A 57,166-nucleotide genomic window follows, 5' to 3' on the forward strand; every position below is an offset into this window, starting at 1 on the left:
ATGGCACCGCCGGCCATGATGAGACCGCCGCCAATGAGCGCGCCGGCAGCGATTGTGGGATCCATTCCTTGTCCTCCTTGATATCTGGCAGTGATGCCTACCAGGGTCTTGGTGCTTCTTTCAGATCAGTGTCGTCGTGCAGCGGTCCAGTCGAACCGCGGTCTCGCTAGTGATGCTCACCTTCGTGCTCGAGTTCCATGGACTGCCCGAAGTAGAGAATCGTCAGCAGCGAGAAGATGAAGGCCTGGATGAGTCCGATGAACACATCGAACGCCTTCCAGATCGCGTTGGGCGCCCAGAGGATCCAAGCGGGGAACATCGCGATCAGGCCGATCATGATGGTTCCGGCGAAGATGTTGCCGAAGAGACGCAGAGACAGCGAGATCGGCTTGGCGACCTCCTCGACGAGGTTGATCGGCGCCAGGAAGGCGACGTGACCCTTGAGCAGACGCTTGGGGTGGCCCAGCACGCCGCGCCGCCAGATCCCTGCGGCGTGGTAGGCGATGAAGACGAACGCTGCGAGAGCGAACACGAAATTCACATCCGCTGCGGGCGGCTTCAGCACTTCGTGTTCAAGTCCGTCGCTGCCGGTGTACTGCACCGGCAGCACCGCCATCCAGTTGGCGACCAGGATGAACGTGAAGAGAGTGACCGCCAACGGCAGGATGAACGGCGCGATCTTCATCCCGATCGCGCTCTCGACCTGATTGCGGAACTGGATGGTGACCGTCTCGAAGAACAACTGGACACCGCCGGGCACTCCGGTCGAGGTCACCTTCGCACGAAGGTAGAACGCCAAGGCCAGCACCACGGCAGCCGCGATCGCCGTCGACAGCACAGTGTCGACATTGACCGTCATGCCGAACCACTCTTGCTCGATGTGGTGGCCGACCTGGAGCGCCAGGATTTGTTCGCTCATCTGTGCATTGATCCTTTGGTGCTTATCCGTCGGTGGAAGTCGTTGCAGCGGAACTCGGAGATGCCTCGGCGCCGTCGTCGTCACCGGTCCGCAGCTTCTTGAGGACCGGCAGCGACGTGCTCAGCACCAGAATCACCTGAAATAGTGCCAAACCGAACAGCACGCCCAACCCCTGCGGTCGGAAGTAGAAGGCGATGCTGAGTCCGACCACGGTGATCACCACGAGGCGGGTGGCCGAATTGAGCGCCATTTTGCTCTTGAGTGGATGATCACTGGCCGTGATGGACTGAACGCTCCGCCTCACCAGCAGAGCGTTGGTCAAACCCAGAGCCAGGCCGATACCGAAGAACAGCCCGAACATCGGGTGTCCGAGCAGCGCTGCCGCGACAGACGCGACTCCGGCGACGGCGACACACACCCCGGACAGCATGGCGGGCCGGAAAGCAACGGACGGAAACACCAACGGCGCGTCGTGCGCTGGCGTCGTCACTGCTTCACCTCGATCTCGCGGTCGTCGTGTGATGTTGTCAGAGCCGTCCCGATGATCCGGTGCGTGGCGCCCGTAGCGTATCGGAGGGCGGCGAGCGCACTGGAATCACCCAAGGGGTAGCTCCCTGTGATCGGTCGAACAGTCGGTCAATGTCTGCGTCACGGTTCGGCGGAACCGATGGCCGGAGGCCGGCAACCCGCGCGGTTTCGGTCGGGTTCTCAGAGAACCCTAACACACCGCACGGGCCGGAAAAGAGGGCCTACTACTTCTCGTCGTATAGCCCCCGGCCTGCATCATCGCGTCGACCGAGCAACGGGATCAACGTCACCACCAGAGCGATGAGGATGGCCGCGACCATGGCCACCGCGGTGCGCCGCGGATCGAAGAAAATCGAGCTTGCCGCACCGAGGGCGACGATGCCGACCCAGAGGTAGACGAGCAGTACCACCCGCCGGTGCGAGTGCCCGATCTCGAGCAACCGGTGATGCAGATGCATCTTGTCCGGGCTGAAGGGGCTGCGGCCTGCCCGGGTGCGCCGGATGATCGCCAGCAGCATGTCCAAGGCCGGCACGAACATCACGGCGACCACCAGAAGGAATGGCGAGAGCAGGGCGAACACATCGCGCACCCCGTAGGCGGTCTGCGAGATCGGCCCAGCGGCCGTCGTCGAGGCCGCCGCGAGCATCAGACCGATCAGCATCGACCCCGAGTCACCCATGAAGATCTTGGCTTTGTGGAAGTTGTGCGGCAGAAACCCCAGGCAGGCACCTGCCAACACCACCGAGATCACTGCAGGCGGATAGAACAGCACGTCACCGCCGTGATCACGCAGCAGACCGACCGAGAAGATGCAGATTGCCGAGGCGGTGATCAGGCCCAGCCCGGCAGCCAATCCGTCGAGCCCGTCGACGAAATTCATCGCGTTGACCACGGCCACCGTCAGCGCCAGCGTCAGCAGGATCGACGCGACCTGGTCGAGCACAATCGTGCCGACCCCGCCGAACGGGATATAGAGCACGCTCCAGGCCACGCCCATTGTCACCAGCACGCTGGCCGCGGTGATCTGCCCGGCGAACTTGGTCAACGCGTCGAGCCCCCAGCGGTCGTCGATCAAACCGACGAGCATGATCAGGCCGCCGGCCACCACGACCGCAGGCAGGCCCGACGAGTACACGAAGCCTCGGGTCAGCGCCGGCAGCTGGGAGGCCAGCAGCACCGCCGCCACCACCCCGAGATACATCGCCAGCCCACCCATACGAGGCGTCGGCTGCAGATGGACGTCGCGCTCCCGCGGGTAGGCCACCGCGCCCCAGCGCATCGCCACCACGCGAACCAAGCCGGTGGCCAGGTAGGTGATGATGGCCGCGGTCAGCCCCACCAGGGCCAGCTCCCGCAGCGGGACACCGGCACCACGATCGGACAGCGCCAGCGCGCTCTCCGACAGGGAGCTGGAGAACATCACCGCGCCACCGTAATCCACCGCGTCGGGCGCTCAGTCGGGTTGCGGCAGCAGCGTGGCGGCCTCGACGCGCAACACGTCGGCGATCGCGTCAACGGTGACCGGCCCCTCCCGGAGGATGCGCGGGTGGGCTCCGGTCAGGTCGACGATCGTCGATGCCGCCTGCGCCTGCGCAGGTCCGCCGTCCAGATAGACCTCGACGAGGTCGCCGAGTTGCTCACGGGCCGCGGCGGCGGTGACAGCTGCCGGATGCCCGGACAGGTTGGCGCTGGAGACCGCCATCGGCCCGACCTCACGCAGCAACTCGATGGCCACCGGATGCAGCGGCATGCGCAGCATCACCGACCCGTGCGCGTCACCGAGGTCCCACTGCAGCGACGGGGCCTGGTGCACCACCAGGCTCAGCGCGCCGGGCCAGAACGCGCGGATCAGTTCTTTCGCCGTCGGCGGCACCGTGTACACCAGGCCCTGAATCGTGTGCCAGGAGCCGACCAGCACCGGCACCGGCATGTTGCGCCCGCGTCCCTTCGCCGCCAATAGAGCCGCGACGGCCTCACTGTCGAACGCATCGGCACCGATGCCGTAGACGGTGTCGGTCGGCATGACCACGAGCCGGCCGCCTTTGAGGGCACTGATCGCCGAGGCGATTCCCGTCGTGCGCTGCGCCGGATCCGAGCAGTCGAACATCTCAGCCATCGATCACCAATCTCTCACCCGCCCCGCCGAGCGGTCACGAATCGGGCGCGACCGGTCCAGTCGTGTCGCGCGGTGACGTTGTCGAAACACCGGGCGCGGTGGAACAGTTCGACGGTCTGACCGGAGGTGGTGTCGTCATGCTCGACCGCGCAATAGCCGCCGGGCCGCAGCAACCGCGTGGCGGCGTCCACGATCGGGCCGATCACCGCCATGCCGTCGACACCGCCGAACAAGGCGTGCTCGGGGTCGTGTTGGGCCACTTCGGGTTCCAGCTGGGCGCCGGCGGGAATGTAGGGCGGGTTGGCCACCAGCAGATCCACCGGCGCATCGAGGTCAGCGAGCAGGTCGGGCGCAGTGACGTCGGCGCGCACGAGTTCGATGCCGGTGTCCCCCACATTGCGGCGGGCGTAGTCCAACGCCTGCTCGGAGTCGTCGACGGCGATCACCCTGGCCCCGGGATGGCGTGCGGCCAACGCCAGTGCGAGAGCACCCGAACCGGTGCACAGGTCGACGATCACCGCTTGGGCCGGCAACGGCTGGATCGAAGCCCACTCCAGGAGCGCTTCGGTTTCCGGCCGCGGGATGAAGACCCCGGGGCCGACCTGCACGGTGACCGGACCGAAGCTCGCGGTGCCGGTGAGATGTTGCAGGGGCACGCGCTGGGCGCGCAAGGCAATCAACTGTCGGTAGCGATTCAGGAATGCGGCGCCGGGGGTGCTCAGCGCGAGCAATCCGCGCGGGACAGCGGCGATGTGTTCAGCCAACAGCTCGGCGTCGACGCGCGCCGACCCCACCCCGGCGGCCGTCAACTCGTCGGTCGCGGCCTTGATCGCCTGACGCATGGTCATCGGCCGCTGCGCCAGACTCACGTGCTCTGCAGCCGCGTCTGCCTGTCGGCCGCGGCCAGGGCGTCGAACAGGGCGTCGAGTTCGCCGTCGAGCACCTGGTCGAGATTGTGGGCCTTGAAGTTGATGCGGTGGTCGGCGATCCGATTCTCCGGGAAGTTGTAGGTCCGGATTCGTTCGCTACGGTCCACGGTGCGGATCTGGCTGGCGCGGTCGGCGGAGGCGTCGGCTTGCGCCTGTTCCTCGGCCAGCGCCTGCAGTCGGGCGGCCAAAACCTGCATGGCGCGCGCCTTGTTCTGCAGCTGGGAGCGCTCGTTCTGGCAGGTCACCACAATGCCGGTGGGCAGATGGGTGATGCGCACCGCAGAGTCGGTGGTGTTGACCCCCTGTCCCCCCTTGCCGGAGCTGCGGTAGACGTCGATGCGCAGATCGGATTCGTCGAGTTGCACCTGCTCGACTTCCTCTGGCTCGGGGTAGACGAGGACGCCTGCTGCCGAGGTGTGCACCCGACCTTGGGATTCGGTGACCGGCACCCGCTGGACGCGGTGCACCCCGCCTTCGAACTTCAGCCGAGACCACACCCCGTCAGCCGAATCCCCCTTGCTACGGATGGACAGCGTCGCGTCCTTGTAACCACCGAGATCGGAACTGGTCTCGTCGAGGATCGTGACGTTCCATCCGCGGCGCTCGGCATAGCGGATGTACATCCGGGCCAGGTCGGCGGCGAACAACGCCGACTCCTCACCACCTTCCCCGGACTTCACCTCGAGCACTATGTCGTCGGCGTCATGCGGGTCGCGCGGAGCCAGCAGATCGGCCAGTTGCGTCTCGAGTTCGGCGACGGTGGCGCTGAGTTCGTCGACCTCCGTGGCGAACGACGCGTCATCGGCGGCCAGTTCGCGGGCAGCCTCGAGGTCTCCGCGGGCGATCTCCAGTTTGCGGTGCGCCGCAACGATCGGGGAGATCTGAGCGAATCGGCGACCGACCTTGCGGGCAGCACCGGGGTCGGCATGCAGCTCCGGATCGGCCATCCGCTGTTCCAGGTCGGCATGCTCGGCGAGGACGGCATCGATCGCCGTTGTGGTGTCGGTCACCCCGCCTCCTTGTCGTACCGACGAAACGGCGCCCGCCCTGCGCAGAAAGCGACAGGTCGGGCGCCGATCGGATGTTTACTTGTCGGCTGCGGACGCGCTCTGGCCCGCCGAGCGCTTGCCGTAGCGCTTCTCGAATCGCGCGACGCGGCCGCCGCTGTCGAGGATCTTCTGCTTGCCGGTGTAGAACGGGTGGCACTGCGAGCAGACCTCGACAGTGATGTTGCCGCTCTTCTTCGTGCTGCGGGTGGTGAAGCTCGCCCCGCACCCACACAGCACGTTGGTCTCGACGTAGTCAGGATGAATCCCTGATTTCATTGGTTTCCCTCTTCGATCGTGGGCCCCGGGTCGCCTCTGGAGAGCTCGAGAGATTGCGGCGTGAACCGGAACCGAGGTGTCGGCGATCCATTATGCCAGGACGACCGCCAGCAGCCTAAACGCGCAGACGACCAGCGCTATTCCGGTGGGCCCCCTGGTCGTGCCGGTAGCACCTTCTTGTGAATTCCCTATGGGCACGTGTGCGGGCAATCGCCCCGGGTAGACCGAGCGGACGGCGACATGGTCGATCAAACACCGGCTCGTCGCCGTGTCGGACAGAAGCAACCAACAGTTTCGGAGAGCACCATGAATATGAAGAGCCTTGTCAAGGCGAGCGCCCTGTTAGCTGGAACCGGCATTACGGCAATCGGAGTGAGCGCAGGCATCTCCGGTGCGCAGGTTCCTCCACCGCCCCCACCGCCCAACATCGACGTGACCCTCGCGCCGCCACCTCCACCGCCCCCACCGCCACCGCCGCCGGGCGCACCACTGCCGCCTCCGCCGCCGCCTGGCGCACCACTGCCGCCCCCGCCGCCGCCGCCACCACCGCCGCCGCTGTTCCACACTGCGCCGCCGCCACCGCCGCCTCCGCCGCCGCCGGGCGCACCGCTACCCCCGCCGCCACCCCCGCCGCCTGGCGCGCCGATCTTCGTGGAGACGCCGAGGCCTGCCGAGGCCCCGACACTCGTCATCGATTAGGCACCGGCCCGGGGATTCCAGAGCGCCCCGTCGTTGGCATTGCGCCCGCGGCGGGGCGTTCGCCGTGGCTACCGAAGCTCAGCCGTGGGAGGGACTCGCCGGTTGCTCGCCGGCCCCCTGAAAGGAATGGCCCACCCGCCGCCACAGCACCCCGCCTGTCGGCGCGGACCCCATCTCGACCAGTGCCCGTTTGAGGATTTTGTTGGTGGCGGTGGCCGGCAGTCGGTCGGTCAGCCAGACGTGACGTGGCCACGCCTTGGGCGACAGGTCTGGCTGCGCAGCCAGGAAGTCTGCGAACTCATTCGGTGTCAGCGTTGCGCCGTCCTGCAGTACCAACGCGGCCATCACCTGGTCACCGACGTGTTCGTCGGGCACCGGGTAGACCGCGACGGTGCTCAGGACCGGCAACCTGATCAGGATGCGTTCGATGGGCGCGGCGGTCATGTTCTCGCCGTCCACGCGCATCCAGTCGGCGGTCCGGCCGGCGAGATAGATCCAGCCCTCGGCGTCGCGGTAGGCGAGGTCGCCGCTCCAGAACATTCCGTGGCGCATGCGCTCGTCGGTCGCGCCGGGGTCGTTGTAGTAGCCGGCGAACATGCCCGCCCCCTGCGTGTTGACCAGTTCGCCGATCGCTTCGTCGGGATTGCTCAGCGCGCCGTTTTCGTCGAACCGCGCGACGGCGCATTCGGTCAACGTCTCGCCGTCATAGATCGCCACACCCGGGAAGCCCTTGCCGATCGAGCCCGGCGGACAACCGTCGTCGCGGGTCACGGTGACAGCATTCTCGGTCGACCCGAAGCCGTCCCAGACCTGGCAATCGAAGCGGCGCGCGAACTCGGCGATGTCACGGTCGGTGGCCTCGTTGCCGAAAGCCACCCGCAGCGGGTTGACCGCATCGTCGGGGCGCTCGGGGGTGGCGAGGATGTAGGCCAGCGGCTTGCCGACGTAGTTCATGTACGTCACGCCGTGGCGGCGGATGTCGTCGAGGAAACCAGATGCCGAGAAACGCGCCGGCACCATGGCAGCGCCCGCGTTGAGCGCGACCGACCAACCGGCCAATACTGCGTTGCTGTGAAACAGCGGCATCGACAGATAGCAGACATCCTCAGCGGTCAGTCGGTAGCGATCGGCCAGCGCCGCCCCGGCCAGCAACACCATCGCGTGCATGACCTGCACGGCCTTGGGGTCACCGCTGGTACCCGAGGTGAAAATCAGCATGAACGTGTCGGTGGGGCTCGGCTCCCGATGCGACGTGAGCTCCCCAGCGCCGGCCAGCAGGTCCCGGTAGTCGGGGCTGCCGACATTGATGACGCGCACCCCGGGTAGGTCCACATCGTCGAGGAGCGGAGCGTGCTCGTCGTCGGTGAGTACGAGCTGGCAGTCGGCGCGCAGCATGTCACGCGTGAGCGCAGCTCCCCGCCGGGTGTTGTTGATCCCGCACAGCACGTAACCTCCGAGACCGGCGGCCGCCATCGCAGTCAGCATCTCCGGCGTATTGCCCAGCAGTGTGCCGACATGCAGGGGCCGGTCCGCATCGGCAATGCCGATCAGCGCCGCCGCTTGGGCATTCGCGGTGCGCAGATGTTCGCGCCACGTCCAAGTCTGTCCCTCGTAGGCGACGGCGATACCGTCGTCGCCGCTCAGTTGCCGCAGCAGCTGCTGGACTGTCTCGGCCACCCGCCCGCCTTTCGCATCCGTATACAAATCTCAATACTTGTCTACTCGACTGGTCACAGCTGGGCCACATCGCCCCACCCCGAACCGGCCATTTGCGAAGATAGGGCGATGAGCGTGGACACTGCGGTCGATTCGGCGTCAGCGCCGGAGATCAAACCCTCGGTGCGCGACCGACTGATCGACGCCGCCGAACGGTGTTTGACAGTCAAGGGGATCCGCGCGACCACCGTGTCAGAGGTGGCTGAGGTCGCCGGGGTCAGCAGGGGTTGGCTCTACCGCCACTTTCCCGACAAAGCCGAACTGTTGGGTGCAGCGATCGTCCGCCTCAACGACGCGTTCTGGACCGAGTCGCGGGCACGTCTGGATGCGCTGAACGGACTCGACCAGCGCATCGCGGTGGGAGTGGCACTGGCCCGGAAAGAGTCCGAAACTCCCGGCGCCCTGGTACTCAAGCTCCGCCAGGAAGAGCCTGAGGCGTTCACGGCGTGTGTCGGGCTCGGCGTGCGCGGACTCATCCCGGAGATCGCCGCGTTCTGGGAGCCGTATCTGCGCGCGGCCGTCGAGTGCGGCGAGATCCACCAGAACACCGACTGCCCCGAGGCTGCGGAGTGGATCGCGCGGCAGATGATGAGTCTGGCGACGGTGCCCGGAGAGCAATGCGATGTCGACGACCCCGACTCGGTGCTGCGCCACGCCCGGCGCTACATCGTTGCGGCGCTGCGGTGCGATCCCCGGGAGGCCGACGAGGTCAGCCACGCCCGGTCATCATCATCAGCAGATCTCTGATCGGCGCCTGAACCGGGTCGCCCTGACCGACGGCGAAGTCGGCGTCGGTGGCCATCAGATGCTTGGCGGCGAGGCGCCGTCGCGCGTGGAATGGAAAACCGCGACTCCACACGTGGTGGGCCGCAGCGACGGCGGCCTCGGTCGGCATCACCCGCGCGATCCCGAGCGGGACGCAGATGTCCTGAGTGTGCACCAGCACGTCGGTGAGCGGATCGAACACCGTGGTCCCTGGCGGGTGGCGTCGGCAGCCGACCGTGCTACGCAACCGAGCAGCGACTTCGGCCGGAGTTCCGCCGTCGGCGCGGGCCATCCTGTCGATGACCGCGTTCATCCGGAATCCACCGCGAGCGATCTCCCACAACATTCTCGGCGCACCCAGCGTCGAATGGGTCAGGTGTGCCGCCACGTGCCCGACGGTCCATCCCCGGCACAGCGAGGGCGTGCGCCAGGCGTCGGTATCGAGGTCCTCGAGCAGACCGGCAAGCTCACTGCGTTGCACGTCGATGTGGCGCCACGCGGCTTCGGTATCCATGGCCACCCCTGTCATTAGTCAGAAGACCTGACTAAATTAGTCAGGGATTCGAACTAAAGTCAAGATGTGACCGAGCACCCGTCCACCGCGACCCTGATGTTCATCGCCCACCGTGACGTCGAGACGCGGGTGATGGACGCGCTCGCAGACGCGGGGATCTCGGACATCACGCAAGCGCAGTCCCGGCTGATGCAGCGACTGGACCCCGCCGGCATGAGGCTGACCGACCTCGCCGAACAGGCACGCGTCACCAAGCAGACAGCCGGGGCGCTCGTCGACCAGCTGGAACGGGCCGGCTACGTGCGCCGCCTGCCCGACCCCTCCGACGCCCGCGCCAGGCTCGTCACGCTCAGCGACAAAGGTGTCCGCACGTGCCGGATCGCCGCAGCCGAAATCGGCCGTGTCGAAGCGCAATGGCGAAATCACCTTGGCGACAACGCCTTCGACGCGCTACGTACAGCGCTGATCGCGCTGCGTGAGATCACCGATCCGTACTGGTGACCATTGTGGCGCTCACGGCGGACCCGATTCAGTCGACGTCGGCACCACCGGGGGTGTTCTTGGAAACCTGAACCAGGAACTCGTAGTTGTTCTTGGTCTTGCGCAGTTGGCTCATCAGCAGATCGATGGCCTGGTGCGGGTCCAGCCCGGACAGCACCCGACGCAGCTTGTGCACAATCGCGAACTCGTCGGGCGAGAGCAGCAGCTCGTCCTTGCGGGTACCCGACGGGTTGACGTCGACTGCCGGGAAGACGCGCCGCTCGGCAATCTTGCGGTCGAGTTTGAGCTCGGCGTTACCGGTGCCCTTGAACTCCTCGAAGATCACCGTGTCACCGGTGGAGCCGGTTTCCACCATGGCGGTGGCGATGATCGTCAGCGATCCGCCCTCTTCGATGTTGCGGGCTGCGCCCAGAAAGCGTTTCGGCGGATACAGCGCGGTCGAGTCCACGCCACCGGAGAGGATGCGCCCGGAAGCCGGGGAGGCGTTGTTGTACGCGCGGCCCAGCCGGGTGATCGAGTCGAGCAGCACGACAACGTCCTTGCCCTGCTCGACCAGACGCTTGGCGCGCTCGATCGCGAGCTCGGCAGCCTGGGTGTGATCCGAGGGCGGGCGGTCGAAGGTGGAGGCGATGACCTCACCCTTGACCGAGCGCTGCATGTCGGTGACCTCTTCGGGGCGCTCGTCGACGAGCACGACCATCAGATGGCACTCCGGGTTGTTGCGGGTGATCGCGTTGGCGATGTCCTGCATGATCGTGGTCTTACCGGCCTTGGGCGGCGACACGATCAGGGCGCGCTGCCCCTTGCCGATCGGCATGATCAGATCGATCACGCGGGTGGTCAGCTTGTCCCCGGAGGTCTCCAGACGCAGACGCTGGTTGGGGTAGAGCGGCGTGAGCTTGTTGAACTCCGGCCGCTTCTTGGCCTCCTCGACCGGCTTGCCATTGACACTGTCGAGGCGCACGAGCGGATTGAACTTCTGCCGCGGATTCTGCCCCCCGCCGCTGTCACCCTCCTTGGGCACGCGGACAGCACCGGTGACGGCGTCCCCGCGACGCAGACCGTTCTTGCGCACCATATTCATCGACACGTAGACATCGTTGGGGCCGGCCAGGTAGCCGGAGGTCCGCACGAAGGCGTAGTTGTCCAACACGTCGAGGATGCCCGCGACGGGCTGGACGACATCGTCGTCACGCAGCTCGGCCTCGGCATTGCCGCCACCCTCGCCGCCGCGTTCCCGCCGCCGGCGGTCCCGGAACCGTCGTCCGCGCCGGCCCTGACGGCCCTCGCCGTCGTCGTCGCCGGTGTCGGAGCGGTTGTTGTCTGCGCGGCCGCGGTTCTGTCCGCCCTGCTGGTCGCCATCGGAGCGATTGTCGGAATCGTTGCCCGATTTCTCGGACTTCTGCGCCCTATCGGCCTTCTCCGAAGAATCCGAAGTGTCGCCGGACCGGTCGGCCTTCGCATCCTGAACGTCGCGGTTGCCGCGGCCGCCCCGTTCGACGCGGTTGCTCTTGTCCGAGTCGGCGCTCGTGGCCCCGTCGGACTGGCCACCGTCGGACTGGCCAGCGCCCTGCTCACCGCCGGGTTTACCCTGGTCACGCGAGGCGCCGCGACGCTCGCGGCGGGGCGCCTGCGCGGCGGGGGCCTCGGCAGCCTGAGCCGTGTCGCCGGATTCCGCGGCCGACGCGTCGCCGGCGGGGGCACTCGGGGCCGGGGCGCCATTGCTTGTCGATCCACGGCGCTCGCGGATGGCGGCGACCAGGTCGCCCTTGCGCATCCCCGAGGCACCATCGATGCCGAGTTCCTTCGCCAGCGCGCGCAGCTCGGGCAGCACCATGCTGGTCAACGCACCACCGCGGCGCGCCGCGGCCGGGGCCGCGCTGTCGCCCGTGGAGGGGGGAACTTCTGGGCTCACGGAGGTGGGCAGCTCACCGGAATTGGCGCTGTCACCAGCCGTGATGAGGTCCGTATCGGTCACGGATTTCCTTTCTTCCCTCGCTGACCGAGTCACGCGGGGGTTCGGTGCGGTCAGCCGATCCGCTGATCGCGAAGGTCACACCATTGCCACTGCAACGGTGATCGCCGGGCATCGTCGAAAAACGACGAACCGTCAGTCCACAAATTGAACACCTGAAAGAAGAGTGGTCGTCCTAGTGTCGGCGCAGGCACAGACGCTGCGATTGCTGGACGATTGCGAGGATAACTCGCATCCGGGACGGAAGCAAGAAAGCCATGGTCGGCATGTTGGCGCCCGGTGCACCTGTGCTAGCCACTCACCTAGCTACCGACCACCACTCCAGAAGCCCACTTCACGCCGCTGCCGACCGAGGTCCGCACAATCGCGAACCCGTTGTCGGCACCGAACCTGACGGCTTCGGCCGGCAGTTCACGTTGAGTGCTCAACGCCAGCACCGCCGGTCCAGCACCTGAGAGCACCGCCGCAACCCCACAACGGCGCAAACCGGCCAGAAATTCCCCGGAGGCCGGCATGGCCGGCACCCGCTGAGGTTGGTGCAGGACATCTTCGGTCGCAGCCATCAGCAGGTCGGGTCGCTCGGTCAGTGCCACCACCAGCAGTGCCGCCCGGCTCAGATTGAACCGTGCGTCGTGGTGGCTGACCTGTTCGGGCAGCAGGACCCGGGTCTCGGCCGTCGACGAACGCACCTGCGGAATCCCGACGAACAGGTGAATATCGGGGTGCAATGTGATGGGCGCCGCCGCATAGCGGGGGGCATCGCCGTGGTGGCCGGCAGTCTCGGTCCACGACACGATCGCACCGCCGCAGACCGCTGCGGCCGCATTGTCCGGGTGTCCTTCAAACTCCGAAGACAGCTGAATCAACTGGGACTCGCTCATCGGCGTGCCATCTACCTGAGCCGCAAGGCCATTGGCTGCGGCGAGTCCTCCGACAACGGCGGCTGCCGACGAACCGAGACCCCGCGAATGCGGAATGTCGTTGCGACACCGAACGATCATCCCCGGCGCCGCCACTCCGAGCTCACGCAGACCGCGCTCGATCGCTTGCACCACCAGATGCGAGGAATCCAGGGGGACCTGCCCCTCCCCCTCACCCTCGACCTGGACAACAAGACCGGATTGTGTTGTCTCGACGATGATCTCGTCATAGATGCTGACCGCCAGACCCAGACTGTCGAAACCCGGCCCGAGGTTGGCACTCGATGCCGCAACCACAGCATTGGCCGTCAGCCCGGGCGGCAGTGTGAGCGTCATGAACAGCGCCTAGACCAGACCCAGCTTCGCCACCACGGCGACCGGATCGACGGGGACGGGAATGACCGCGGGCATACCCTTCAGCGCAGTGTCGGGGTCTTTGAGTCCGTTCCCGGTGACGGTGCAGACGACGGTGGATCCTTTGGCGACCCAACCGTCTTCGATCGACTTGAGCAGGCCGGCGATGCTGGCCGCCGACGCGGGTTCGACGAACACTCCCTCAGCGCGGGCCACCAGGTGGTACGCGGCCAGGATCTCCTCGTCGGTGGCGGCCAGGAAACGACCGTCGGACTGCTGCTGGGCTTCCACTGCCGAACTCCAGGACGCCGGCGAGCCAATACGGATGGCGGTGGCGATGGTCTCGGGATCGCTGACCGGCTCACCGAGCACGAGCGGAGCCGCACCGGCGGCCTGGGTACCGAGCATGCGCGGCAACCGCTGGGAGACGCCGTCGCGGTGGTATTCGGTGTAACCCTTCCAGTACGCGGTGATGTTGCCGGCGTTGCCGACCGGCAGCGCATGGAAATCAGGAGCATCGCCGAGCGCATCGACGATCTCGAACGCAGCGGTCTTCTGTCCGTCGATGCGAAACGGGTTGACCGAGTTGACCAGCGAGACGGTCGGGAAGTCGGCGGTCAGCTTGCGGGCCAGTTCCAGGCAGTCGTCGAAGTTGCCGTCGATCTGAATGATCTTGGCTCCGTGCATGACGGCCTGCGCCAGCTTGCCCATCGCGATCTTGCCCTGCGGCACCAGCACTGCGCAGGTGATTCCGGCCCGTGCCGCGTAAGCTGCCGCCGACGCTGAGGTGTTACCCGTCGAGGCGCACAGCACAGCCTGCTGACCGCGGGCCACCGCTTCGGTCACGGCCATGGTCATCCCGCGATCCTTGAACGACCCGGTCGGGTTGAGACCCTCGACCTTCAGGTGCACCGTGCAGCCGGTGTACTCGGACAGCCGGGGAGCCGGCAACAACGGGGTGCCACCTTCGCGCAACGTGATCGGGGTCCAGCTGTCCTCGACGGGCAGCCGGTCCCGGTAGGCGGCAATCAAACCCGGCCACGGCTTGTGCACGGCAGAAGCGGTACTCACTCGGTGGTTCCTTCCATCCGAAGAACGCTGTTGATGCTCTGCACGACCTCCAGATCTGCAAGCGCGGCAACAGTTTCCGACAGTGCGGCATCGGTGGCCTGGTGTGTCACGACCACAATGCGGGCGCCACAACGCGCTCCGCCCTCGTCGACCATGCCCTCCTGCCGGACCTCGGCGATGCTGACCTCACGTTTGGAGAACTCGGCAGCGACGGCCGAGAGCACGCCGGGCCGGTCGGCGACGTTCATGTTGACGTAGTAGCGCGTAGCGATGTCACCGATCGGCGCCACCGGCAGTTTGGCGTACTTCGATTCACGGGGACCTCGGCCGCCCTGCACGCGGTTACGCGCCGCCATCACCAGGTCACCCAGTACCGCCGACGCGGTGGGCGCGCCGCCGGCACCCTGGCCGTAGAACATCAGCCGGCCGGCGGCCTCGGCCTCCACGACGACGGCGTTGAAGGCACCATTGACCGCAGCCAACGGGTGATCCAGCGGCACCAAAGCCGGATAGACACGCGCCGAAACCCGCTGCTGCCCAGCGTCTCCGGTGAGCCGCTCACAAATCGCCAACAGTTTGATGGTGCAACCCAGGGCGCGGGCGGAGACGAAGTCGGTTGCGCTGACCTTGGTGATGCCCTCGCAGTAGACGTCGTCGGCGGTGACGCGGGTGTGGAAGGCGATCGACGCCAAGATCGCGGCCTTGGCGGCGGCGTCGTGGCCCTCGACATCGGCGGTCGGATCGGCTTCGGCATAGCCCAGCGCGCTGGCGTCGGCCAGTGCGCTGGCGTAGTCGGCTCCGGTGCTGTCCATCTCGGAGAGGATGTAGTTGGTGGTGCCGTTGACGATCCCTGCCACCCGCAGCACGGTGTCCCCGGCCAGCGACTGGGTCAGCGGCCGGATGACCGGAATGGCGCCAGCCACCGCCGCCTCGAAATACAGGTCGACATGCGCGTTTTCGGCGGCCTGAGCGAGCTCACCGGCTGACACCGCCATCAATGCCTTGTTGGCGGTGATGACCGACTTGCCCTGCTCCAGCGCGGCCAGGATGGCCTTGCGGGCGGGTTCCACCGGCCCCATCAGCTCGACGACGATGTCGACGTCCTCGCGGGAGACCAGTTCCTCGATGTTGTCGGTCAGCAGCGCTGCCGGGACACCGCGGTCGGCATCGACCCGGCGCACGCCGATGCCGCGCACCCGCAGCGGCGCCCCGATCCGGGCGGCCAGGTCGGCCGCGCTCTGCTCGATGATGCGCACCACCTGGCTGCCCACGTTTCCCAGGCCCAGGACGGCCACGCCGATCTCACTGCTGACGGCCTCAGTCACCGGTTCACCTCACTTCCAGACTCAAAAGATCCTCGACCGTCTCGCGGCGCAGGACCAGGCGGGCCCGCCCGTCGCGCACAGCCACCACGGCCGGTCGGCCGATCAAGTTGTACCGGCTCGACATCGAGTAGCAGTATGCTCCCGTCGCCGCGACACCGGCCAAGTCACCCGGGGCGACATCGCCGGGCATCCATGCATCACGGACCACGATGTCGCCGCTTTCGCAGTGTTTGCCCACGACCCGGGACAGGGTCGGGGCGGCCTGGCTGGTGCGCGACAGCAGGCGAACGTCGTATTCCGCGTCGTAGAGCGAGGTGCGGATGTTGTCGCTCATGCCGCCGTCGACACTGATGTAGCGGCGGTAACGGTCGGCCGAGACTGCGACGTCTTTGACGGTGCCGACCTCGTAAAGGGTGATGGTGCCCGGTCCGGCGATGGCCCGTCCGGGTTCGACGACCAGCTTGGGGGCGGGTAGTCCGACCGCAGCTGACTCGCTACTGACGATGGCCAGCAGCTTGTCGGCCAGTTCGGTCATCGGCGGCGGGTCGTCCTGGGGCAGGTAGGAGATGCCCAAGCCACCGCCGAGGTCCACGATCGACATCTGGGCGGTCTTGGCGAAACCGAACTCGGCGACCACGTCGCGCAGCAGGCCGATCACCCGGTGGGCGGCGAGCTCGAATCCGGCGACGTCGAAGATCTGCGATCCGATGTGGCTGTGCAGGCCGACCAGCCGCAAGTGGTCGGCCTCGAACACCCGGCGCACGGCGGCCATCGCGGCGCCGCTGGCCAGCGACAGGCCGAACTTCTGATCCTCGTGGGCGGTGGAGATGAACTCATGGGTGTGCGCCTCGACACCCACGGTGACGCGGATCAGCACGTCCTGCACCACGCCGGCCGCACCGGCGATGCGCTCCAGCCGCTCGATCTCGATCTCCGAGTCGACCACTACGTGCTCGATACCCGCCGACACCGCAGCTGTCAGCTCGGCGACGGATTTGTTGTTGCCGTGCAACGCGATTCGCTCAGGCGGGAAGCCGGCCTGCAAGGCCACCGCGAGCTCTCCCCCGCTGGCCACATCCAGCGAGAGTCCTTCCTCGTCGATCCACCGGGCCACCTCGGTGCACAGGAAAGCCTTGGCGGCGTAGCGGACGAACTCTCCACCGCCGAACGCCGCCGAGATCTCGCGGCAGCGCGACCGGAAGTCATCCTCGTCGATGACGAAGACCGGGGTGCCGAACTCGGCGGCGATGTCGGTGACGGCGACACCGGCGATCCGGACGACGCCGTCATCTGCCCGGACTGCATTGCGCGGCCAGACATTCGGGGCGAGCATCAGTACCTCGGCGAGGTCATGCGGTCGGTCGGGGGTGCCGCCGTGGTGCACTTCTTCGGCATGGCGGGGCCCGGCGGGGTGGGCGATCACATGCGCTCCGGTGCGGTGACGCCCAGGATGCCCAATCCGTTGGCGATGACCTGGCGGGTGGCCGAACACAGCGCAAGGCGCGCCGAGTGCAGCTCGGCGGCCGGCTCGTCGCCCTGGGGCAGCACCCGGCAGGAGTCGTAGAACCGGTGATAGTCGCCGGCGAGGTCTTCGAGGTACCTCGACACCCGGTGCGGTTCCCGCAGTGCGGCAGCCGTTTTCAGTACACGCGGAAACTCTCCGATGTTGCGGATCAGCGTGCCCTCTTTGTCGTGCGTCAACAGGTCGAGGTGCGCGGTATCGGCCGCGATGCCCAGGTCGGCGGCGTTGCGCGCCAAGGCCGAAAGCCGGGCGTGCGCGTACTGCACGTAGTAAACCGGGTTCTCGTTGGACGCCGAGGACCACAGCGCCAGGTCGATGTCGATGGGACTGTCGACCGAGCTGCGGATCAGCGCGTAGCGGGCAGCATCGACGCCGATGGCTTCGACGAGGTCATCGAGGGTGATCACCGTGCCCGCCCGCTTGCTCATCCGCACCGGCTGACCGTCGCGGACCAGGTTGACCATCTGACCGATCAGCACCTCGACGGTGTCGGGGTCGTCACCGAGGGCGGCCGCGGCGGCCTTGAGCCGGGCGATGTAGCCGTGATGGTCGGCTCCGAGCATGTAGATGCACAGGTCGAAGCCGCGTTGGCGCTTGTCCAGGAAGTAGGCGAGGTCACCGGCAATGTAGGCGGGCTGACCGTCGCTCTTGATGACGACCCGGTCCTTGTCGTCGCCGTAGTCGGTGGTGCGCAACCAGGTGGCGCCGTCGGACTCGTAGATGGCGCCGTTGTCGCGCAGCCGGGCGATGGCCTGGTCGACGCGGCCCGAGGTGTGCATCGAGTCTTCGTGGGTGTAGACGTCGAAGTCGGTGCCGAAGTCGTGCAGCGATTCCTTGATGTGGTCGAACATCAGGTTGACGCCGATGGCACGGAAGGTCTCGCGCATCTCGGCCTCGGGCAGGTTCAGCGCGTCCGGTTCTTTGGCCAACACCTGCGTGGCGATCTCGCCGATGTAGCTGCCCGCATACCCGTCCTCGGGGGTGGGTTCCCCTTTCGCTGCGGCGATCAGCGAGTTGGTGAACCGGTCGATCTGCGCGCCGTGATCGTTGAAGTAGTACTCGCGTACCACCTCGGCCCCCTGGGTGGACAGCAGCCGGCCCAGCGCGTCACCGACCGCGGCCCAGCGGGTGCCGCCGATGTGGATCGGCCCGGTCGGGTTGGCCGAGACGAACTCCAGGTTGACCTTGCACCCGCCCAGGTCGCTCGAGTGCCCGTAGTCGGCGGCGGCGGCCAGCACGTTGGCCACGATGACGTTCTGCGCAGAGGCCTGTAGGCGCAGGTTGACGAACCCGGGTCCGGCGACGTCGGCCGCGGCGATGCCGTCCTGATCGACCAGCGCAGCAGCCAGCCAACCGGCCAGCTCCCGCGGGTTGGTGCCGACCTTTTTGCCGAGTTGCAGCGCCAGGTTGGTGGCATAGTCGCCGTGCTCGGGGTTGCGCGGCCGCTCCACGGTCACGGTGGCGGGCAGAGCGGCGGTGTCGAGGCCGTGCTCGGCCAGCACCGCGGCAGCGGTGGCCTTGAGCAGCTCGGCCAGATCGGCGGGGGTCACGAGGGTTCATCCTATGGTCTGGGGCCTTGCTGCCCCGAATCCGTTTCGCCTCGCCGTCATGCGCTACGCTAGGCCACGCCCAACGGCGCAGTGTTCTCTCATGCGCCCCCGTAGCTCAGGGGATAGAGCGTCTGCCTCCGGAGCAGAAGGCCGCAGGTTCGAATCCTGCCGGGGGCACCCTCAAAGTTTGGCTTGACCTGCGGTGACGCGGAGCCCGACCGCCCGCGCTAGGCCTCTTCCCGTCCTGCGTGTCACGAGGTTGTCACACTCGCATCGAACTGCTCGTGACAATCTCCCTCAACGTCTGACCCGCAGCCGTCAGGGCATCGTCCTGCGAATGCGCGTAGATGCGGGCTGTGGTCTCGGCGTCGGCATGCCCGAGCCACTTTGCGATCACCGCCAGCGGCACGCCACGCAGATGCACAGCTCATCAGCCACCCACACCGACACCCCGCCAACCCCACACCACAAAAACCCTGTTCGCACCAACCTCAGTGCTTTGAACAGGGGTTTATATCGCGCCGGTGAGTGGGTCAGAGGTTCTTTTCGGCATTCTTGCGCGCTTCCCGTACTAGCTGGAGCGCCTCTCTGCGGTCGAGGGTCACCCCGGACTTTTTCTTGTACTCCTTGATCACAGCCGCGACCGCGGCGCTCTCAGATCCTTCAGTCGGAACCGAAATGGTCTGATTCATGTCTTTGGTGAGCTTCTTGAGCTGCCGCTCTAGGTCACGCTCGAACTTCGATCCCATTGCCGCACCCCCGCCGTGAATCGTATTCCTAGAGGGGCGGAGCCTGCGGCTGAATGCGGGAGGACGGCGCTCGTCACCGAGAGCAATGGCACCAGCGGATCAATAACCCCACGGAGACGAGTTTCGATGCCTCTGGGCGATCTCTGGTGTGGTCACCTCAGAAAGCGTGTACATCTTGTCTCCGGTTTCGACGCGGAACTTGGTGTCCATCGTCTTGGTGATCCTGAGCCCGTCCGCGAGAGGTCTCAGCGTTGGGTCGTTGATCGCCAGTTTGTCCCACAGCGCACCGATCAAGTTCATCACCGGCGACAGATTCTTCTGTTCGTAGTCGCGCCCAAGCCCCGACATCACGCGGGAATCCTCACCAACTGCTCCCATGAGCTGGACACCGACAGAAGTGGTCCTCACCTGCCTGTCCAGGAACCGCTGCGGTGACACGAAGGTCTTTCGTGTCCACGCACCGAGGTCGGCAATGCAGATTAAGTCCAACCCCTCACGCGGCGCCGCAACGAGCTCTCGCTCCAGCTCGTTGGCTATCGCCTGGACGTTCTCAGGCGGGGTGCTGTTGTCTGCTTTCCAGTTATGTGACTGTCCCAGCAGACCGTAGAACACGGGTGGCACCAGGTACGCCTTCTCAGTGCCTTCACGTATCCGCATCCCACGACGGAGGGTTATCGCGTCTTCGTACGCTTCGGTGATGTCCTCGCGCCCAACGGTTCGTTTGACACTAAACGCGGCGGAGATACCCGATGCCAGCACATGGTGTTTCTTGCGGAGCTTCGTCGGGTAGTGCGGGCGGAACACAACGAGGTCGGTTTCCTTTGTGAGAGACGGACCGTCTTCGGTTTCCAGCATCAGGTACTTGCGTTTGCCGATCTCGTACTGAGGCGGCAGCCAATCGGTGAGCGCCTCGTCCCAATTGGATTCGACGCCGTGCCCCGTCTCCTGGGCACGTCCCCGCTCACGCGCCGCGGGCTGTTCGCGCTCGAACGATTCCACGATGGACTTGTTTACGTCCGACAGCCACTGATGGTGCTCGTGGATCATCTGCTGAGCCTATGCGTACCTCGCGTAGTCGTTCACGGTCTCGGGGTCCACACCGAACTCCACGGACAGCCACATCCGTAAGAGCAGCGCACCCGACCTCGCCGCGATGACACCCCGCAAACCATCCGGTAGCGGGTGATCGGCGTGCTTCGCCTGCTTGTAGAGCGTGTTGAAATCGTTCGACCATGCATCGTAGTCAGTGTGGGCGGACACACCATTATCAGGACTTCCCGTGATGACGGGTCCGACATCGCAACGCAGCGTTTCACCGATCCGTCTCAGGTACTGCGGGAAAGACTGACTTTCACCAGGCAGGATCAGCCCCTGGCGCACCGCGATCTTGTATCCCAGCGCTTCAATGGCAACCCCGATCTGCAACAGCTCCACTTCGATGGAGCTGCCATTGTCGAAATGCCACAACACCAGTGGACCGACCACCCGCGACCAGTCATCGGCGTCTTCCACCCATCGCTTCACGCCAGCCGCGCCGATGTCGGGGTAGTCGAACAGAGTGTGCTTGCGCGGCACTTCCATCGGATCATCCGCGTCACCACGACCGCACCAGGTGGAGATGACGCCGCGCCACCGGTCACCTGCGCCCGTGCACGGAATGACCCGCTCACCGGGGCGCGCTGACGACGCCACCCACGACAACCGCTGACCGCACGGCACCCCGTAGGCAATCACCAGCAGTTCTTGAATGTTGCGGTGTGTTGTCAGGTGAACGTCCAAAGGCAACGGGTCGCCATCGACGCGAGTCTCCACAAACATCTTCTCGATGATCTCGTGACGCCCACCCGACAAGCTTCGTTCGGATGTCGCATCAAAGTACGGAACGAACTGCAACCCGTGTTCGGTGCCAACCTCTTTGGGATTACCAGCTCTTGCCTTGAACACGACGCTGGTGATCAGGTCCGCATCGTTGCTGTACAGCTCCTTGTGAACAGCCGACTGATGCGTCACCCATGTTGCAAGCCCTGCAATCTCGGTGCGGACACTATTGACCGCTGCGAAGTCAGGACCGGGACGCTTGAGCTGTATCGAGTGGTCCGCGTGCACCTCGACACGGCTCGGCTGGTTGCCCCTGCGGGTTGCACGTCGAATACGGCAACCGTCTAACCCGACAACGCCGTATGAGTCTACGAACACCAGCCGCTCGGGCACCTCCCGTGGGGGCAGGGACATCAACCCCGACTGTCGCGGTTCGTCGTCGGGCAGGTACTCCAGAACAATATGTTCCGGGTCGGCGGTGAGCCGACCCACACCTATCTGGTCACCGCTCTCGGCGTTGTGCACCCTGCCGAGACGGTCGGCGAGTCTATGGAAGTCGTTGTTAGACATCATCTATCCGCTGCAGAGAACCTTCATCTGCTCCCACTTCCGGTGGCTCCTTCACGTCATTCTTGCTCAGAGGAAGGTACCGCCATTTTCCATCGACTTCGCCTGAATAAGTCACCGTGTTGGACCACGTGTTGCCACCGGGGGCGGGTTACGCAAACCGCTCCCAGCCAGGGGGCGATCTTTCTCACTTCCACCTCGTGCTCGGGTAGATCTTGCACGCTCGGCCCGCGAATGGTCCCACCACAGCACAAAGAACTCGGTTCGGTCGTCAGACAGCTTCTGAAGCTTCCTGGCTGTCATTGGGCCGCGCTACTGCGGGATGTTTCCGGCGACGTCGTGAACGCTTGCCGTGGCTTATGCCCTTCCCACTTCAGCCCGGATCAGCCTATCCGCTGCTTACGGTGCAAATTTGCCATCCGGCAGTGACATGGCCACCCGCCACGCGGGGAATTCAGCCCAGTAACGCCCACGAAGCTCAAGCACCTCTCGTCACCGTTCAACTTTGCCGGGCTCAAATCGCATCACGACTGAGCTCGTTCGTCGCAGGGATAGCCACCACGGCCCGTCTGGGTCTTTCGCCAGCTGAGTCTCGACGGCGTTCCACCTCGTAATCAGGCGTGTGAGCTGGTCCCAGGCGGTTGAGTTACCGACCTTGCCGTGCAGGTGGACGACCTTCAACTTGTGGTTGATCGCGAGTTGCGCTTCTATCGGGCGCGTCCGGATACGGCGATCGTTTGTGATGACCACCCATCCGCGATCGCCCACCGTGGGAATCCAATCCGGGTCGTTCATGCCTTCTGGTAGTAGCTCATCGATCGGCGGTTCGGTGAATCGCGCAGTGTCCCTGCGAATGGCCATGACGCCCTTGCCCATCCGCAGCAGATTCTCGTCGACGACGTAGACGATGCCTTCGAGGTCGACCATGTATGTGTCGTCTGGCCGCCGCTAGGCCGCGGCTCCATGCTTCGCCACGAAAGCGACAGCGTTTTCCACCTGGGCCAGGCTGAGCCCGTAGTCCGCCGCGAGATCGGATGGGGCCTCACCCGCGGCGACCATTCCGGCGATCGTCGCGACCGAGACGCGACGGCCACGGAAGGTGGGTAAGCCGCTGTAGCGGTTGGGGTTGACTACGATGTCGGGAAAATCGATGTCCGGAGGGAGTTCGGCGACGAACTTCATGCCCTTGTCATCCTCCGCCAGTTGCGATTGCTGGATGACCGGCCACCCCTCGCCGAGAAGACTCTGTCCAGTGCGGACGACGACTTGAGCTTCGGCGTCGTTCGCTCGGATGGTCAGATCCTTGTCGACGACGGACAGGTAAGGCTGCAAATACGCCAACGGGTAGTCGCGGCGGTACTCCTGGCGGAGTGCACTGACGGCCTCACGCAGACGTCGTGTGTGGATCTCTTCGCGATACTCCTTCAGGATCCGAGCCTCAACAAACTCCCCCCACGTTGCCCACTCCGTGTCGCGAGGCTCGATTCGGAGGATCGGATCGTGGTGCTTCCCAGCCCGGGAGTAGCCGTTGATCCACCGCCGAGCTGTACCCGGGCGCAGCCCAACAATGCGGTCTACCTCGGAGTACAGGTAGACATCGCGGTCGAGCAGGTTGAGCACCGGCATGCCGGCAAGCATGCCACATAGATACCATCGGACACCGACGAATCATCAGCCACGGCCTCCCCGAGGACGTGTCCCTTGAACCAATTGCTATCGCGGTTCGGACATCACCAGATACTGCAAATCAGTCCATATTGGCTGCCGCCACAAGCCTTTTGCTGCAGCGAAACTGGGACATGTCCCGGGACACCAAAGCGTCCCTGTATAGATTCACTAGTACGCGAGGGGTCGGAGCCGGAAACGGTTCTCGCGAGAAAGGCGCCCCCATATGCGCAGGGCAAGCGCTGTTCTTCCCCGGCGCCGGGCCAGCCTCCAAATAAACTATTGACGTTGTATCGCATTGCTTGTAAATATTGACATACCGCAATAGTTAAGGGGATCATAGGTGAACAGCGACATCGCCGACATCGCCAAGTGGGCGCGGTCGCAGGGCTGGACCGTCAACGATGACGCCAAGGGCTACACCCGGTTCTACGACCCGCAAGGCAACTACGTCGGCCGATACCCGGCGACGCCGAGCAACCCGCGCCGCCGAATGGCCGATCTGCACGTCGCGCTCCGCAAAGCGGGCCTCCAGGTCCCGCCACCGAGCAAGAAAGAACAGAAAGCCCAACGCAGAAAGGGGAAGGGCCAGTGAGCGACTGGGTTGTGCGCACCACCTTCGACGTCGATCCCGACGAGGCGACGATGGACGGGTGGGAGACCGCACTCGATGAGCGAGGCGTCGACGGATCGCTATCCCGGATTCCGAAGCTGCACCAGGTCACCATGACGATCTACCTACCCATCAGCGACATGATCAAGGCCACCTGCGAGGGCTACGACCTCGCCGCCGAGATCATTGGCCGGCCGCCGATCGGGGTGGAGACGATCACCGAGGACGAGCAGCAGCGCCGCGCCGACGAGCCGACCCTGCCCGAGCTGATGTCCGCGGCAGAGATCGCCGAGGATCTCGGCGTGGCGCGCCAGCGTGTGCATCAACTGCGCGCCACCAAAGCTTTCCCGGCACCACTTGCCGAGCTGCGCGGCGGCGCGGTATGGGACGCCGCGGCGGTGCGCAAGTTCGCGCAAGAGTGGGAACGTAAGCCCGGGCGGCCCAGCCGACAAAGCCGACGAACGGGCCAATAGAAGCCGTCCGGGAAACTGGGAACAGGTTCAGCTAGCGAATGTCCAAGCTCAGGAGAGCTTCGCGTCCCAGCCGCGTGGCGTGCGTCTCAAGATGTCAAGCAACTGCTCCGACATGGCCACGGCTTTCTGAAGGTCGTCGTTCGAAATCGGTGCCGAATGGGCAACCGTATTCCGCGCGGCCCTGACGATCTGAAGCTCGTCGGCGAAAACATTCCGGAAACGATGGGAATCTTCGGCTGTCACGGGAACTCTAGGAACCGCATCTCGCCCTGGTCGATATGGAGGCAAATCAAGTGTGGCAGCGAGCATTTCCCAATTATCAATTAGCTGCAAGGCTAGTCTGGCGTCAACTCGATCGGGCGAACCCTCTTGCGTGTCAGACGCCAATGGGCTAGGCGCAAGACCTTTAGTCAAAGGAGGCACTAGACCTTCAAGGAAGACTCTGCCCTTGTCTGGTAGGTCCGACGACAGGCGCTTGAGAAATTCTTCGCCGATGAACACGTTGTTCCCGGTCGCCTGGGCGTTGGCGGCGGCCAGATTATCGACCCTCAAGCTCTGCATGTGCAATTGGGTTTCGAGTTTGTCGGCTTTCGCTTCCGACGCTGCCGCCTTGCCTTCGGCTGCTTGCAACCGAGCCTTAAACGACAAGCCAAAGACGCCGACTTCACTCATGTCGGGCGCAAGCATCAAGAGAATCAGCAAAGCCACTGCGACCACACCCGCGTCCGTGACACTCGGGCCGTCGCAAGTCCTGGTTTCGGTCGAACCGTCTTCCCCGGTCACCGTTTCGAGCGAGCAGATTTCGAAGTCGCCCGCCAGCAGTCCCCAGACACACCAGATGAGAACTCCCACTCCGATCGTCCAGCGAAGAGCCCTAAACGAGTTGGCTCTCAAGAAGGTCCACGCCTTACTCACCTAGTCCCCCGTTTCGCGTACCTTGCACCGGACCCACAACTGCTGCTAAGGCGCCACGTTAGAAATGTAGACCAAGAGTATTCCGACAGCGGCGTGACGTCATTCGGTGATGCGACACAGTTTCCGGACAGCGGCAAGACCCTCGGGGGTCCCGGCCCAGTGTTTCTCGATGGCCTCGGCGCCGGCCGTGCGTGTGACGTAGCGCAATACCAGCGCGACGATGACGGCGTCGTCGACGAAGCCCAGCACGGGGACGAAGTCCGGCACCACGTCGATCGGTAGCGCCAGGTAGCCGAACAGCAGGACCAGCCAGATCCGCACGGCCTTCGGCGTGGCCGGGTCCGTGGCCAGCCGCTTGAGCAGCCGGATGACGTCGGGCAGCAGGCGCACGGCGTCCTTCAGACGGGCATCGTCGGGCTTGGCCAGCCACAGCGCCACGATCAGCAGCAGCCACAGCAGCACGACGCCACCCACCACGCCCAGCACCAGGGACAGCCAATAGGGCACCTAAATCCTCAGCTCTGCGCCGCTATTTGCTTCGGGCTTTCTTGATGCTGCCCTCGCCGGTCGCCTCGTACATGTCGAAGTTGCGCTCCACGGTCAGCTCGATCAGGTCGTCGAACACCGCCCCCAACGCGACCGGCGCGTCCGGATTGTCCACCTCGTGGCAGACGACCGACGGCGCTGCGGGGTCGGTGTCGACCAACAGCACATAGAGTCGCTCGAACTGCTCGTCGCGGTCGGCGGGGTCGGCTCGCCCGGTGAACAAGCGGAACCGGGGAAACACGTTCTGAAAGGTGCTGTTGCGCCGATCGGTGTCGTCGCCGGCCGCGCCGATGTCGAGGAAGAGGAAGCCGGCCACGACCGCGAAGGGGAACCGGCGATGCAGCGTGGTCGACTCGAACAACAGGTCACCGCGCCGGTTGGTCAGGTTCTTCTGGAAGCCGCCGCTCTGCTTGTCGCGGAACATGATGGTCTTGACCGAACAGGCCAGCAGCAGGCCGGATTCCTCGGTGGCCCAGGAGACGTCGACCTTCTTGGCGCCCAACCCGCCGGCCAGTCTGCGCTCCGCGCCCGAGTGCCCGGGGTCTCCGGGTTCGCCCGGCCGAGCACCCTCCATTCCGCGCAGGCGCAGTTCGTGGGCGATCGCCAGCGCCAGCGTGGTGCTGATCTTGAGGCCCCACGGATTCTTCTGGCTTTGCGCGGCGTCGTCGGGGGGCTTGGGCCCCGCGGCCGTGATCGCCTCGAGGATCAGATCGTCAATCCGAGCCACGGCGACCCCTGGCGACCCGACGGGCCCTCAGTTCGGCGTGAGCCTCGCGCAGCACGCCGACCGCGGATCGCGCCATGCCCAGCTCACCGATCAGCAGAACGTCGTCGACCAAGGTGGAGGCTTCCAGCAGCTCGCCCCGGCGCAGCAGGGCGGCCACGTGCGGGCGGATCGCGGTCAGCCGCTCGGCTGCCGCCTGCACCAGCGCCGCCGGCGGTACCGGCAACCGGTCGGCCTCGCGCGGCTCCAGCTTGAGCATCCCGCCCCCGTAGGCGCGGCCGACGGTCTCGGCGCCCAGCAAGGTCATCGAGGTCAGCGACGCCAACGGCAGCAGCGCCTTGCCAAGCTTGCCGAGCTTGGCATCGAGGTAGACACCGTGCACTGAGTTGAGGTGTGCGGCCCTGGCCGTGTTGGTCGACAGGCGTGGGGTGTCGGCATTCATGTAGGTCAGCAACAGATCAGCCGGAGCCAGATTCGGCACCCGCCACCACGGCGTACGCACACGGCACTTGTAAGCGGTGTGGACGCCGGCCGCCTCCCCGGCTGCGATGTAGGCCCACGCTGCCGGCGACGGCTCACCCGCCGGGCGGAACAGCCAGGTGGCCGACCCGCTACGGCCCAGCGCGTTGAGCGCGGCCGCACCGAACGCCAGCCCCCGCAGATGCCGACTGCCCGGTGGCGAGAGTCGCAGCACGTCGGTGGATTCCAGCCCGAGGTCGGCCACCCGTGCGGGTGACAACGCGAAGTACTTGTTGTTGCCGGTGACCATGCCCAGCGTGGTGTCCCCCCAGCTCTCCAGCACGGTGAAGCCGCCCTCGGAGAGCAGATCGGTGTACGCCGACAACGCGTCGGCCGACATCAGCGAGGGTGTCCACTTCTCCTCGGGCCGCACCGGGGTCCAGGTCCTCCCGGCGGCGATGGTGGCCAATTCGGCGGCGTTTCGCGCCTGGTAGATCGAGGCGTGGTCGGTCGGCCCCTGCCGGTAGCCGTCGGCCAGCAGCAGCAGCACCTCCTCCTGCGCGTCGGGGAACAACCGCTCGGTGAACAACACCAGGTCGACTCGGGCGAACGACGCCAACAGGAACCGACGTACCTCGGCCGCGTAGTTGACGCTGAGCAACTCCGCCGGCAGGACCAGGCCCATGCGGCCGCCCGGTTTGAGGAACAACGCCGAATGCACCGCGAACGCTGCCCAGCTCGAGGCCAGGTTGGTCAACCCGACACCGGCCCGCAGTGCCGCCGCGCGGGACCGGGCCCGCGCAGTGCCGGAGAAGTCCTGGTAGCGGATGTAGGGCGGGTTACCGATCACCACGTCGTAGCTGCCGGTCGGGTCGACGGTGAAGAAGTCGCCCACCCGCACGCGGGCACGGATTCCGGCGCTGCGCAACAACGTACGCGCGGCGCGGGCCGAGGCGGCGTGCAGCTCGATGCCATCGAGGGCGGCGAATTGGCCGCGGCCCTCGGATGCACGCAGCGCCGCCAACCGGTCCACCGCCGCCAACAGAAACGCCGCCTCACCACATGACGGTTCGAGGATGCGATCGGTGGTACCTCGGACCGCCCACTCGGTGACATACCGGGCGACGGACTCGGGAGTGAAGAACGCGCCGCGCGCCTTGCGTTGCGCCGCGGTATCACCGCCCTCCGTCACCATGTCCAGAATCTTGCCCTGCCGGGCCGACAAACCAGCGGTGACACCCGAGAACGACGCCCGTGCCGGCCCGCTCAGTACCCGAGCCGAAAGCCGACGGCCTTGGCGGCCTCGACGATGAGAAAGATCACCACCGAGAACCCCAGCGCCACGCTCCACCCCAGCAACGTGATCGGGGCGGTTTGGAACCAGGTGTTCATGAACGGCGCGTAGATGAACACCAGCTGCAGTGCCAACAGCACCCCCACCATCCGCCACACCCACGGATTACCCCGCAGCGCGGCCGCACGCAGGCTGGAGCGAGACACGAACCGGCAGTTGAACAGGTAGGCCATCTGCCCCATCGCCAGCATGTTCACCGCGGCAGTCTGCGCCACCGCCAGCGGGTAACCATTGGCCCGTCCGATGAAGAAGATGGCCAGTGCCGCACCCGCGACCAACACCGACACCAACGCGATCATCGACACATCGGCCAATCGCACCACCGGCTGGGTGGCCGGCCGGGGCGGCCGGGTCATCAGCCCCTCTTCGGCCTTCTCGAACACCAGCGCCAGGGCCAGCGTCACCCCGGTCACCAGGTTGATCCACAGGATCTGCACCGGCTGCAGTGGCAGCGCAAACCCGAACAATACGGCCACCAGGATCACCAGCGACTGAGATCCGTTGGTGGGCAACAGGAACAACACCGATTTACGGATGTTGTCGTAGATTCGGCGACCCTCTTCGACAGCGCGCTCGATGGTGGCGAAATTGTCGTCGGCCAGCACGATGCCGGCCGCTTCCTTGGTCGCTTCGGTGCCCTTGACCCCCATCGCGACGCCGATGTCGGCCCGGGTCAAGGCAGGTGCGTCGTTGACGCCGTCCCCGGTCATCGCGACCACGTCACCCTCGGCCTGCAACGCGCTGACGATGCGCAGTTTGTGCTCTGGACTGGTCCGGGCGAAGACGTCGACCTGCCCCACCGCCTCACGTAGCCGCGGCTGGCTCATCGCCTGCAAGTCGGCTCCGGTCAACGCCGACGGTTCACCCGCGTCACCGATGCCCATCTCACGCGCGATGGCCTTGGCGGTGCCGACGTGGTCGCCGGTGATCATCTTGACCCGGATGCCGGCGCTGTGGCAGGTCTGGATCGCGGCGATGGCTTCCGGGCGGGGCGGGTCGACGATGCCGACGATGCCGAGGAATTCCAACCCGGCATCGACATCGGCGATGTCGATGGTCTGCGCGTCTTCGGCGGGCCGCCGCGCCGCGGCGAGCACCCGCAAACCCTGGTGGCTGAGTTCGTCGATGCGCGCATGCCAGAAGTCGCGGTCCAGCGGCTCGGCCGTTCCGGCGCGCGATTGGGTGCTCGATCGGTCGAGCAGGCGGTCCGGGGCTCCCTTGACGTGCATCCACCGCAGGCCGTCGGGGGCCTCGTCGAGAGTGACCATGAACTTGTGCTCGGATTCGAACGGGATCTCGGCGCGCCGGATCATCGGCTGCTCGACGCCGGCCTTGTGTGCCAGCGCGCGCAGCGACCCTTCGGTCGGTTCTCCGACCACCCGCCAGCGGCCGTCGGTCTCGACCAGTCTGGAGTCGTTGCACTGTGACATCGCGACCACCAGTGCCCGCAGGTCCGGATGCAGGTCCAAACCGGCGGCGGCGCCGTCGAGTTCGATCTCGCCGTGCGGGGCGTAACCGGCACCGGTCACGTCGAACCGGTGGCGGGCGGTGACGACGGTGCGCACCGTCATCTCGTTCTGGGTCAGGGTGCCGGTCTTGTCCGAGCAGATCACGTTGACCGATCCCAGCGCCTCGACCGCCGGTAGCTTGCGGGTGATGGCCTTACGACGGGCCATCTGCTGAACCCCGAGCGCCAACGTCACCGTCACCACCGCCGGCAGACCTTCGGGGATGGCGGCCACCGCGAATGCGATTGCCGCGGAAATGAGTTCGTCGACGGAAAACTGGTGAAAAACACTACCGATGACCAGCATCACCGCCGCCATCGCCAAGATCAGCACCGACAGCTGGCGGCCGAACTGCGCCAACTTGCGAGTCAAGGGCGTGTCGATGCCCTCGACCTCGGTGATCAACGTCTGGATCCGTCCGATTTCGGTGGCCGTACCCGTCGCGGTCGCCACTCCGACTCCGGTACCCGCGGCCACGATGGTGCCGGAGTACACCATCGAGGTCCGGTCGCCGAGACCGGCATCGGACTCGACATGGGTGACGCTCTTGGCGGCCGGCACCGATTCGCCGGTCAATGCCGACTCTTCGACCCGCAGATTGTTGACCTCCAACAGGCGCAGATCAGCGGGGATGCGATCACCGGAGCCGATGCGCACCACGTCGCCGGGCACCACCGTCTCGGCATCGACGTCGGTCCACTGTCCGTCACGCAGCACCCGAGCCGATACCGACAACATCTCGCGGATGCTGTCGAGCGCCTTCTCGGCCTTGCCCTCCTGCAGATAGCCGACGACGCTGTTGATGATCGCCGCGGCGCCGATGACCGCGGCATCGATCCAGTCGCCCAGAATCGCCTTGAGCACCGCGCCCGCGATCAGGATGTAGATCAGCACGTTGTTGAACTGCGCGAGAAAGCGCACCAGCGGCGAGCGGTGCGGTGGTGCGGGCAGTCGGTTCGGGCCGGTCTCGGCGAGTCGAGTCTCGGCGTCGGCCGACTCCAGACCGGCAGCGGTGGTGCGCAGCGCGGCCAGGATGTCGGCGCGGCTGCGGGCATGCGCCAGACCGGCGAACTCGGCGTCCTCGACCTCCCGTTGGGCTGTTGCGTCAGGTCCGCGACTCATGCCCCGATGCTTACGGTTCCCCGAGCGGTGTGCAACCGACCGAAAGTCACCTGTCCCAACGGGTGGACGATCCGATCAGATCCCGGTACACAACGCCACGAACGGAATCGGCGCACAGATGCCGATCGAGAAACCCGGCGTCAGATCGCCGTTCCACGCCGGGGGTGGTGGTGGCGGCGGTGGTGGCGGTGGTGCCGGCGCGACGACACAGGTATCGGTCGGCGGGTCATAGACCGTGCCCGCGCCGCACTCGGCGGCCCGGGCCGGTCCCGGCGCCACGAGCAGCATCGAGGCCAGCGGCGCCACCGCCATCACCCCGAACACCGAATGTCGGACGATGTCGCGCATCGGGGCCTCCCTCGAAACATTCCGATCCGAGCGTATGCACCATCGTAGAACTGTGCGGCCCCAGCCGATCGCGAATACGTGGTCTCACTGCGGGTTTGCGGCCAGATACTCCTGCGCCGGAATCGGCTCGTCAGCTTGGTAGCCGACAGGCAGCACCACATCACCGGCGGCGGTCCGGTAATAGACGTCCCACCGGTGAAAGCCCTCGAACGCAGCCGGGTGCGCGGCGATCAGTGCCGCGTAGTGGTTGACCGCCCGCACGTACTGCCGCGAGTTGTTGTACCGGAACAGCGCTGCGTCACGGTCGTGGGCGAAGCCCCGGGCAGCCAGGAAGCGACCGGCGGCCAGGATGCTGTCGCGGGGCGACCAGATGTCGCCGCGGCCGTACACCGCGAACGTCGACGGCAGGAACTGCATGGGGCCCTCGGCGCCGGCCGTGCTGACCCCGTGGATCCGGCCGAAGGCCGTTTCGACGAAGTTGATCGCCGCGAGGTAGTTCCAGTCCACTCCGGAGGCTTCTTCGGCCTCGCCGTAGAGCCTTCTCAGCTCGGCTATCGGAGTCGGCGGGCTGACGCGCCAAGCCGGCACAGTGGGCTTGCCCGGCCCCCGGCTCATTGCCTCAAGCTGCCGACGGGCATCGACGTTTCGGTCGTAGACCTCGCGCAGCGAGGCCGGCACGCGGGGATGGGCGATTGCGTCCCATTCCGGGTGCCGGGCCAGCACCCGGTAAGCCGCCTGTTGGCGCCGGGCCGCAGCGGTCGTGACATCGTCGGATGCCGCCGGGTCACGCAGCGTGCGTTCATCGGTGACGAGATCGTCGACCAGCAGTGCCGGGTCGGCCGCCAGCGGCGGCTGCGCACGTTCCGGGGCGACCTGGTGGTGGGTCGACTCCGGGGGCGGCGGAGTCGAGGTGGCCGCCGGCTCGCGATTCGACGCGGACGTGCATCCCGCGACCAGCAGGACCGCCACAGCGGTTGCCACGATTGACGCCACGCACCGACGGCGGCCCGGCAGGACATGGCTCGCGTATCGCATCGCCTACCAGTGTGACCCGACACCGCGCGCCTGCCCACCTCCGTACAGTGGCCGACAGACTCGATGCAGCCGTCGACCACGGCAAAGGAGCCCGTGATGATTTTCTGCCGGACCCGAGGTCGGGGCCTGGGCATGTGGGTCGCCGCGGTGGTGGCACTGCTCGTGCTCGCGCCGACTCCCGTGCTCGCCGATGCGTCTCCCGCGGTGCGCATGTCGGCGCCCAGTGGGCAGATTCTCGACGCGATGCTGGCCGTTGAGGCCCGTGATTCCGGCACCGTCTCAGCCCAGTTCCTCGGCACCCGGTACGGCGCGGACACCCTGGTCGGTTCGGCCGACCAGGACGAACAACTCGTCGTCGAATTGGAGCGGGTGGATTGCTTCACCTACGCCGACTACGTCGAAGCCCTCAAACGCGCCGACGACCGTGAGACCTTCCTGGCCGGCCTCACCGATGTCCGCTACACGAACGGCGTCGTCGCGTTCGACAACCGGAGACACTTCTTCACCGACTGGGCCGCCGCCGACCCTGCCGTGGCCACCGACGTCACCGGCAGCGTCAGCGACGATGCGGTGCGGACCTCCAAACAGCTCAACCGGAAGGACACCGGCGGGGTGTATCTGCCCGGCCTACCGGTGGTCGCCCGGGAGGTCTCCTTCATTCCCAGCGATCAGGTCGACGGCGGGGTCATCAGCCGGTTGCGCACCGGCGACTACCTGGGCGCCTACGCGCTCGACGGGGGCCTTGACGTCACCCACGTCGGCCTCTTCGTCGACTCCCCGACCGGCCCGGTGTTCCGCCACGCGTCCTCGCTGCCGTCGGAGATGGCCGTGGTCGACACCCCGCTCGCCGACTACCTGGCGACCGTGCCCGGAGTGGTGGTGTTGCGTCCGGTGCGGTGATTTCCTCGGGCCCTCGGTTTGTCGACCAACCAAGTGGTTAGTCTGCAGAGAGGTCCAACGACGGAGCAGGAGAGATCGCCATGCAGCTGGCGCTGACACCCGAGGAAGCCGCCTTCCGCGACGAACTTCGCACGTTCTATACGACGAAGATTCCCCAGGACATCCGGGAGCGGGCCCGGCACGCGACGGAGTTCCACCACGAGGACATCATCACCTCTCACAAGATCCTCAACGACCACGGCCTCGCGGTGCCGAACTGGCCGGTCGAATGGGGCGGCAAGGACTGGACGCAGACCCAGCACCAGATCTGGCTCGACGAGATGCAGCTGGCCAGCGTGCCCGAACCGCTGACGTTCAACGCCAAGATGGTCGGTCCGGTGATCGCCGAGTTCGGGTCCCAAGAGCTCAAGGAGCGCTTCCTGCCCCCCACCGCGGCGCTGGACATCTGGTGGGCCCAGGGCTTCTCCGAACCCGAAGCCGGCTCAGATTTGGCGTCGCTGCGCACCACCGCCATCCGCGACGGCGACAGCTACGTCGTCAACGGTCAGAAGACCTGGACCACGCTCGGCCAGTACGCCGACTGGATCTTCTGCCTGGTCCGCACCGACCCGAACGCACCCAAGCGCCAAGCCGGCATCTCGTTCCTGCTCATCGACATGAAGACCCCCGGGGTCACGCTGCGGCCGATCAAGTTGATCGACGGTAGCTACGAGGTCAACGAGGTGTTCTTCGAGGACGCGAGGGTGCCCGCCGATCAGCTCGTCGGCGAGGAGAACCAGGGCTGGACCTATGCGAAGTTCCTGCTCGGTAACGAGCGCACCGGCATCACGCAGGTGGGCCGCACCAAGGTCAAGCTCGCCGACATCAAGGCCCGCGCCAAGAAGAGCGGACTACTCGACGACCCGTTGTTCGCCGCCCGCCTGGCCGAACTGGAGAACGACGTGCTCGCCCTGGAACTGACCCAGATGCGGGTGGTGTCGGGGTCGTCGGCGGGTAAACCCAACCCGGCATCGTCGGTGCTCAAGCTGCGCGCGAGCCAATTGCAGCAGTTGACCACCGAACTCTCGGTGGAAGTCGCCGGTCTGGATGCGCTGCCGTTCGACGCCGGCGACGGTATCTCTTCCCCGCTGTGGGCTCAGACCAGCGCCCCGCATTACCTGAACTATCGCAAGACTTCCATCTACGGCGGCAGTAACGAGGTGCAGCGCACCATCATCGCGTCGACGATTCTCGGACTGTGAGGTTGTGACATGGACTTTCAACTCAGTGAGGAGCAGGTCCTGCTCCGCGACACCGCCCGCGACGTGCTGGCACGCACTTACACCATCGAGCGCCGCCTGGAGGTCATCGACTCCGAGGCCGGCTGGAGCCGCGACGTGTGGAACCAGTTGGCCGAGATCGGCATCCTGGGGCTGGGCTTCGACGAAGACGCGGGCGGCCAGATCGAGATCATGGTCGCGCTGACCGAGATCGGTCGCCGGCTGGCGCCCGAACCCGTGGTGCATGCCGCACTCGGACCGGGTTCGCTGATCGCCGAGGCCGGCAGCGACGAGCAGCGCGCGATCCTGGATGATGTCGCCTCCGGAGAACGTCTGCTGGCATTCGCCCACTTCGAGCCTGGTACCCGCGGCCCCTCCGCCTCTGTCTCCACAACCGCTGCGCAGGACGGTGATTCGTGGACGATCACCGGAACCAAGAACCCGGTTCTGGCCGGTGACAGCGCCGACTTGCTCGTCGTCAGCGCCACGCTGCCCGCCGGCGGCACGGGGCTGTTCCTGGTCGACGCGTCAACGACCCGCCGTCAGCCCTATCGCACCTTCGACGGTCTGCGCGGCGCCCAGATCGACTTCGACGCGGCGTCCGCCGAACCGCTGGGCAGCGCCGAGGACGCGTCAGGGGCCATCGAGCGGGCCCTGGTGCGCATCTCGTCGGCCCTGTGCGCCGAGGCGCTGGGCGCAATGGAAGAGGCGCTGCGCCTGACCACTGAATACCTCACTCAGCGCAAGCAATTCGGTGTCACGTTGAGCAAGTTCCAGACGCTGACCCAGCGTGCCGCCGACATGTACGTTTCGCTTGAGCTGGCCCGCAGCTTGACGCTGTACGCGGCGATGTCGATTGCCGATGGCAACCTCGACCCGGTCATCGCGGCGCGGGCCAAGCTGCAGGCCGGCCGGTCCGGACGGCACATCAGCCAGGAGGCCATTCAGCTGCACGGCGGAATCGGCGTCACTGCGGAGTATCCGGTCAGCCATTACGCAGCACGGCTGACCGCGATCGAGCACACCCTGGGGTCCTCGCAGGACCAGCTGCGCACGCTGAGCGCCCAGGTCGGCGACTACGAAGTGGTCACCGTCTGACCCGTGGATGCTCAGAGTGATAATCGCGACACTCAGTGGGTATCCAGCAAAGAGCATCCGACCAGGCAAGGAGCGCACGATGCAGGTGAGGAAACTGTTTGCCAGTGTGGCGATCGCCGGTGGTCTCAGCTCAGCCGCGATGGCTCTGGGCGCCGGTACCGCTGGCGCTGACCCCAAGTGGTGGGAGCCCGTTCCGCCGCCCGGCCACGTCGTCCCGCCGCCTGGCCACATCGGCCAGGCCGTAGGCATCCCTCCTGGCCACATCGGTCAGTGGGTGGGCGTGCCGCCCGGCCACTGGGACAAGCCCTGGAAGTGGGTCAGGTAGCCCACACCGCGGTCCCGACGTCGACCTCCGCACGAATCAGGGCCTGCGCTAATTGCCCGGGTAAACCGCAACTGCGTAAGCATCAAGCGTGATGTGTTCGGTAGATGCCGACAGCTCGATATCAACCGAGTTTCCGGTCTTGTTGATCAGCAGGAGTTTTCGCACTCCAGCGGCGGTCACGAATGCTTGCGCATAAACGTGTGGATGCGGCGCGTGCGGGTTTCCCGCACTGGTCGCCACCAGCGTGTCGCCGGGACCGAAATGGCGAAGAAGGGTCTGCAAGGCACGGTAGCGAGCATTGGGCTCCCCGGTCTCCCAGTCGACGAGCGTGACCCCGGGAATCATTCCCGGGTAGTCCATGAATTCAGCGATACCCACCAGATCCACACCGAGGGTTACCAGGTGCGCCCACACATAAGACTGCACTGCTGCGCTGAGTTGCCAATATTGGTCCGGTATGTCGGGCGACTCGTTCAAGACATCGGGGGTGAAGGTCCCCACCTCGTTGACAAAGGTTTTGGTGTCCGGCGCCAGTCTGCGCCGGATCGACTCGATGTAGCGCACCTGGTCGACGAATCCGTCGGCTTGGGCGAAGAATGTCGCCGGCCAGTGCTCGAAGGGCGGGTTTCCCTCCGGTGAATAGGGATTGACCATGTCAGGGTGGGCATAGAAATGATAGGAAATGGCGTCACGGTGTCGCGGAGAGTCCAGGAACTGCCAGAAGTACTCCGGATCGCGGTGTTGGTGGGTCAGCGATAAGCCGACGAACTTCATCTGCGGGTCCAGCGGGCGAAGCCGTTCCACGATGGCGTCGAACAGACGGGTATACGCCTGCGGCGACAGCCCCCGTATGTCGGGTTCACAGAGAACTTCCCAGTAGGCGAACCGATACCGGTGACCTGATTCGTGCCGACGACCCACCTCGTCGGTGAATCCGCCGGCGATGTACCAACTGGCGATCCGGTAAAAGTAATCGGCCACCTCGCCGCCGGTAGGGTCGCGCAACTCGGCGCCCTGCTCGTAGTCCCAGACGATCTGGTCGGGGTCATCGGGAACGGTCACCTCAGTCGTGAACATCCACGCCGGAATGGTGGCGAAATTCGCCACCACCGGCCGCCCGTTGGTGGCGTCGATGAAGTCGGCCACGAACGGGTCGAGAAGCTGGAAATCCCAAAATGTTTCGGTATCGGTGGGCGGTTTCAGCGCCGGTACCGAGATTCTCGGGTGCGAAAACCAGGGCAGGAATCGGACCAGATCGGCATCGAGGTCACGCAGCGCGTCGAACACCCGATCGTGGATCTTCGACCCGCGCGACAGTAGCGGAGAGGTCCAAAGGTGGGTCGTCAACGTCGTCTTCGATTCGCCGGTGTTCTCTTGCCAGTCAACGTGTATCGGGATCATCACCAGTGCCTTTCGTGGAATCCAGGGATATCGGCCTGCCCAATGCGGGCAGGATTGCTTGATCGACGATGGCGGCACGGACATCGGCGCCGGGGATCTTGCCGGTGTCGATCTGGTGCTTGATCACCAGCGCTTCCCCGATGTCGGCGACGACCGCGGTGACTAGGCGGGCGTCGATCTGCCCCAGGGCTGCATAGTGATCCATGACCGTGCGGGTGAATCGTCCTCCGTGGACCTCGAAAACCTGCCGATACAACGCGTCAACCAGGTCGGGGCGGCGAGCCCGCTCGGTGAGAATCCCGGCGACGACCACGGCGTTGGGTCCCGCAAGCCAATCCGCAAGCAGGTCGAGAGACCGCAGAAGATCGGCGCGCAGATCGCCACCGTCCGGCGTGGGCACCTCGACCGGGTAGGCCTCGATCAATGCCTCCAGCAGCAGATCGTCGACGGTCCGCCAATGCCGATAGATCGACGTTTTCGCCACAGCAGCACGTCGCGCGACGCCTTCGACAGTCAGTCCGGCGACCCCGGAGTCCACGGCCTCGGCCAACACCGCGGCGTGGCACGTCGCCCGAAGATCACTTGCCGTTCTGCGCACACGGCCACCATAGCTACGGATACGTAGCTACGCAAGCGTATCGATTTAGTAGCTGTCGTGCAGTCGCATCCACTCGTAGGGCGGCTGTTGCGGCCAGCCTGGCGGTGAGTCCTCCCAGCTCTCCTGACGCCCGTACGGTGTCAGGTCGAGCAGGTCGAACACCAGCATGAAGGGCTCCTCGCCACGGCCGAACGTCTGCCACGTGTGGAACACCCGGTCGCCGTCACGCAGGAAGACGCTGATGGCGTGGTGCTCTTCGCCGTCGACGGTGGCACCGAAATCCTCGTTGAAGCGGCTGCGGCCCGACGACACCCAGGGCAGCTCCCACCCCATCCGGTCCTTGAAAGCGACGAGCTTGCCCACAGGTGCGCGCGAAACCAGCACGAAGGACGTGTCTTTGGCGTACAGATGGGACAGCGGTCCGATGTGATCGGCCATCATCGAGCAACCCGAGCAACCCTCATCCCAGTCGGGCCCGAACATGAAGTGCTGCACGATCAGTTGCCGACGTCCCTCGAACAGCTCCAGTAGCGACATCGGCCCGGATTCGGTATCGAAAGCATACGGCGTGTCGATCTGCACCATCGGCAGACGCCGGCGCGCCGCGCTGACCGAATCCTTCAGCCGGGTCAGCTCTTTCTCCCGGACCAACAACTCGGCGCGGGCGGTTTCCCATTGCGCGCGGGACACGATCGGCGGCAAGGCATCATCAACGGTTCCCATACCGTCGAGCTTGCCATCGCACCCGGTCAGCTGAGATCGGAAACGATCTCCGCGACGCGACGCACCTGGTCGAGGTCCGAACTGGTGGGGATGAGGTGGACTTCGTCGGTACCGATTGCGGCGAACCTCTCCAGCACCGACCGCAATTCGTCGGGGGTGCCGGACCATCCGGTTCCAGGGGCCATCGCGTCGACGATCTCGGCGGGAATCCAGTTCATGTAGCGCAGCAGATGCCGGCGCACCTGCTCACGAGGCGCATCGCCCTCGCCGATCGCGAACCAGAACGACGTCGCCAGATGTGGTTCGCCGCGGCCCTGGGCGCGCCACGCGTCCCGCGCGACATCGAAGAGCTCGAGCTGCTTGGCGGTGTCGAGGTCGAGGGTGGTTCCGGCCAAGCCGTCGGCCCAACCGGCCGCACTGCGCACCGTTTTGGGCCCCATCGTGCCGACCAGCAGCTGGGGGCCGCCGGTCTGCACGGGCGGCGGCCCGACCGGCAACGTCGAGTCGGTGATCTTCTCCCCCGCCCACACCCGCCTCATCACCGCGACCCGCTCGGCCATCTGGCGCATGGTCTGGGTGGCCGGATCGGCACCGACCGACCGATAGTCCTCATGTCGGCCGCCGACACCCAGGCCCACCGTCAGTCGCCCCCCACTGAGCACGTCCCCGGTGGCCAACTGCTTTGCCAGCAACACCGGATCGTGCAGCTGCGGGATGACCACCGTGGTCACCAGGCGCACCCGGTCGGTCCACGCCGCCAGCGCCCCGAGCAGCGTCAACGCCTCGGGGTTGTCGAACGCGATGCGCTCACCCCAGCACAGCGACGAGAACGGACCCTCGTCGATGACCCGGGTCCACGCCTTGAGCGTGGCACGGTCCAAGTCGGGCTCCATCACCGGCATCGTCATTCCGATTCGCACGTCGGCGATTCTGACACGAGCGCCGCCGCGGTCAGGGCTCGCGCGGCGGGTCCTTGTAGGCGCGGATGGGATCGGCGGGCGGCGGCGCGAACAACGCCCCGCGCAGCCCGCCGCCGAACGTGCGCACCGCGACCAGCAGCCAGGTGATCAGCAGCCCGACGTAGGCGATCGCGGCCGCCACCCGGAACACCGGCAGCCCGGTGTGCAACGCCAGCTGAGTGGTCCCGGTGACGAACGTGCCGACCGGGAAGGTCAGGCTCCACCAGGTCAACGCGAACGGCATGCCGCGTCGCAGGGTGCGCACCGTCAGCGACGTTGCCAACGCGATCCACAGCACCGCGAAACCCCACACCGGAACCCCGTAGAGCACGGCGAACACCGCCATGCCGTCGGCGATCTGCCGGTCCACCGCCAACGGCGCATCGGCAGCCAACAGCCCGGTGACGGTGATGGACTGACCGAGCGGGCCCAGCACGATCCACAGGGTCGGCACCCGGGCGCTGCCGGAGGTTCCGTAGTGGGCCAACCGGCTCCACACCATGGTGATGATGATCAACGACGCCACCAGCGACAGCCCGAACATGGCCAGGCAGCCGTAGAACATGGTCTCGCGGCCGGCCCCTTCGCCCATGTGCGGTATCAGCATGGCCCCGGTGGCGGCCGACACCATGGGTGGCACCACGGGCATCAACCAACCCCCGAACGCGGCGTCAGGTTCTACCCGGTACTGGGTGAACATCAGATGCGGGATGCTCATCGCGGTGAACAGACCGCCGGCGGTGCCGGCCACCCACAACCCCCAGGCCAGGTCCACTGCGATCCGGGTGCCGATGAGATCGCGTCCCACCAGCAGCGCTCCGGCGGCGACCGTCAGCAGCGCCATCGGGGCGGCACCGTAGAAGTGCGCCATCTGCGGGTTTCGCACGTGGCTGCGCGCCACGGTCGGGTTGCGCACCCAGTGCGCGATCATCGCGACGACGAGAACCACCAGCCACAGAGCCGAGACGGCCCACACCGCCGATGCGAACCCGCGCAGTCCCGGCACGTGCACCGGCAGTGACGCTCCGGCCGTGGCCACGATGCCGGTCCCCATCACCGAGGCGAACCAGTTGGGTCCGAGGTAGCCGAGGACCTTCGGCCTTTCTCCGGTCATCCGGCCAGTATCGCCGCCGCGGGACACCCCGGGAGGACAATGCCCCGCCAGACGCACCCGGGGGATAACCCCCAGGGAACTGTCCGGAAAACGCTGTGTCGGGAAAGTGCCGAGATCCATAGGTTTAAGACATGTCCGCCCCATCCAACATCGACGTCGACACCGACACCCACATCGGCACCGACACCGACACCGCCGAGAGCAGCACACCGCGTTCCAGCCTTGCTCCCCCGCTGCGCACCCACCCGCTCGGAGTGGTGCCCAGCGCCTCGCTGCTCGTCGGTGGGGTGCTGGGTTCGGTGTGGTTCTGGATACCGCTGACCATCTTCATCATCGGCATCTCCTCGATTCCCAGTGTCATCGGATTCGTGCTGTCCGCAGTCGTTTTCGTGTATCTCATCCGGGGCATCGAGCATGTCGAACGAGTCCGCAGCGAGGCGGTATTCGGGATGGGGCTGGGAGTCCCGCCTCGTCGTCGGTCACCGCACACCGGATTCCAGGGTTGGGCGCACCAGTTGTGGCTCGACGTCAGCAGTTCCCGGTTCTGGAAAGCCGCCGCACACCACTACCTGCGCATGGCCTATGACATCGCGGTGACCGCGCTGGCGCTGCTGCTGCTGACGTTCGCGTTCCTGGCCCCTGCCGGGGCCGTCGCGATCGGCAACAGTGACGCCGAGGCCGGGCTGTCGTTCCTGCCCACCCCACTGGCCCTGCTGCTAGCTGTACTGCCCAGGCAGGTTGGTTGAGAAAGTGTGACGACGCGCTATAGCGATCGTTGATCGGCGAAGGTCTCCTGTCGTGGAGTGGAGCTGCTACCACTTCACTTCAACGAACAGGAGACCTTCGTGGTCCACGCTAACGCTGTTCTGACTCCGCGCGGGCGCTTGATGCTCGCTCGTCTGATCGTCGACGAGGGCTGGCCGATCGTTCGGGCCGCCGAGCACTTCCACGTGTCCTGGCCGACGGCCAAACGCTGGGCGGTCCGTTATCTGGAAATGGGTCCGGCGGGCATGGCAGATCGATCCAGCCGGCCCCATCACTGCCCCCATCGCACACCTTCGGCAATTGTGCGCAAGATCGTTGAGCTGCGATGGAGACATCGGCTCTCACCGCTGGCGATCGCGTCGCGACTGTCGATGGCCGCGTCTACCGTGCATGCCGTACTGGTGCGGTGCCGCCTGAACCATCTGTCACACGTCGATATTCGCACCGGCGAGATGATCCGTCGGTACGAACATGGCCAGCCCGGCGCAATGATTCACGTTGATGTCAAGAAGCTCGGCAACATCCCCTTCGGCGGCGGATGGCGCTTCGTCGGTCGCGCGCAAGGCGGGAAGAATCGACGCCTAACCCCGGGCAAGGCTCGCAGCAAGTACCACCACGAGCTGATCGGACATGCATTCGTGCACACCGTGATCGACGATCACTCACGGGTTGCTTACGCCGAGATTCACGACGATGAAACGGCCACTACAGCCGCCGCGGTATTACGACGCGCCGTGGGGTGGTTCGCCGCTCGCGGAGTCACGGTCAGTCGAGTGCTCTCCGACAATGGTGGCTGCTACCGCTCCTTCGTCTGGCGCGATACCTGCGCCGAGCTGCAGATCAAACACGTCCGCACTCGGCCCTACCGGCCGCAGACCAACGGCAAGATCGAGAGATTTCACCGCACGATGGCCAACGAATGGGCGTTTGCCCGCCACTACCGCGACGAACGCACCCGTCGCTCAGCACTGCCAGGCTGGCTACACACCTACAATCACCATCGGCAACACTCGGCGATCGGCAAGGTCCCACCCATCACCCGATTGATCAACCTGCCTGGGCAGTACAGCTAGCTGTCGTTGCGTTCGCTGCGGCGGTCGCGTTGCTGGTGTTCGGCCCAGCGCTGGACGCCAAGATCGACCGCTGGTTGTTGACCCCGTCGCCGACTGCGGCATTGCAGTATCAGGTCAACGCGCTGGCCGATGCCCGCGCCGGAGCTGTCACCTCGGCACAGACCGAGCGCCATCGCATCGAGCGCGACCTGCACGACGGCGTCCAGCCCCGGCTGGTGTCACTGGCCATGACCATCGGCCTGGCGCGGACCAAACTCGACACCGACCTCCCCGCGGCCAAGGAGCTCATCGCCGAAGCCCACGAGGACGCCAAGAGTGCCCTGGTGGAGTTGCGCAACGTGGTCCGCGGAATCGCGCCCACCATCTTGTCCGACCGCGGCTTGGATGCGGCGCTGTCCGCGGTGGCGCAACGCGCCACCAACGCCGGCATACCGACGACGCTGAGCGTGCACCTGCCGCGCCGCCTTCCCGAGGAGGTCGAGGCCTGCGCCTACTTCGTGGTCGCCGAGGCCCTGACGAACACCATCCGCCATTCCGGGGCATCCCAGGCGGCGGTCACGGTACGACTCGACGAAGCCTCCGACCGGCTGCACGTCACGGTGTTCGACGACGGACATGGTGGCGCCCAGATCACCGATGGCGAAGACGCCACGGGCCTGCGCGGACTCGACGAACGGGTACGCGCCGCCCAGGGCACCTTCTCGGTGTCCAGCCCTGTCACCGGACCCACGATCATCACCGCGGTGCTGCCATGCGCATCGTGATCGCCGAGGACTCGGCGCTGCTGCGCACCGGCATCGAGCGCATCCTCACCGACGCCGGCCACCAGATGCTCGCCGGCGTCTCCGACGCCACCGACCTGCTGCGGCTGGTCAACGAGCTGCAACCCGACTTGGTCATCGTCGACGTCCGGATGCCTCCGACGTTCACCGACGAGGGAATCCGCGCGGCGGCTCTGCTGCGCAACCAGAACCCCGAATCACCGGTTCTGGTGCTGTCCCACTACGTCGAAGAGCGCTACGCCGCCGATCTGATCGCCGCGGACACCAAGGGATTCGGCTATCTGCTCAAGGATCGCGTGGCCGATGTTCCGGCGTTCCTCGACGCGGTACACACCGTCGGTTCCGGCGGCACGGTGCTGGACCCGGAAGTGGTGTCACAGATCCTCGTGCGCTCCCGCAGCCGCGCCGCGCTGGACGCGCTGACCCCCCGCGAGCACGACGTGCTCCAGCTGATGGCCGAGGGCAGAACCAACTCCGCGATCGCCGCCGAACTGCACATGTCGATCGGGTCGGCGGAGAAGCACATCGCGTCGATCTTCGCCAAGCTCAACCTGGCCCCCGACGACAGCGAGAACAGACGCGTGTTGGCCGTGCTGCGATACCTCGAATCGTGAACCGTCGAAAGGACTTTCCATGACGAACGTGATCGCCCCCACCCCGCCGCCGGAGGCCCCGGCCCCACAGCTGTCGTCGGGCGCGCGCACCACGCTGCGTGTCGGACTGATCGTCACCGCCTCGGTGCTGCTGGTCGCGGTGCTGGTCACGCTGGCCGGCCTCGCGTTCGGCGTCAGCAGATTCCGGGTGGTCGCCGAGTCTTCCCCGTTGCCGAACACATTGCGAACACTGGAGATCGACATCGAGTCCGCGCCGGCCGCGGTACGCATCCGATCGGAGCGGTCGATCGACGAGCCGCGGGTCGACATGCGAATGATCAACTCGACCGGCGCGGACGCGCGGCCGCTCAGCGTCAGCGCCGACGGCACCAGCGCCCGGGTGAGTGTCGATCCTGAGTCCTCGCACCTGCTGCGGCGAGCCAGGGCGGGTGAGATCACCGTCGTCCTGCCTGAAGCGATCGCCCGTCGGCTCAACGTCACCATCCGTCAGCAGATGGGCGTGGTGTTCGCCGACGCCGACCTCGACCAGTTGACCGCCCGGACCCGGGACGGGGCAGTGGTGCTCAGTGGGTCGGCGCGCAGCATCGACATCGACAGCGAGAACGGCGAGATCGTCAGCCGCCGACCCATCTCGGTGTCGGAGACCTTCCGCGCCGTCACCGGCACCGGCGACGTCAGCGTCGAGTTCGCGGCGACCGCGGAGACGGTCGAGGTCGGCTCGCGGACAGGCGACGTGGTTGTTTCGCTCCCCTCGCCCGGCCCGTATGTCGTCGATGCCACCACCGGCAGCGCCCATGGCAACACGGTTGTCGGGGTGCCGCAGACCCGCGACCGCGACCAGGCGCTTGCGGTGATCACCGCCCGGTCGGACACCGGCGACGTCGCCGTCAACGACGCGGGTTAGAGCAACGCTGCCATGATCTCGCGAACCGGTCCGGCCTGAACCTGGGCGAATCCTGTTCCGGCCCAGATGTTGATCGCCTCCGGGTCGTCGGCGCGTACCGCAGCCGCCCGCAGGGGGCCGGTCAGGTAGTGCACCTCGGGATAGGCCAGCGGCGCATGCCGATCGTAGATGTCGACGAACCGGTTGCGCAGCCCTCGGGCATATCGTCCCGAGAACGCCTTGGTGACAGCGGTTTCGGTGAAGTGACCGCCCTGAAGCGCAGCCCGGTGCACCGGGCTGCTACCCGCCTCGTCGCTGCACAGAAATGCCGTCCCCAGTTGGGCGGCGCACGCGCCGGCGTGCCGGACCTGGTCGATATCCGAGCCCGTCATCAACCCGCCGGCAGCCACGACAGGTAAGCCGGTCTGGGCGCTCAGCGCCCGAACCAGTTCGACGAGTGGCTGATTCGACGGCTCGGCGATGGCATCGAATGTCCCGCGATGCCCGCCGGCGCCGGGCCCTTGCGCGGCAAGCGCATCCACACCGCAGTCCGCGGCGCGACGCGCTTCTGCCACCGTCGTTACGGTCGCCACGGTGGCGATCCCGGCCTCGGTCAGCCGGCGACGCTCCTCGAGCCTGGGCAGACCGAACGTGAACGACACCACCGCGGGCCGGATCTCGAGCAGAGCTTCGAGCTTGGCCGACCAGTCCTCGTCGAAGTGGCGGGGCACTCCGAGGTCGACGCCGTAGCGTTGCGCCTCGCCGCCCAATCTGGCCGCGTAGGCATCGAGGTCCGCGGGGTTGGCGGTGCTGGGGCCGGGCACGAAGAGATTGGCACCGACCGGACCGGAGGTCAGCCCCAGGGTGCTCTGAAGTTGCTGCGCGAACGCCGGCGCCGTCAGGTACCCGGCCGGGACGAACCCGAGCCCGCCGGCATCGGTGCCGGCGGCAGCCAGCTCCGGGGTCGACGGCCCCCCGGCCATCGGGGCAATGACGATCGGGGCGGCCAGATCGCGGAAGTCGAACGCCACCTGCCCTTGGTACCACGACCGTGCCCGGCCCGGCGCGCAGAGCCGGCCCTCAGTGTCCGCGGGCCTGCTGCTGGTGGCGATAGTCGTCGGCCAGCGCGCCCACGTGCCCGGGCAGCTCCCCGGTGGCCACGTCAGCCAGGCTGGTTTCTTCCAGCACCGAGCGCATGCTGGCCCGCAGTGCCCGCCAGACGTCGGTCAACGCCGCGGTAGGACCGGAATAGGGCAGATCACCCAGCCCGATGTCACGCACGCTGGCCAGCGGACCGTCGATGCAGCGCAGCACATCGGCCAGACTGATGTCGGCGGCGGGCCGGGCCAGCTCGTAGCCGCCGTCGCGGCCGCGATGACTGCGCACCAACCGGTCGGTGCGCAGGTCCGACAGGATGTCGACGAGGAACTGCGCCGGGATGCCTTGAGCTTTTGCCAGATCGTCGGTCTTCACCAGAGTGCCGTGCTCGACCGTCGCGAGCTGGACCATCGCCCGCACGGCATACTCCGCCTTGGCCGACATCCGCATCGCATCAGGCTAGCCAACAGCGCCCGGCAGATGCCGCTACGGCCTCAGGACGCCCCGGACAGGTCGGTGCAGTCCAGCCAGCGCCCGTCCTCGCGGGCGAACGGTGTGGTGTCGGTCCGGGTGTCGGGCGGCGCCTGACCCAGCTTGCGGGTGGTCGTGACGTCGGCCGTGGCGGTGTCGCCGGTGATCGTGATGTTCTCGATCCGGTCGACGGTCAGATCGGCCGACTGCCGGATCAGATCGAGCATGCCCGCTTTGTAGGCCGGCTCGTCGTAGTCCACCAGCGCCTGGGCGACCCGGTCCAACGTCTCTTGGGGCGCTCCGGGGCCGAACTGCGTGGTCAGGCCTTCAGTCACCTGCGGAAGGGTCAGTGCGGTGAGTTGCTCACGGGTGCCGAAGGCCTCCATCGGCGGTACCAGGTACCCACCGGGGTCGCTGGCCTGCTCACGATGCGCGGCGCAGGTCAGATCGGCCAGCGCGGCCCAGTCGCCGTCGGCGAAGGCTTGCGTCTGGGAATGGATGAGATCCCGGATCTGCTGTTCGTCGCCACTCACCGGGGCAAGTGAAGCGTCCCTAGGGGCGATCCCACCCTCGGACCCACACCCGGAAAGAGCCAGCGCCGCCACCGCAGCGGCGATCGCCATGCGGACCATTGGTGCCTCCCTGTGCGCGGCTACCCCAGCGACTCTAGACCCATCTCGCGCCGCCGCTTGAGGTCGCACAGGGAAGGCGGGCTAATTGAGGTTAGCCTAACCTCATGCTACTTTCCTCGGCGGAGCTGCACAGGTAGCTCACAGGGAGAGCGAAAGCAGGAATGAGTGGCGGTTGCAGTCGGTGCCGCCCACGAAGAGCAACGCGGCTCGGCACGGGGATACCGACGCGCCGACATTCAGGGCCTGCGCGCCGTCGCGGTGCTGGTGGTGATCTTCGATCACGTTGGCCTGCCGGGCTTCCCAGGTGGTTTCGTCGGCGTCGACGTCTTCTTCGTGATCTCCGGCTACGTGATCACCCAGATGCTGCTGCAGAAATCCACCGAGTCGGGCCGTGGCTGGTTCCTCGAGTTCTATGCCCACCGCGCGCGACGGATCGTCCCCGCTGCGACCTTGGTCATCATTCTCACCGTTCTCGCAACGTTCGAGCTCACCAATTTCCTGCGGGGGGCACGGGTACTGCCGGACGCGACGGCCGCATCGATGTTCCTCGCCAATTTCCACTTCATCGCGACCGGCACCGACTATGCCCAGCTCGGTGGTGATCCCTCTCCCCTGCAACACTTTTGGTCACTGGCAGTGGAGGAGCAGTTCTACCTGGCGTGGCCTCTGCTGACGATCCTGGCGATCACCGCCGCGGCCCGCACCCGCCGGGCCACACTGCGACAGGTCCTGTTCGGGCTTCTGGTGGCGATTGTGGCGGCCAGCTACGCCTATTCGATCGTGGTGACCCCGGCCAACGCCGTCGAGGCATTCTTCTCGCCATTGGCGCGTGCCTGGGAGTTGGCGATCGGCTGTCTGATCGCCGTGGCCCAACCACGGTTGGCCACCAGGATGTGGGACAGACCGGTCACCGCCACCGCCCTGGGCTGCTCGGGTCTTGCGGCGATCACCTGGTCGGTCGTCTGTCTCGATCACACCAGCCGTTTCCCGGGTTGGGTCGCGGCGGTCCCTGTGCTCGGTGCCGCGGCGCTTCTGATCGCCGGGATGTGCGCACGTCGCACGGTTGCGGCTGAGGTGCTGGGCGGGCGTGCCTTCGTCTACCTCGGCGATATCTCGTACTCGCTCTACCTGGTGCACTGGCCCGTCTTTGCCCTCACTGCCGCCCGCATCGGCGATGAATTCAGCTGGCCGACAGGACTGGTACTCATTGCAGCGACCTTCGCCGCAGCTACGGTGATGTACCACGCATTCGAGAATCCCATCCGTCGATCACGAAGACTGGCGGCGCGCCCCTGGTGGAGCCTGGTCATCATTCCGGTGAGTGTCGCCGCGGTTTTCGCAGTCGCAGCGTTCGAGCGATATCGATGGGCCTTACCCGTTCCCCTTGTCCAGCAATTGTTTTGAGTGCTCTGCGAAAGGATTATTGAATGACGATGCGTTACACCGCCAAGACCGTTGCGGGCGCCGCGATGTGCGCCGCGCTGGTGTCGTCCGGATGCCAGGCGGTGGGCGGCGAGCCGGGCCCGACCACCACCCCGGCCTCGGACTCGGGCGTCGCGTCCGCGCCGGCACCGGTGCCCCACACCGAGGTTTTGCAGGCGGTGCAGGCCGCGGCCGAATTGCGTGAGCTTCCGGCCAACATCACCAATGCCGAGCTACTGGCCGCCAGCGGCGACTACTCTGACCAGTGGTCGATCGAAGGGTGCGAACCGTCACTGGCCGAGACTCGGCTCGCCGACATCGGCCCGTGCACATTCGGTGACAGCACCAGCGAGCGAACCATGGTGCTGATCGGCGACTCCGCCGCATCGATGTGGCACGGAGCTCTCGATCTGATCGGCAAGCGCAACAACTGGCGGGTGATTGCGTTGACCAAGAGCAACTGCGGTCCAGCGTCGCTGACCTACTACCAGTGGCAACTGGAGCGCGCCTACACCGAGTGCGATGACTGGCAGGACTGGCGGATGGAGATCATCGGCCAGGAGAAGGCCGAGATTGTCGTCATGGCCGGATGGTACGACGGCGGCAACCAGGGACCCGGCCGTGAAACGACCCCGCAGATCTGGCGCGACGCCTTGGTCGAGACCATCAGAGCACTACCCGAAGGATCGAAGGCCGTGTTGCTGGGCAACATTGCGCGTCCGTCGCAGAACCCCTCTGAGTGTGCGGCGAACAATCCCACCGATCTCACTCGGTGTGCGACGCCGGCAGCCGACGCGTTGCCCGAACAGGCGGGCTGGTCGGGTGCCGCCGAAGTCACGGGGCAGACCTTTGTCGACGTCGACCCGTGGTTCTGCACCGAGGTCTGCCCAGCCGTCATTGCCGATCAACTCGTGTATTCGGGCAGGTACCACCTCACCGAGGAGTACGCCCGGTACCTGTCGGGATCCATCGAGGAGATCATCACACCGGCCCTGCATGCGCCGCGCTGACCCATCTGCTGCGCCAAGCCCCTCACGAACCGGAAGCGGGCGAACGCGGCGAGGCGAAGTGCGTTCTCCAGTATGTCAACCCACGATCGGCTTCCGCATCCAGATCGGTGTCGTTCACCCAAGCCAGCAACGCTTGGGAGGCCGCGCCCAGGCCGAGTCGCGCGCTCTGAGTCGCGCAGATCAGCGCGGCCCGTGCCTGATCTTCCGAGCATCGCCGAAGCGCCATGTATGCGCCGATGGCCATGTCGATCTCGCGCCGCGACGTGTGCTGCGCCGTGCAGGAGGTCCGATTGTCGCCCCGTCGCGCTGATCGCACGGGGGGCGTATGCCGGGATGTGTAACCGGCGACGGGTTGCATGAAAGACCTCCTGTCCTGGTAGAGCAGTATCAGCGGTTGCGATTCACGGTACCCGAAATGCGGCTTGATGAAAATCGTTCCCATTAGGGTGGTGGTCCTACCGTGTGAACGCCGTTGCCGCGCCTATGCTCGGGAGTCATGAAGGGTGTGCGAATTCTCGGCCCAACTCCGGCCGACGTCTGGGCAAGGTGACGTCGCCATGAGCGATCCCACCACCGACCTGGTCCCGCTGCGCCGCACACTGCACCGCATTCCAGAGTTGGGCTATCAAGAACACCAGACACGCAAAACCGTCGCTGACTACGTGGGTCGCTATGCGACATGTCAAACGATCGCCAAGACCGGCTTCATCGCCGACATCGGACCACCGACCGCGTCCAGGACAGTGCTCTTGCGGGCTGACATGGACGCGCTGCCGATCCACGAAGACACCGGCCTGCCCTACGCGTCGACGAACGGCGGGCACATGCACGCCTGCGGACACGATGCGCACATGGCCTCGCTCGCGGTCGCCGGTCGCTTGCTGGCCGAGACACCCCCGGAGGACGTGCGGGTGCGGTTGCTGTTCCAGCCGGCAGAAGAGGGCGGCGACGGTGCGCAAGCGTGCATCGACGACGGCGCACTGGACGGTGTCGACGCCGCGTTCGGGATTCACGTCTGGAACGAGCTGCCGCTGGGCACGGTGGCGCTCACCCCCGGCGGCATCATGGCCGGAGTCGTCGAGCTCGGAATCCGCGTCATCGGTCATGGGGGCCACGGCGCCATGCCGCATCGCACCACCGATCCCGTGGTCGCGGCGGCACACCTGATCACCGCGCTACAGACCATCGCAAGCCGTGCCACCGCGCCGGTCGACCCGGTCGTGGTCACTATCGGAAGCATCCACGGCGGCGACGCCTTCAACGTCATTCCTGGTGTGGTCGAGATGCGTGGCACGTGCCGCGGCTTCTCCACCCAGGTCATCGAAGACACCGAGCACCAGGTCAGAACCATCTCGGCCGGAATCGCGGCGGCAACGGGCACCCAGATCGAGATCGACTGGCGCGTGACGCCGCGACCGACCGTCAACGATGGCGTGATGGCCGACCTCGCGGCGATCGCCGCCACCACGCGCATGCGCGGATTCGAGCACGTTCTCGCCGACTACCGCACCATGGCCGGTGAGGACTTCGGTGAGATACTCGCAGAAGTGCCTGGTTGTTTCGCTCTCGTCGGAAGCCAGAACGCTGCCCGAGGGCTCACCGAATCACATCACTCGCCGCGCTTCGAGATCGACGAGGCCGCCCTGCGCCTTGCTTGCGATCTGCACTGCGCGTTCGTCCGAGAATTCGCCGAGAGTGGAGCACCTCGGCACTGACGGCCAACCACCGTCGACGGCAACGTGTCAGGGGGCCGTCACGGCCAGCACCGCCTCAGCGAGCTCTGGCCGGCACACGATCAGGTCCGGGAGTTTGGAGTCGCGCTGGTTGTACACCAGCGGGGAACCATCGATGCGAGACGTGTACAGCCCGGCAGCGCGAGCGACCGCGACCGGTGCCGCGGAGTCCCATTCGTACTGCCCGCCGGCATGCACGTAGACATCGGAAACGCCCTGCACCACAGACGCGACTTTGGCTCCTGCCGAACCCATTTCGACAAGGGTGCCGCCCAGCGCGTCGCGCACCTGCAGCGCGACCGCGGGGGGCCGGGTCCGCGAAACCACCACCCGTGGCGACTCGGGGGCGACGGGTGGTGCGGGGACCGTCGGGGTGGCCAGTGTGACGCCCTGAGCGGGCAGCGCCACCGCACCGGCAACCAATTCACCGGCCTGCCACAACGCCACATGGACCGCCCAGTCGGTGCGGCCGAGCTCGGAGAACTCGCGCGTGCCGTCGAGGGGGTCGACGATCCAGACCCGCTGCGCGCCCAGCCGGACCGGGTTGTCCACTCCCTCCTCGGACAGCACCGCGTCGTGAGGCCGGTGCTCCGACAGAGCTGTCATCAGGAACTCGTGAGAACGTCTGTCGCCCTCGTCTTTTCGCTGCTGAGCACTGGCTTGTGCAAGTTCTCCGCGCACAGCGAGCAGCACGTCGCCGGCCTGGGTGGCCAGCCGTGCCGCCAACTCGTGATCGCTCACGCGTCGCTCGCCTCGCCCTCCAACAACGCGATAACCGCCTCGGCATGGGCATCCGGGCTCTGCTCGGGAGTCAGTCGCAGGTCTGGATTCTTGGGCCGCTGATAAGGGCTGTCGATACCGGTGAAATGAGTGATCTCCCCAGCGCGAGCTTTGGCGTAGAGCCCCTTGGGATCCCGGCGCTCACAATCTTCCAACGGCGTGTCGCAGAACACCTCGAAGAAATCGAGCCCGGCTTCACTGGTGACCTTTCGAGCCAGCTCGCGGTGCTCAGCCAACGGGCTGATCGCCGGTACCAGCACGACCTGTCCCGCGTCGGCCAGGATCGCCGCGACGTGGGCCAGCCGGCGCAGGTTTTCCGACCGGTCGGCCATGGAGAATCCCAGGTCGCCGTTGAGTCCGTGGCGCAGGTTGTCTCCGTCCAGCACGTAAGCGGGAATCCCTTTTTCGAGCAGCTTCTGTTCGACGAGCATCGCCACCGAGGACTTGCCCGAACCGGACAGTCCGGTGAACCACACGGTGCGACCCTTGGTCAGCCGGTCCTCGGCGGTGCACAGCGACTGGTGGCGCACCGCATTGGGGCTTGCGGTGCGGGCCGAGACCTGCGGCAGGATCATGCCCGCGGCGACAGTGCCGTTGGTGTTGGGGTCGATCAGGATGAACGAACCCGTCGCCGGATTGCGGGAGTATTCGTCGAGTAGCAGCGGGACCTGCGACCGCAGCGAGATACGGCCCAGCTCATTGAGTTTGAGCGCGGTTGCCGACTTGTCCCGATGCAGGGTGTTGACATCGAGCCGGTAGTCCAGCCCGGCCACCCGGACCCGGGTCGTGCGAGTGGTCTGCTTGATCAGGTAATCGCGGCCCGGTTCGAGCGAGTCGCCATCGGCCATCCAGCACACCGTGGCGTCGAACTCCTGGGTGACGCGCGGCTGATTGTTCGGCCGGGCCAGCATGTCGCCGCGGGACACGTCGAGGTCGTCGGTCAGGCTGACCGAGACCGCCATCGGTGGAAACGCCTCGTCGACCGGCCCGCCCGGGCCCTCGATCTTCGCGATCCGGCTGGTCTTGCCGGTGGGCAGCACCACCACGTCGTCGCCGACGCGCATCACGCCACTGGCCACAGTTCCGGCGTAACTGCGGTGATCGTGGTGCTCACGGGTCTGCGGACGGATCACGTACTGCACCGGGAACCGCACGTCGACCAGATTGCGGTCGCCGGCGATGTAGACCTCCTCGAGATGACTCAGCAGTGCCGGGCCCTCGTACCAGGGAGTCACGTCGGACTTGGTGACCACGTTGTCGCCGTTGAGTGCCGACAGCGGAATCGCGGTGACATCGTGGATGTCCAGCCGGGCGGCGAAATCGTGGAAGTCGTCCCGGATCTTCTCGAACTGATCCCGGTCCCAGCCGATCAGGTCCATCTTGTTGACGGCCAGCACGATGTGGCGAATACCCAACAGCGATGCCAGGAATGCGTGCCTGCGAGACTGCTCCAGCAGTCCGTGGCGGGCATCGACGAGCACAATGGCCAGCTGCGCCGTCGAGGTCCCGGTGACCATGTTGCGGGTGTACTGGATGTGGCCCGGGGTGTCGGCGATGATGAACTTGCGCTTTGCGGTCGCGAAGTAACGGTAAGCCACATCGATGGTGATGCCCTGCTCGCGTTCGGCCCGCAGACCGTCGGTCACCAGCGCCAGATCGGTGTAGTCGTGTCCGCGTTCCTTGGAGGTGCGCTCCACCGCAGCGAGCTGATCCTCCATCACGGCCTTGGAGTCGAACAGCAGCCGCCCGATCAACGTCGATTTGCCGTCGTCGACCGAACCTGCGGTCGCGATGCGTAGCAACGTCGCCATCTCAATTCCTCCCGTCGCTGCGCACGGCCATGTCAGAAATACCCTTCACGTTTGCGGTCTTCCATTCCTGCTTCGGAGATCCGGTCATCGGCGCGGGTGGCGCCGCGTTCGGTCAGCCGCGACACCGCGGTCTCGGCGATCACCTCGGAGACGGTGGCGGCGGTGGACTCCACGCAGCCGGTGCAGGTGACGTCGCCGACGGTGCGGAACCGGACGGTCTTCTCGACGATCGGCTCGTCCTTACGGGGCTGCATGAACTTGTGCACCGCCAGCAACATGCCGTCGCGCTCGAACACCGGACGCCGATGCGCGTAGTAGATCGATGGCAGCGCGATCTTCTCGGCACCGATGTAGGACCAGATGTCGAATTCAGTCCAGTTCGACAACGGGAAGGCCCGGATGTGCTCGCCTTTGCGATGCCGGCCGTTGTACAGGTTCCACAATTCCGGACGCTGACTCTTCGGATCCCACTGCCCGAACTCGTCACGGAAGCTGAACACCCGCTCCTTGGCGCGCGCCTTCTCCTCGTCGCGACGCGCCCCGCCGAATGCGGCGTCGAACTTGTTCTCCCGAATCGCGCGCAGCAGCGTGAAGGTCTGCATCGGATTGCGCGAGGGGATGGTCTCGACCACCCGGCCGGCGTCGATGTCGTCCTGCACCTTGGCCACGACCAGGCGCACACCCGACTCGGCCACGAGCTCATCGCGCGCCGCCAGCACCTCGTCGAAGTTGTGGCCGGTGTCGACATGCATGACCGGGAACGGCAGACGTCCGGGCCGGAAGGCCTTGAGCGCCAGATGCAGCATCACGATCGAGTCCTTGCCGCCGGAGAACAGCAGCACCGGCCGTTCGAACTCGGCGGCGACCTCGCGGATGATGTGGATCGCCTCGGCCTCCAGCGCGCGCAGGTGGCTGAGTTCGTAGCGCCCGGCGTTTCGGGTCAGCTCGTCAGTGGCGGTCATCATTTCCTCATAAAGTTGGTAGAACTGACCATATTTACAGCCATAGTCAGAAATGGTGCCCGATGAACTTCTGAACTGTCAACATTTCGGTGTTACATTGCCCTCGTTCGACGCAGGGGAACGCCGGTGTGAATCCGGGGCTGTCCCGCAACTGTGACCCGATCGCGGACCGCGACGGGGAGCCAGATCGCCTGCGCGACGTTCGACACCACGAGGATGGACGACAACAGATGAATATTGCCGACGACGCGATTCGTCGTACCTTCGGCCGTCGACGGTTCCTCGTCGGCGCGGGAGGCGCCGGCCTGCTGACCCTGGGCGCTCCCCTGGTACTGACCGGATGCAGCACTGGCGGACCGACCGGCGAACCGGGCTCGGGCGAGCCGATCCGCGGCGGCACACTGCGCACCGTCTTCGCGGGCACCTCGGCCAGCGCCGACGTGCTCGACCCTCACGTGGTGCCGCACTCGGCCGGCGGCGCGGTGTCCAAGAACGTCTGGGAACGGCTCGTCGAATACAACAACGACCTCACGCTGCGTTATCGGCTGGCCGAGTCGCTCCAACCCAACGCCGACGGCACCCAATGGCGGCTCAACGTGCGCCGGGGAGTGCGGTTCAGCGATGGCAGCCCGTTGACTGCGGCCGACGTCATGTGGAGTCTGGAGCGGATGCTCGATGCCGACAAGCCGTCGTCGGGCGACCTGTCCATGATCGACCTCGCGGCCACCAAGGTTGACGGTGAGCACGCGGTGGTCGTCACGATGAAAGAGCCGCTGGCCGACTTCGGCTCCGTGCTGGCCGGCTGGTACGTCTACGTGGTCAAGGACGGCAGCACCGATTTCGACTCGACGACGCTGCCCGTCGGCACCGGCCCGTTCGTGCTCGAATCGTGGTCGCCGGGTGACCGGACGCGGTTGGTCCGCAACGAGACCTATTGGGACGGACCAGGATACCTTGACGCCGTCGAGATCCTACAGATCGCAGCGACCGAGCCCCGACTCAACACCTTCCTGTCGCGGGAAGCCGACGTCGTCTACGAGCTGGCGCCCGCGCAGAGCAACGCCCTGCGCGAACAGCCCGATGTCTATCTGGTCACCCCGCCGTCGGGTGTGATGTCCGCCTTCCAGATGAGAGTGGACATGGCGCCGTTCGACGATCCGAGGGTGCGCGAGGCGATGCGGCTCTCGGTGGATCGTCAAGCGATCGTCGACTCGGTGTTCTACGGTTTCGCCGAGCAAGGCAACGACCTCTACGGCAAGGGCGCTCCCTTCTACAATTCCGGGTTGCCACAACGCTCCTGTGATCCGCAGCGGGCTCGCGAGCTGCTGCGCGAAGCCGGCCACCAGAATCTGACCGTCACCCTGCACACCGCCGATGTGAGTCCGGGCCAACTGGAGTCGGCCACCCTGTTCGCCGAGCAGGCCAAGCAGTCGGGTATCACCGTCGAATTGCAGACCGAGCCGGGCGACATCTACTTCTCACAGATCTCCGGCAATCGGCCACTGACCCAGTCAGGCTGGTGGAACTACAGTCTGGACTACTTCTACGGCCAGGCCCTGACCTCCGACGCACCCGACAACGGCACCGGCTGGCGAAGGCCGGACTGGGACCGGAAATTCTACGAAGCGCGCGCAACGATGGATGCAGATCGCCGCGCGGCGCTTTACGACGAACTGCAGGAGCAGCTCTGGAACGAGGGCGGTCACATCCTGCACAGCTTCGCTCTGCAACCCACTGCGGTACGCACCCACGTGCAGGGAATCCGCGACGGCGTCCCGGGCACCGGCGATTGGGCGAACTTCTCGACCAGCTGGATCGCCCGATGACCGAGCCCGCGCCCCGAGCCATGAGGTGACGCGCTACGTCACCAGGCGGCTGGCCGGCGCAGCGATCGTCCTCTTCGTGGTCGCGGGTCTGACATTCTGGTTGTTCGAGCTTCTCCCCGGAGACGCAGCGACGGTGTTGCTCTCACGCCAGGGAGCCGGTCAGCCCGACCCGCAGCAGCTGGCGGCGCTGCGATCCGAACTCGGCCTGGACCGCCCCGCTGTCGAGCGTTTCGTGGAGTGGATCGTCGGACTGACCCGCGGCGATCTCGGAACATCGCTGCTGTCCCAGCGTCCCGTCGCG

General features: G+C 66.1%; 56 protein-coding genes, 1 tRNA gene, 3 pseudogenes and 1 riboswitch (2 of these 61 running past the window's edge). Of the genes and pseudogenes, 20 read left to right on the top strand and 40 right to left on the bottom strand.

Going from position 1 to position 57,166, the window contains the following annotated elements:
• The 8 genes from KXD98_RS18380 to rpmE form a co-directional block, all read right to left on the bottom strand.
• Positions 1-65 carry the 5' portion of a F0F1 ATP synthase subunit C gene (locus KXD98_RS18380; RefSeq protein ID WP_126332965.1) on the bottom strand. Its footprint begins 181 nt before the window's first position, so 65 of the gene's 246 nt are visible here — the first part of the coding sequence; its start codon is at positions 63-65; the stop codon falls past the left edge of the window.
• Positions 66-166: 101 nt separating this feature from the next.
• On the bottom strand, positions 167-919 hold the full coding sequence (atpB, locus tag KXD98_RS18385; protein ID WP_260759776.1) for a F0F1 ATP synthase subunit A: 753 nt from the start codon (positions 917-919) through the stop codon (positions 167-169).
• A 22-nt stretch (positions 920-941) separates the two neighbouring features.
• Entirely contained in the window at positions 942-1,409 is a 468-nt protein-coding gene (locus KXD98_RS18390; RefSeq protein WP_260759777.1) for an ATP synthase subunit I, read from the bottom strand.
• Positions 1,410-1,671: 262 nt separating this feature from the next.
• Entirely contained in the window at positions 1,672-2,868 is a 1,197-nt protein-coding gene (locus KXD98_RS18395; RefSeq protein ID WP_260765291.1) for a glycosyltransferase family 4 protein, read from the bottom strand.
• Between the two features lie 33 nt (positions 2,869-2,901).
• Positions 2,902-3,564: an L-threonylcarbamoyladenylate synthase gene (locus KXD98_RS18400; RefSeq protein ID WP_260759778.1), complete on the bottom strand. Its 663-nt coding sequence runs from the start codon at positions 3,562-3,564 to the stop codon at positions 2,902-2,904.
• Between the two features lie 14 nt (positions 3,565-3,578).
• Positions 3,579-4,412 (bottom strand): peptide chain release factor N(5)-glutamine methyltransferase, encoded by an 834-nt coding sequence (gene prmC, locus KXD98_RS18405; RefSeq protein ID WP_260759779.1) that lies wholly within the window; start codon positions 4,410-4,412, stop codon positions 3,579-3,581.
• 17 nt (positions 4,413-4,429) lie between these two features.
• Entirely contained in the window at positions 4,430-5,503 is a 1,074-nt protein-coding gene (gene prfA, locus KXD98_RS18410) for a peptide chain release factor 1 (protein ID WP_260759780.1), read from the bottom strand.
• Positions 5,504-5,578: 75 nt separating this feature from the next.
• A complete protein-coding gene (gene rpmE / locus KXD98_RS18415; RefSeq protein ID WP_260759781.1) occupies positions 5,579-5,818 on the bottom strand; it encodes a 50S ribosomal protein L31 in 240 nt (79 codons plus the stop codon).
• A gap of 372 nt (positions 5,819-6,190) precedes the next feature.
• Between rpmE and KXD98_RS18420 the strand changes: the two genes are divergently transcribed.
• Positions 6,191-6,517 (top strand): hypothetical protein, encoded by a 327-nt coding sequence (locus KXD98_RS18420; protein WP_260759782.1) that lies wholly within the window; start codon positions 6,191-6,193, stop codon positions 6,515-6,517.
• A gap of 78 nt (positions 6,518-6,595) precedes the next feature.
• Here the strand turns inward: KXD98_RS18420 and fadD1 are convergent, their stop codons facing one another.
• Positions 6,596-8,194, bottom strand: coding sequence for a fatty-acid--CoA ligase FadD1 (fadD1, locus tag KXD98_RS18425; RefSeq protein ID WP_260759783.1), 1,599 nt, complete (start codon positions 8,192-8,194; stop codon positions 6,596-6,598).
• Between the two features lie 108 nt (positions 8,195-8,302).
• Between fadD1 and KXD98_RS18430 the strand changes: the two genes are divergently transcribed.
• The gene (locus KXD98_RS18430; RefSeq protein WP_260759784.1) at positions 8,303-8,980 is read left to right on the top strand and encodes a TetR/AcrR family transcriptional regulator; all 678 of its coding nucleotides are present in this window, start codon (positions 8,303-8,305) and stop codon (positions 8,978-8,980) included.
• On the opposite strand, the gene KXD98_RS18435 is transcribed toward KXD98_RS18430, so the two are convergent.
• Complete coding sequence (locus KXD98_RS18435; RefSeq protein ID WP_260759785.1) at positions 8,943-9,512, bottom strand: maleylpyruvate isomerase family mycothiol-dependent enzyme; 570 nt, start codon at positions 9,510-9,512, stop codon at positions 8,943-8,945. The two genes, KXD98_RS18430 and KXD98_RS18435, sit on opposite strands and share 38 nt — an antisense overlap.
• Positions 9,513-9,608: 96 nt before the next feature.
• Between KXD98_RS18435 and KXD98_RS18440 the strand changes: the two genes are divergently transcribed.
• Positions 9,609-10,013 carry a MarR family winged helix-turn-helix transcriptional regulator gene (locus KXD98_RS18440; protein WP_396883240.1) on the top strand — a complete coding sequence of 135 codons (405 nt, stop codon included), beginning with the start codon at positions 9,609-9,611 and terminating at the stop codon, positions 10,011-10,013.
• Between the two features lie 28 nt (positions 10,014-10,041).
• On the opposite strand, the gene rho is transcribed toward KXD98_RS18440, so the two are convergent.
• From rho to argS, 6 genes are all read right to left on the bottom strand, one after another.
• A complete protein-coding gene (gene rho / locus KXD98_RS18445; RefSeq protein ID WP_260759787.1) occupies positions 10,042-11,991 on the bottom strand; it encodes a transcription termination factor Rho in 1,950 nt (649 codons plus the stop codon).
• 299 nt (positions 11,992-12,290) lie between these two features.
• Positions 12,291-13,244 (bottom strand): homoserine kinase, encoded by a 954-nt coding sequence (gene thrB, locus KXD98_RS18450; protein WP_260759788.1) that lies wholly within the window; start codon positions 13,242-13,244, stop codon positions 12,291-12,293.
• A gap of 9 nt (positions 13,245-13,253) precedes the next feature.
• Positions 13,254-14,333 carry a threonine synthase gene (gene thrC / locus KXD98_RS18455; protein WP_260759789.1) on the bottom strand — a complete coding sequence of 360 codons (1,080 nt, stop codon included), beginning with the start codon at positions 14,331-14,333 and terminating at the stop codon, positions 13,254-13,256.
• Positions 14,330-15,658, bottom strand: a complete 1,329-nt coding sequence (locus tag KXD98_RS18460; protein ID WP_260759790.1) for a homoserine dehydrogenase — start codon at positions 15,656-15,658, stop codon at positions 14,330-14,332. The genes thrC and KXD98_RS18460 overlap by 4 nt, the downstream gene beginning before the upstream one ends.
• A 4-nt stretch (positions 15,659-15,662) precedes the next feature.
• Positions 15,663-16,991, bottom strand: a complete 1,329-nt coding sequence (gene lysA, locus KXD98_RS18465) for a diaminopimelate decarboxylase (protein ID WP_260765292.1) — start codon at positions 16,989-16,991, stop codon at positions 15,663-15,665.
• Positions 16,992-17,077: 86 nt separating this feature from the next.
• Positions 17,078-18,730 (bottom strand): arginine--tRNA ligase, encoded by a 1,653-nt coding sequence (gene argS, locus KXD98_RS18470; RefSeq protein WP_260759791.1) that lies wholly within the window; start codon positions 18,728-18,730, stop codon positions 17,078-17,080.
• A gap of 104 nt (positions 18,731-18,834) precedes the next feature.
• On the opposite strand from argS, the gene KXD98_RS18475 reads away from it, so the two are divergent.
• Positions 18,835-18,907: transfer RNA gene (locus KXD98_RS18475), tRNA-Arg, on the top strand.
• A 356-nt stretch (positions 18,908-19,263) separates the two neighbouring features.
• On the opposite strand, the gene KXD98_RS18480 is transcribed toward KXD98_RS18475, so the two are convergent.
• The 5 genes and pseudogenes from KXD98_RS18480 to KXD98_RS18500 all read right to left on the bottom strand — a co-directional run bounded on the left by KXD98_RS18480 (position 19,264) and on the right by KXD98_RS18500 (position 23,502).
• Positions 19,264-19,479 carry a hypothetical protein gene (locus KXD98_RS18480; protein ID WP_260759792.1) on the bottom strand — a complete coding sequence of 72 codons (216 nt, stop codon included), beginning with the start codon at positions 19,477-19,479 and terminating at the stop codon, positions 19,264-19,266.
• Between the two features lie 99 nt (positions 19,480-19,578).
• Positions 19,579-20,526 carry a DUF6602 domain-containing protein gene (locus KXD98_RS18485; protein ID WP_260759793.1) on the bottom strand — a complete coding sequence of 316 codons (948 nt, stop codon included), beginning with the start codon at positions 20,524-20,526 and terminating at the stop codon, positions 19,579-19,581.
• A gap of 9 nt (positions 20,527-20,535) precedes the next feature.
• Positions 20,536-21,870, bottom strand: a complete 1,335-nt coding sequence (locus KXD98_RS18490; protein WP_260759794.1) for a hypothetical protein — start codon at positions 21,868-21,870, stop codon at positions 20,536-20,538.
• A gap of 642 nt (positions 21,871-22,512) precedes the next feature.
• Positions 22,513-22,791: pseudogene (locus KXD98_RS28580) on the bottom strand (hypothetical protein); the annotation flags it as partial.
• 21 nt (positions 22,792-22,812) lie between these two features.
• Positions 22,813-23,502 carry a DUF433 domain-containing protein gene (locus KXD98_RS18500; RefSeq protein ID WP_260759796.1) on the bottom strand — a complete coding sequence of 230 codons (690 nt, stop codon included), beginning with the start codon at positions 23,500-23,502 and terminating at the stop codon, positions 22,813-22,815.
• Between the two features lie 370 nt (positions 23,503-23,872).
• Here KXD98_RS18500 and KXD98_RS18505 point away from each other — a divergent pair, with 370 nt between their 5' ends.
• Complete coding sequence (locus tag KXD98_RS18505; protein ID WP_260759797.1) at positions 23,873-24,124, top strand: hypothetical protein; 252 nt, start codon at positions 23,873-23,875, stop codon at positions 24,122-24,124.
• Positions 24,121-24,615 carry a hypothetical protein gene (locus KXD98_RS18510; RefSeq protein ID WP_260759798.1) on the top strand — a complete coding sequence of 165 codons (495 nt, stop codon included), beginning with the start codon at positions 24,121-24,123 and terminating at the stop codon, positions 24,613-24,615. Before KXD98_RS18505 ends, KXD98_RS18510 begins: the two co-directional genes overlap by 4 nt.
• A gap of 48 nt (positions 24,616-24,663) precedes the next feature.
• Here the strand turns inward: KXD98_RS18510 and KXD98_RS18515 are convergent, their stop codons facing one another.
• From KXD98_RS18515 to KXD98_RS18545, 7 genes are all read right to left on the bottom strand, one after another.
• Complete coding sequence (locus KXD98_RS18515) at positions 24,664-25,467, bottom strand: hypothetical protein (protein WP_260759799.1); 804 nt, start codon at positions 25,465-25,467, stop codon at positions 24,664-24,666.
• 162 nt (positions 25,468-25,629) lie between these two features.
• Positions 25,630-26,037 (bottom strand): YkvA family protein, encoded by a 408-nt coding sequence (locus tag KXD98_RS18520; protein WP_260759800.1) that lies wholly within the window; start codon positions 26,035-26,037, stop codon positions 25,630-25,632.
• Between the two features lie 22 nt (positions 26,038-26,059).
• Positions 26,060-26,803 (bottom strand): hypothetical protein, encoded by a 744-nt coding sequence (locus tag KXD98_RS18525; protein WP_260759801.1) that lies wholly within the window; start codon positions 26,801-26,803, stop codon positions 26,060-26,062.
• Positions 26,790-28,454, bottom strand: coding sequence for a class I SAM-dependent DNA methyltransferase (locus tag KXD98_RS18530; protein ID WP_260759802.1), 1,665 nt, complete (start codon positions 28,452-28,454; stop codon positions 26,790-26,792). The genes KXD98_RS18525 and KXD98_RS18530 overlap by 14 nt, the downstream gene beginning before the upstream one ends.
• Positions 28,455-28,525: 71 nt before the next feature.
• Positions 28,526-31,243, bottom strand: coding sequence for an HAD-IC family P-type ATPase (locus tag KXD98_RS18535; protein ID WP_260759803.1), 2,718 nt, complete (start codon positions 31,241-31,243; stop codon positions 28,526-28,528).
• 75 nt (positions 31,244-31,318) lie between these two features.
• The gene (locus KXD98_RS18540; RefSeq protein ID WP_260759804.1) at positions 31,319-31,591 is read right to left on the bottom strand and encodes a hypothetical protein; all 273 of its coding nucleotides are present in this window, start codon (positions 31,589-31,591) and stop codon (positions 31,319-31,321) included.
• An 84-nt stretch (positions 31,592-31,675) separates the two neighbouring features.
• Positions 31,676-32,626, bottom strand: a complete 951-nt coding sequence (locus KXD98_RS18545; RefSeq protein WP_260759805.1) for a lytic transglycosylase domain-containing protein — start codon at positions 32,624-32,626, stop codon at positions 31,676-31,678.
• 96 nt (positions 32,627-32,722) lie between these two features.
• On the opposite strand from KXD98_RS18545, the gene KXD98_RS18550 reads away from it, so the two are divergent.
• The 4 genes from KXD98_RS18550 to KXD98_RS18565 all read left to right on the top strand — a co-directional run bounded on the left by KXD98_RS18550 (position 32,723) and on the right by KXD98_RS18565 (position 36,208).
• A complete protein-coding gene (locus KXD98_RS18550) occupies positions 32,723-33,526 on the top strand; it encodes an N-acetylmuramoyl-L-alanine amidase-like domain-containing protein (protein WP_396881602.1) in 804 nt (267 codons plus the stop codon).
• 80 nt (positions 33,527-33,606) lie between these two features.
• A complete protein-coding gene (locus tag KXD98_RS18555; protein WP_260759806.1) occupies positions 33,607-34,767 on the top strand; it encodes an acyl-CoA dehydrogenase family protein in 1,161 nt (386 codons plus the stop codon).
• Positions 34,768-34,776: 9 nt separating this feature from the next.
• Complete coding sequence (locus tag KXD98_RS18560; RefSeq protein ID WP_260759807.1) at positions 34,777-35,883, top strand: acyl-CoA dehydrogenase family protein; 1,107 nt, start codon at positions 34,777-34,779, stop codon at positions 35,881-35,883.
• Positions 35,884-35,962: 79 nt separating this feature from the next.
• Complete coding sequence (locus tag KXD98_RS18565; protein WP_260759808.1) at positions 35,963-36,208, top strand: hypothetical protein; 246 nt, start codon at positions 35,963-35,965, stop codon at positions 36,206-36,208.
• Positions 36,209-36,256: 48 nt separating this feature from the next.
• On the opposite strand, the gene KXD98_RS18570 is transcribed toward KXD98_RS18565, so the two are convergent.
• The 5 genes from KXD98_RS18570 to KXD98_RS18590 are packed head-to-tail and all read right to left on the bottom strand — an operon-like array spanning position 36,257 to position 41,003.
• Complete coding sequence (locus KXD98_RS18570; protein WP_260759809.1) at positions 36,257-37,555, bottom strand: hypothetical protein; 1,299 nt, start codon at positions 37,553-37,555, stop codon at positions 36,257-36,259.
• 34 nt (positions 37,556-37,589) lie between these two features.
• The gene (locus KXD98_RS18575; RefSeq protein ID WP_260759810.1) at positions 37,590-38,207 is read right to left on the bottom strand and encodes a TetR/AcrR family transcriptional regulator; all 618 of its coding nucleotides are present in this window, start codon (positions 38,205-38,207) and stop codon (positions 37,590-37,592) included.
• A gap of 45 nt (positions 38,208-38,252) precedes the next feature.
• Complete coding sequence (locus tag KXD98_RS18580; RefSeq protein ID WP_260759811.1) at positions 38,253-38,930, bottom strand: DUF899 domain-containing protein; 678 nt, start codon at positions 38,928-38,930, stop codon at positions 38,253-38,255.
• Between the two features lie 26 nt (positions 38,931-38,956).
• Positions 38,957-39,838 (bottom strand): LLM class flavin-dependent oxidoreductase, encoded by an 882-nt coding sequence (locus tag KXD98_RS18585; protein WP_260765294.1) that lies wholly within the window; start codon positions 39,836-39,838, stop codon positions 38,957-38,959.
• A gap of 43 nt (positions 39,839-39,881) precedes the next feature.
• Positions 39,882-41,003, bottom strand: a complete 1,122-nt coding sequence (locus KXD98_RS18590) for a TDT family transporter (protein WP_260759812.1) — start codon at positions 41,001-41,003, stop codon at positions 39,882-39,884.
• A gap of 131 nt (positions 41,004-41,134) precedes the next feature.
• On the opposite strand from KXD98_RS18590, the pseudogene KXD98_RS18595 reads away from it, so the two are divergent.
• The 5 genes and pseudogenes from KXD98_RS18595 to KXD98_RS18615 all read left to right on the top strand — a co-directional run.
• Positions 41,135-41,731 (top strand): annotated as a pseudogene (locus tag KXD98_RS18595) (sensor domain-containing protein); the annotation flags it as partial.
• Between the two features lie 117 nt (positions 41,732-41,848).
• Positions 41,849-42,841 carry an IS481 family transposase gene (locus tag KXD98_RS18600; protein WP_260759813.1) on the top strand — a complete coding sequence of 331 codons (993 nt, stop codon included), beginning with the start codon at positions 41,849-41,851 and terminating at the stop codon, positions 42,839-42,841.
• Positions 42,820-43,605: pseudogene (locus KXD98_RS18605) on the top strand (sensor histidine kinase); the annotation flags it as partial. The gene KXD98_RS18600 and the pseudogene KXD98_RS18605, both read left to right, overlap by 22 nt.
• Positions 43,593-44,237 carry a response regulator transcription factor gene (locus KXD98_RS18610; protein ID WP_260759814.1) on the top strand — a complete coding sequence of 215 codons (645 nt, stop codon included), beginning with the start codon at positions 43,593-43,595 and terminating at the stop codon, positions 44,235-44,237. The pseudogene KXD98_RS18605 and the gene KXD98_RS18610, both read left to right, overlap by 13 nt.
• 19 nt (positions 44,238-44,256) lie before the next feature.
• Positions 44,257-45,141: a DUF4097 domain-containing protein gene (locus KXD98_RS18615; protein ID WP_260759815.1), complete on the top strand. Its 885-nt coding sequence runs from the start codon at positions 44,257-44,259 to the stop codon at positions 45,139-45,141.
• Here the strand turns inward: KXD98_RS18615 and KXD98_RS18620 are convergent.
• The 3 genes from KXD98_RS18620 to KXD98_RS18630 are packed head-to-tail and all read right to left on the bottom strand — an operon-like array spanning position 45,138 to position 47,321.
• Positions 45,138-46,151, bottom strand: a complete 1,014-nt coding sequence (locus tag KXD98_RS18620; protein WP_260759816.1) for a nitronate monooxygenase — start codon at positions 46,149-46,151, stop codon at positions 45,138-45,140. The two genes, KXD98_RS18615 and KXD98_RS18620, sit on opposite strands and share 4 nt — an antisense overlap.
• Positions 46,152-46,200: 49 nt before the next feature.
• On the bottom strand, positions 46,201-46,668 hold the full coding sequence (locus KXD98_RS18625; RefSeq protein ID WP_260759817.1) for an RrF2 family transcriptional regulator: 468 nt from the start codon (positions 46,666-46,668) through the stop codon (positions 46,201-46,203).
• A gap of 44 nt (positions 46,669-46,712) precedes the next feature.
• A complete protein-coding gene (locus tag KXD98_RS18630) occupies positions 46,713-47,321 on the bottom strand; it encodes a hypothetical protein (protein WP_260759818.1) in 609 nt (202 codons plus the stop codon).
• A gap of 165 nt (positions 47,322-47,486) precedes the next feature.
• Between KXD98_RS18630 and KXD98_RS18635 the strand changes: the two genes are divergently transcribed.
• Both KXD98_RS18635 and KXD98_RS18640 read left to right on the top strand, forming a co-directional pair.
• Positions 47,487-48,725: an acyltransferase gene (locus KXD98_RS18635; RefSeq protein ID WP_260759819.1), complete on the top strand. Its 1,239-nt coding sequence runs from the start codon at positions 47,487-47,489 to the stop codon at positions 48,723-48,725.
• Positions 48,726-48,748: 23 nt separating this feature from the next.
• Entirely contained in the window at positions 48,749-49,753 is a 1,005-nt protein-coding gene (locus KXD98_RS18640; RefSeq protein WP_260759820.1) for an SGNH hydrolase domain-containing protein, read from the top strand.
• Between the two features lie 22 nt (positions 49,754-49,775).
• Here the strand turns inward: KXD98_RS18640 and KXD98_RS18645 are convergent, their stop codons facing one another.
• Positions 49,776-50,195, bottom strand: coding sequence for an ANTAR domain-containing protein (locus KXD98_RS18645; protein ID WP_260759821.1), 420 nt, complete (start codon positions 50,193-50,195; stop codon positions 49,776-49,778).
• A 115-nt stretch (positions 50,196-50,310) separates the two neighbouring features.
• On the opposite strand from KXD98_RS18645, the gene KXD98_RS18650 reads away from it, so the two are divergent.
• Complete coding sequence (locus KXD98_RS18650) at positions 50,311-51,468, top strand: M20 family metallopeptidase (RefSeq protein ID WP_260759822.1); 1,158 nt, start codon at positions 50,311-50,313, stop codon at positions 51,466-51,468.
• A 27-nt stretch (positions 51,469-51,495) separates the two neighbouring features.
• On the opposite strand, the gene KXD98_RS18655 is transcribed toward KXD98_RS18650, so the two are convergent.
• From KXD98_RS18655 to cysD, 3 genes are read right to left on the bottom strand one after another with little or no spacing between them, the layout of a single operon-like run.
• Positions 51,496-52,227, bottom strand: a complete 732-nt coding sequence (locus KXD98_RS18655; RefSeq protein ID WP_260759823.1) for a 3'(2'),5'-bisphosphate nucleotidase CysQ — start codon at positions 52,225-52,227, stop codon at positions 51,496-51,498.
• Positions 52,224-54,077: an adenylyl-sulfate kinase gene (cysC, locus tag KXD98_RS18660; RefSeq protein ID WP_260759824.1), complete on the bottom strand. Its 1,854-nt coding sequence runs from the start codon at positions 54,075-54,077 to the stop codon at positions 52,224-52,226. The genes KXD98_RS18655 and cysC overlap by 4 nt, the downstream gene beginning before the upstream one ends.
• Before the next feature lie 32 nt (positions 54,078-54,109).
• The gene (gene cysD / locus KXD98_RS18665) at positions 54,110-55,039 is read right to left on the bottom strand and encodes a sulfate adenylyltransferase subunit CysD (RefSeq protein WP_260759825.1); all 930 of its coding nucleotides are present in this window, start codon (positions 55,037-55,039) and stop codon (positions 54,110-54,112) included.
• Positions 55,040-55,116: 77 nt separating this feature from the next.
• Positions 55,117-55,253, top strand: a riboswitch (cobalamin riboswitch).
• Between the two features lie 16 nt (positions 55,254-55,269).
• Between cysD and KXD98_RS18670 the strand changes: the two genes are divergently transcribed.
• Entirely contained in the window at positions 55,270-56,865 is a 1,596-nt protein-coding gene (locus KXD98_RS18670) for an ABC transporter substrate-binding protein (RefSeq protein WP_260759826.1), read from the top strand.
• 25 nt (positions 56,866-56,890) lie between these two features.
• On the top strand, positions 56,891-57,166 hold the 5' portion of the coding sequence (locus KXD98_RS18675) for an ABC transporter permease (protein WP_260759827.1). 690 nt of this gene lie beyond the right edge of the window; 276 of the gene's 966 nt are visible here — the first part of the coding sequence; its start codon is at positions 56,891-56,893; its stop codon lies off the right edge, out of view.

This window comes from Mycobacterium sp. SMC-4 (assembly GCF_025263265.1).
In the GTDB taxonomy this organism is placed as follows: Bacteria; Actinomycetota; Actinomycetes; order Mycobacteriales; family Mycobacteriaceae; genus Mycobacterium.

Coding starts and splice junctions, on each gene's coding strand:
- KXD98_RS18500 (WP_260759796.1), bottom strand. CDS start 23,502: ATGCTTGCCGGCATGCCGGTGCTCAACCTGCTCGACCGCGATGTCTAC.
- cysD (WP_260759825.1), bottom strand. CDS start 55,039: ATGACCGCCACTGACGAGCTGACCCGAAACGCCGGGCGCTACGAACTC.
- cysC (WP_260759824.1), bottom strand. CDS start 54,077: ATGGCGACGTTGCTACGCATCGCGACCGCAGGTTCGGTCGACGACGGC.
- KXD98_RS18615 (WP_260759815.1), top strand. CDS start 44,257: ATGACGAACGTGATCGCCCCCACCCCGCCGCCGGAGGCCCCGGCCCCA.
- KXD98_RS18540 (WP_260759804.1), bottom strand. CDS start 31,591: ATGCGCGACATCGTCCGACATTCGGTGTTCGGGGTGATGGCGGTGGCG.
- prmC (WP_260759779.1), bottom strand. CDS start 4,412: ATGACCATGCGTCAGGCGATCAAGGCCGCGACCGACGAGTTGACGGCC.
- KXD98_RS18630 (WP_260759818.1), bottom strand. CDS start 47,321: ATGGTCCGCATGGCGATCGCCGCTGCGGTGGCGGCGCTGGCTCTTTCC.
- KXD98_RS18400 (WP_260759778.1), bottom strand. CDS start 3,564: ATGGCTGAGATGTTCGACTGCTCGGATCCGGCGCAGCGCACGACGGGA.
- KXD98_RS18590 (WP_260759812.1), bottom strand. CDS start 41,003: ATGACCGGAGAAAGGCCGAAGGTCCTCGGCTACCTCGGACCCAACTGG.
- KXD98_RS18610 (WP_260759814.1), top strand. CDS start 43,593: ATGCGCATCGTGATCGCCGAGGACTCGGCGCTGCTGCGCACCGGCATC.
- KXD98_RS18565 (WP_260759808.1), top strand. CDS start 35,963: ATGCAGGTGAGGAAACTGTTTGCCAGTGTGGCGATCGCCGGTGGTCTC.
- KXD98_RS18560 (WP_260759807.1), top strand. CDS start 34,777: ATGGACTTTCAACTCAGTGAGGAGCAGGTCCTGCTCCGCGACACCGCC.
- KXD98_RS18435 (WP_260759785.1), bottom strand. CDS start 9,512: ATGGATACCGAAGCCGCGTGGCGCCACATCGACGTGCAACGCAGTGAG.
- KXD98_RS18395 (WP_260765291.1), bottom strand. CDS start 2,868: ATGTTCTCCAGCTCCCTGTCGGAGAGCGCGCTGGCGCTGTCCGATCGT.
- KXD98_RS18530 (WP_260759802.1), bottom strand. CDS start 28,454: ATGGTGACGGAGGGCGGTGATACCGCGGCGCAACGCAAGGCGCGCGGC.
- atpB (WP_260759776.1), bottom strand. CDS start 919: ATGAGCGAACAAATCCTGGCGCTCCAGGTCGGCCACCACATCGAGCAA.
- KXD98_RS18625 (WP_260759817.1), bottom strand. CDS start 46,668: ATGCGGATGTCGGCCAAGGCGGAGTATGCCGTGCGGGCGATGGTCCAG.
- KXD98_RS18440 (WP_396883240.1), top strand. CDS start 9,609: ATGTTCATCGCCCACCGTGACGTCGAGACGCGGGTGATGGACGCGCTC.
- rpmE (WP_260759781.1), bottom strand. CDS start 5,818: ATGAAATCAGGGATTCATCCTGACTACGTCGAGACCAACGTGCTGTGT.
- KXD98_RS18670 (WP_260759826.1), top strand. CDS start 55,270: ATGAATATTGCCGACGACGCGATTCGTCGTACCTTCGGCCGTCGACGG.
- KXD98_RS18430 (WP_260759784.1), top strand. CDS start 8,303: ATGAGCGTGGACACTGCGGTCGATTCGGCGTCAGCGCCGGAGATCAAA.
- lysA (WP_260765292.1), bottom strand. CDS start 16,991: ATGCTCGCCCCGAATGTCTGGCCGCGCAATGCAGTCCGGGCAGATGAC.
- KXD98_RS18580 (WP_260759811.1), bottom strand. CDS start 38,930: ATGGGAACCGTTGATGATGCCTTGCCGCCGATCGTGTCCCGCGCGCAA.
- KXD98_RS18650 (WP_260759822.1), top strand. CDS start 50,311: ATGAGCGATCCCACCACCGACCTGGTCCCGCTGCGCCGCACACTGCAC.
- KXD98_RS18480 (WP_260759792.1), bottom strand. CDS start 19,479: ATGGGATCGAAGTTCGAGCGTGACCTAGAGCGGCAGCTCAAGAAGCTC.
- KXD98_RS18485 (WP_260759793.1), bottom strand. CDS start 20,526: ATGATCCACGAGCACCATCAGTGGCTGTCGGACGTAAACAAGTCCATC.
- KXD98_RS18645 (WP_260759821.1), bottom strand. CDS start 50,195: ATGGGAACGATTTTCATCAAGCCGCATTTCGGGTACCGTGAATCGCAA.
- KXD98_RS18555 (WP_260759806.1), top strand. CDS start 33,607: ATGCAGCTGGCGCTGACACCCGAGGAAGCCGCCTTCCGCGACGAACTT.
- KXD98_RS18585 (WP_260765294.1), bottom strand. CDS start 39,838: ATGACGATGCCGGTGATGGAGCCCGACTTGGACCGTGCCACGCTCAAG.
- thrB (WP_260759788.1), bottom strand. CDS start 13,244: ATGACGCTCACACTGCCGCCCGGGCTGACGGCCAATGCTGTGGTTGCG.
- KXD98_RS18640 (WP_260759820.1), top strand. CDS start 48,749: ATGACGATGCGTTACACCGCCAAGACCGTTGCGGGCGCCGCGATGTGC.
- KXD98_RS18535 (WP_260759803.1), bottom strand. CDS start 31,243: ATGAGTCGCGGACCTGACGCAACAGCCCAACGGGAGGTCGAGGACGCC.
- KXD98_RS18550 (WP_396881602.1), top strand. CDS start 32,723: ATGATTTTCTGCCGGACCCGAGGTCGGGGCCTGGGCATGTGGGTCGCC.
- KXD98_RS18545 (WP_260759805.1), bottom strand. CDS start 32,626: ATGCGATACGCGAGCCATGTCCTGCCGGGCCGCCGTCGGTGCGTGGCG.
- KXD98_RS18490 (WP_260759794.1), bottom strand. CDS start 21,870: ATGATGTCTAACAACGACTTCCATAGACTCGCCGACCGTCTCGGCAGG.